General features: G+C 56.2%; 55 protein-coding genes (2 of these 55 running past the window's edge). 26 read left to right on the forward strand and 29 right to left on the reverse strand.

Annotated features, from left to right (window positions below):
* A protein-coding gene (locus AZE99_RS08605) for an ammonium transporter (protein WP_082788297.1) crosses the window boundary here: on the forward strand, positions 1-379 show its 3' portion. The gene continues 938 nt to the left of window position 1, outside the view; only the last 379 of its 1,317 coding nucleotides appear in the window; its start codon lies off the left edge, out of view; the stop codon is at positions 377-379.
* 43 nt (positions 380-422) lie between these two features.
* Here AZE99_RS08605 and AZE99_RS08610 read toward each other — a convergent pair whose 3' ends face one another.
* From AZE99_RS08610 to AZE99_RS08625, 4 genes are all read right to left on the reverse strand, one after another.
* On the reverse strand, positions 423-878 hold the full coding sequence (locus tag AZE99_RS08610; RefSeq protein ID WP_067199875.1) for a GNAT family N-acetyltransferase: 456 nt from the start codon (positions 876-878) through the stop codon (positions 423-425).
* 1 nt (position 879) lies between these two features.
* Complete coding sequence (locus AZE99_RS08615) at positions 880-2,283, reverse strand: NAD(P)H-dependent flavin oxidoreductase (RefSeq protein WP_067199878.1); 1,404 nt, start codon at positions 2,281-2,283, stop codon at positions 880-882.
* An 80-nt stretch (positions 2,284-2,363) separates the two neighbouring features.
* Positions 2,364-3,509 carry a glycosyltransferase family 4 protein gene (locus AZE99_RS08620; RefSeq protein ID WP_067199881.1) on the reverse strand — a complete coding sequence of 382 codons (1,146 nt, stop codon included), beginning with the start codon at positions 3,507-3,509 and terminating at the stop codon, positions 2,364-2,366.
* A gap of 31 nt (positions 3,510-3,540) precedes the next feature.
* Positions 3,541-4,404, reverse strand: coding sequence for an alpha/beta fold hydrolase (locus tag AZE99_RS08625; RefSeq protein WP_067199883.1), 864 nt, complete (start codon positions 4,402-4,404; stop codon positions 3,541-3,543).
* A 60-nt stretch (positions 4,405-4,464) separates the two neighbouring features.
* Between AZE99_RS08625 and AZE99_RS08630 the strand changes: the two genes are divergently transcribed.
* The 7 genes from AZE99_RS08630 to AZE99_RS08660 all read left to right on the forward strand — a co-directional run bounded on the left by AZE99_RS08630 (position 4,465) and on the right by AZE99_RS08660 (position 11,428).
* Complete coding sequence (locus tag AZE99_RS08630) at positions 4,465-5,865, forward strand: protein adenylyltransferase SelO family protein (protein WP_067199885.1); 1,401 nt, start codon at positions 4,465-4,467, stop codon at positions 5,863-5,865.
* Between the two features lie 137 nt (positions 5,866-6,002).
* Complete coding sequence (gene astD / locus AZE99_RS08635) at positions 6,003-7,430, forward strand: succinylglutamate-semialdehyde dehydrogenase (RefSeq protein ID WP_067199888.1); 1,428 nt, start codon at positions 6,003-6,005, stop codon at positions 7,428-7,430.
* Between the two features lie 84 nt (positions 7,431-7,514).
* A complete protein-coding gene (cobA, locus tag AZE99_RS08640; RefSeq protein WP_067199891.1) occupies positions 7,515-8,306 on the forward strand; it encodes a uroporphyrinogen-III C-methyltransferase in 792 nt (263 codons plus the stop codon).
* The gene (locus AZE99_RS08645) at positions 8,303-8,599 is read left to right on the forward strand and encodes a DUF2849 domain-containing protein (protein ID WP_067199892.1); all 297 of its coding nucleotides are present in this window, start codon (positions 8,303-8,305) and stop codon (positions 8,597-8,599) included. Before cobA ends, AZE99_RS08645 begins: the two co-directional genes overlap by 4 nt.
* Before the next feature lies 1 nt (position 8,600).
* Positions 8,601-10,235, forward strand: coding sequence for a nitrite/sulfite reductase (locus tag AZE99_RS08650; protein ID WP_067199895.1), 1,635 nt, complete (start codon positions 8,601-8,603; stop codon positions 10,233-10,235).
* Positions 10,228-10,653: a DUF934 domain-containing protein gene (locus tag AZE99_RS08655; protein WP_067199898.1), complete on the forward strand. Its 426-nt coding sequence runs from the start codon at positions 10,228-10,230 to the stop codon at positions 10,651-10,653. The genes AZE99_RS08650 and AZE99_RS08655 overlap by 8 nt, the downstream gene beginning before the upstream one ends.
* On the forward strand, positions 10,646-11,428 hold the full coding sequence (locus tag AZE99_RS08660) for a phosphoadenylyl-sulfate reductase (protein ID WP_067199901.1): 783 nt from the start codon (positions 10,646-10,648) through the stop codon (positions 11,426-11,428). The genes AZE99_RS08655 and AZE99_RS08660 overlap by 8 nt, the downstream gene beginning before the upstream one ends.
* Before the next feature lie 9 nt (positions 11,429-11,437).
* Here AZE99_RS08660 and AZE99_RS08665 read toward each other — a convergent pair whose 3' ends face one another.
* Together AZE99_RS08665 and AZE99_RS08670 are read right to left on the reverse strand one after the other, a co-directional pair.
* The gene (locus AZE99_RS08665) at positions 11,438-12,361 is read right to left on the reverse strand and encodes a DUF4238 domain-containing protein (protein WP_082788298.1); all 924 of its coding nucleotides are present in this window, start codon (positions 12,359-12,361) and stop codon (positions 11,438-11,440) included.
* A gap of 24 nt (positions 12,362-12,385) precedes the next feature.
* Positions 12,386-13,885 (reverse strand): replicative DNA helicase, encoded by a 1,500-nt coding sequence (locus AZE99_RS08670; RefSeq protein ID WP_067199907.1) that lies wholly within the window; start codon positions 13,883-13,885, stop codon positions 12,386-12,388.
* Between the two features lie 151 nt (positions 13,886-14,036).
* Between AZE99_RS08670 and AZE99_RS08675 the strand changes: the two genes are divergently transcribed.
* The 5 genes from AZE99_RS08675 (at position 14,037) to AZE99_RS08695 (ending at position 17,927) form a co-directional block, all read left to right on the forward strand.
* Positions 14,037-14,519, forward strand: a complete 483-nt coding sequence (locus AZE99_RS08675) for a UPF0262 family protein (RefSeq protein ID WP_067203463.1) — start codon at positions 14,037-14,039, stop codon at positions 14,517-14,519.
* Positions 14,520-14,550: 31 nt separating this feature from the next.
* On the forward strand, positions 14,551-15,243 hold the full coding sequence (locus AZE99_RS08680; RefSeq protein ID WP_231862572.1) for a glycoside hydrolase family 25 protein: 693 nt from the start codon (positions 14,551-14,553) through the stop codon (positions 15,241-15,243).
* 19 nt (positions 15,244-15,262) lie between these two features.
* Entirely contained in the window at positions 15,263-15,817 is a 555-nt protein-coding gene (dcd, locus tag AZE99_RS08685; RefSeq protein WP_067199910.1) for a dCTP deaminase, read from the forward strand.
* A gap of 54 nt (positions 15,818-15,871) precedes the next feature.
* Positions 15,872-17,053 carry a saccharopine dehydrogenase family protein gene (locus AZE99_RS08690; RefSeq protein WP_067199913.1) on the forward strand — a complete coding sequence of 394 codons (1,182 nt, stop codon included), beginning with the start codon at positions 15,872-15,874 and terminating at the stop codon, positions 17,051-17,053.
* A gap of 106 nt (positions 17,054-17,159) precedes the next feature.
* Positions 17,160-17,927 (forward strand): metallophosphoesterase family protein, encoded by a 768-nt coding sequence (locus tag AZE99_RS08695; RefSeq protein ID WP_067199916.1) that lies wholly within the window; start codon positions 17,160-17,162, stop codon positions 17,925-17,927.
* Between the two features lie 76 nt (positions 17,928-18,003).
* On the opposite strand, the gene ctrA is transcribed toward AZE99_RS08695, so the two are convergent.
* Positions 18,004-18,711, reverse strand: coding sequence for a response regulator transcription factor CtrA (gene ctrA / locus AZE99_RS08700; RefSeq protein WP_067199918.1), 708 nt, complete (start codon positions 18,709-18,711; stop codon positions 18,004-18,006).
* Between the two features lie 363 nt (positions 18,712-19,074).
* Here ctrA and arfB point away from each other — a divergent pair, with 363 nt between their 5' ends.
* The 4 genes from arfB to AZE99_RS16400 all read left to right on the forward strand — a co-directional run bounded on the left by arfB (position 19,075) and on the right by AZE99_RS16400 (position 23,723).
* A complete protein-coding gene (arfB, locus tag AZE99_RS08705; RefSeq protein ID WP_067199920.1) occupies positions 19,075-19,473 on the forward strand; it encodes an alternative ribosome rescue aminoacyl-tRNA hydrolase ArfB in 399 nt (132 codons plus the stop codon).
* 106 nt (positions 19,474-19,579) lie between these two features.
* Positions 19,580-21,667 carry a S9 family peptidase gene (locus AZE99_RS08710; protein WP_156472174.1) on the forward strand — a complete coding sequence of 696 codons (2,088 nt, stop codon included), beginning with the start codon at positions 19,580-19,582 and terminating at the stop codon, positions 21,665-21,667.
* Positions 21,668-21,675: 8 nt separating this feature from the next.
* Complete coding sequence (locus AZE99_RS08715; protein ID WP_067199923.1) at positions 21,676-22,161, forward strand: GAF domain-containing protein; 486 nt, start codon at positions 21,676-21,678, stop codon at positions 22,159-22,161.
* Positions 22,162-22,322: 161 nt separating this feature from the next.
* Complete coding sequence (locus AZE99_RS16400) at positions 22,323-23,723, forward strand: RcnB family protein (RefSeq protein WP_067199926.1); 1,401 nt, start codon at positions 22,323-22,325, stop codon at positions 23,721-23,723.
* Between the two features lie 83 nt (positions 23,724-23,806).
* Here AZE99_RS16400 and AZE99_RS08725 read toward each other — a convergent pair whose 3' ends face one another.
* From AZE99_RS08725 to AZE99_RS08740, 4 genes are all read right to left on the reverse strand, one after another.
* Positions 23,807-24,571, reverse strand: coding sequence for an arginyltransferase (locus AZE99_RS08725; protein ID WP_067199929.1), 765 nt, complete (start codon positions 24,569-24,571; stop codon positions 23,807-23,809).
* A gap of 165 nt (positions 24,572-24,736) precedes the next feature.
* Positions 24,737-24,970, reverse strand: a complete 234-nt coding sequence (locus AZE99_RS08730; RefSeq protein ID WP_067199932.1) for a hypothetical protein — start codon at positions 24,968-24,970, stop codon at positions 24,737-24,739.
* 199 nt (positions 24,971-25,169) lie between these two features.
* The gene (locus tag AZE99_RS08735; RefSeq protein WP_082788301.1) at positions 25,170-26,840 is read right to left on the reverse strand and encodes an amidohydrolase; all 1,671 of its coding nucleotides are present in this window, start codon (positions 26,838-26,840) and stop codon (positions 25,170-25,172) included.
* Positions 26,841-26,855: 15 nt separating this feature from the next.
* Complete coding sequence (locus AZE99_RS08740) at positions 26,856-27,728, reverse strand: NAD(P)-dependent oxidoreductase (RefSeq protein WP_067199935.1); 873 nt, start codon at positions 27,726-27,728, stop codon at positions 26,856-26,858.
* 75 nt (positions 27,729-27,803) lie between these two features.
* Here AZE99_RS08740 and AZE99_RS08745 point away from each other — a divergent pair, with 75 nt between their 5' ends.
* Together AZE99_RS08745 and asd are read left to right on the forward strand one after the other, a co-directional pair.
* Positions 27,804-29,045: a threonine ammonia-lyase gene (locus AZE99_RS08745; protein WP_067199937.1), complete on the forward strand. Its 1,242-nt coding sequence runs from the start codon at positions 27,804-27,806 to the stop codon at positions 29,043-29,045.
* An 81-nt stretch (positions 29,046-29,126) separates the two neighbouring features.
* On the forward strand, positions 29,127-29,921 hold the full coding sequence (gene asd / locus AZE99_RS08750; RefSeq protein WP_231862573.1) for an archaetidylserine decarboxylase: 795 nt from the start codon (positions 29,127-29,129) through the stop codon (positions 29,919-29,921).
* A 219-nt stretch (positions 29,922-30,140) separates the two neighbouring features.
* Here asd and AZE99_RS08755 read toward each other — a convergent pair whose 3' ends face one another.
* On the reverse strand, positions 30,141-30,644 hold the full coding sequence (locus tag AZE99_RS08755; RefSeq protein ID WP_067199942.1) for a MarR family winged helix-turn-helix transcriptional regulator: 504 nt from the start codon (positions 30,642-30,644) through the stop codon (positions 30,141-30,143).
* A 63-nt stretch (positions 30,645-30,707) separates the two neighbouring features.
* Between AZE99_RS08755 and AZE99_RS08760 the strand changes: the two genes are divergently transcribed.
* Positions 30,708-32,021 carry a S41 family peptidase gene (locus AZE99_RS08760; RefSeq protein WP_067199945.1) on the forward strand — a complete coding sequence of 438 codons (1,314 nt, stop codon included), beginning with the start codon at positions 30,708-30,710 and terminating at the stop codon, positions 32,019-32,021.
* Between the two features lie 147 nt (positions 32,022-32,168).
* On the opposite strand, the gene folP is transcribed toward AZE99_RS08760, so the two are convergent.
* The gene (gene folP, locus AZE99_RS08765) at positions 32,169-33,293 is read right to left on the reverse strand and encodes a dihydropteroate synthase (RefSeq protein WP_067203469.1); all 1,125 of its coding nucleotides are present in this window, start codon (positions 33,291-33,293) and stop codon (positions 32,169-32,171) included.
* 13 nt (positions 33,294-33,306) lie between these two features.
* On the reverse strand, positions 33,307-34,458 hold the full coding sequence (locus tag AZE99_RS08770) for a site-specific DNA-methyltransferase (RefSeq protein WP_067199946.1): 1,152 nt from the start codon (positions 34,456-34,458) through the stop codon (positions 33,307-33,309).
* A 330-nt stretch (positions 34,459-34,788) separates the two neighbouring features.
* On the opposite strand from AZE99_RS08770, the gene AZE99_RS08775 reads away from it, so the two are divergent.
* Entirely contained in the window at positions 34,789-35,820 is a 1,032-nt protein-coding gene (locus tag AZE99_RS08775; protein WP_067199949.1) for an acyl-CoA desaturase, read from the forward strand.
* On the opposite strand, the gene AZE99_RS08780 is transcribed toward AZE99_RS08775, so the two are convergent.
* Genes AZE99_RS08780 through glmM form a run of 5 tightly spaced genes read right to left on the reverse strand, consistent with a single transcriptional unit; the run spans position 35,817 to position 38,896 of the window.
* A complete protein-coding gene (locus AZE99_RS08780; protein ID WP_067199951.1) occupies positions 35,817-36,374 on the reverse strand; it encodes a ribonuclease HII in 558 nt (185 codons plus the stop codon). The genes AZE99_RS08775 and AZE99_RS08780 overlap by 4 nt on opposite strands.
* Positions 36,371-37,144, reverse strand: a complete 774-nt coding sequence (gene thiD, locus AZE99_RS08785) for a bifunctional hydroxymethylpyrimidine kinase/phosphomethylpyrimidine kinase (RefSeq protein ID WP_231862574.1) — start codon at positions 37,142-37,144, stop codon at positions 36,371-36,373. The genes AZE99_RS08780 and thiD overlap by 4 nt, the downstream gene beginning before the upstream one ends.
* Positions 37,141-37,332 carry a hypothetical protein gene (locus tag AZE99_RS08790; RefSeq protein ID WP_067199955.1) on the reverse strand — a complete coding sequence of 64 codons (192 nt, stop codon included), beginning with the start codon at positions 37,330-37,332 and terminating at the stop codon, positions 37,141-37,143. Before AZE99_RS08790 ends, thiD begins: the two co-directional genes overlap by 4 nt.
* Positions 37,332-37,556 (reverse strand): DUF1272 domain-containing protein, encoded by a 225-nt coding sequence (locus AZE99_RS08795; RefSeq protein WP_067199958.1) that lies wholly within the window; start codon positions 37,554-37,556, stop codon positions 37,332-37,334. Before AZE99_RS08795 ends, AZE99_RS08790 begins: the two co-directional genes overlap by 1 nt.
* Positions 37,556-38,896 (reverse strand): phosphoglucosamine mutase, encoded by a 1,341-nt coding sequence (gene glmM, locus AZE99_RS08800; RefSeq protein ID WP_067203471.1) that lies wholly within the window; start codon positions 38,894-38,896, stop codon positions 37,556-37,558. The genes AZE99_RS08795 and glmM overlap by 1 nt, the downstream gene beginning before the upstream one ends.
* 174 nt (positions 38,897-39,070) lie before the next feature.
* Here glmM and AZE99_RS08805 point away from each other — a divergent pair, with 174 nt between their 5' ends.
* Entirely contained in the window at positions 39,071-40,291 is a 1,221-nt protein-coding gene (locus AZE99_RS08805) for a dicarboxylate/amino acid:cation symporter (RefSeq protein WP_067203473.1), read from the forward strand.
* A complete protein-coding gene (locus AZE99_RS08810; RefSeq protein ID WP_067199960.1) occupies positions 40,288-41,280 on the forward strand; it encodes an aldo/keto reductase in 993 nt (330 codons plus the stop codon). The genes AZE99_RS08805 and AZE99_RS08810 overlap by 4 nt, the downstream gene beginning before the upstream one ends.
* Positions 41,281-41,283: 3 nt before the next feature.
* Here AZE99_RS08810 and AZE99_RS08815 read toward each other — a convergent pair whose 3' ends face one another.
* The 3 genes from AZE99_RS08815 to AZE99_RS08825 are packed head-to-tail and all read right to left on the reverse strand — an operon-like array spanning position 41,284 to position 45,600.
* Complete coding sequence (locus AZE99_RS08815) at positions 41,284-42,579, reverse strand: amidohydrolase family protein (RefSeq protein WP_067199962.1); 1,296 nt, start codon at positions 42,577-42,579, stop codon at positions 41,284-41,286.
* On the reverse strand, positions 42,576-43,976 hold the full coding sequence (locus AZE99_RS08820; protein ID WP_067199965.1) for an amidohydrolase: 1,401 nt from the start codon (positions 43,974-43,976) through the stop codon (positions 42,576-42,578). The genes AZE99_RS08815 and AZE99_RS08820 overlap by 4 nt, the downstream gene beginning before the upstream one ends.
* Positions 43,977-44,010: 34 nt before the next feature.
* Entirely contained in the window at positions 44,011-45,600 is a 1,590-nt protein-coding gene (locus AZE99_RS08825; RefSeq protein WP_067199967.1) for a peptide MFS transporter, read from the reverse strand.
* A gap of 159 nt (positions 45,601-45,759) precedes the next feature.
* Between AZE99_RS08825 and AZE99_RS08830 the strand changes: the two genes are divergently transcribed.
* Together AZE99_RS08830 and AZE99_RS08835 are read left to right on the forward strand one after the other, a co-directional pair.
* Positions 45,760-46,362, forward strand: coding sequence for a nitroreductase family protein (locus AZE99_RS08830; protein ID WP_067199969.1), 603 nt, complete (start codon positions 45,760-45,762; stop codon positions 46,360-46,362).
* Positions 46,363-46,442: 80 nt separating this feature from the next.
* A complete protein-coding gene (locus AZE99_RS08835; protein ID WP_067199971.1) occupies positions 46,443-46,787 on the forward strand; it encodes a GntR family transcriptional regulator in 345 nt (114 codons plus the stop codon).
* A 7-nt stretch (positions 46,788-46,794) separates the two neighbouring features.
* Here AZE99_RS08835 and AZE99_RS08840 read toward each other — a convergent pair whose 3' ends face one another.
* The 5 genes from AZE99_RS08840 to AZE99_RS08860 form a co-directional block, all read right to left on the reverse strand.
* A complete protein-coding gene (locus tag AZE99_RS08840; protein ID WP_067199975.1) occupies positions 46,795-48,792 on the reverse strand; it encodes a tetratricopeptide repeat protein in 1,998 nt (665 codons plus the stop codon).
* A gap of 9 nt (positions 48,793-48,801) precedes the next feature.
* Positions 48,802-50,187, reverse strand: coding sequence for a PEP-CTERM-box response regulator transcription factor (gene prsR, locus AZE99_RS08845; protein ID WP_156472176.1), 1,386 nt, complete (start codon positions 50,185-50,187; stop codon positions 48,802-48,804).
* Positions 50,184-52,280, reverse strand: coding sequence for an XrtA/PEP-CTERM system histidine kinase PrsK (gene prsK, locus AZE99_RS08850; RefSeq protein ID WP_067199979.1), 2,097 nt, complete (start codon positions 52,278-52,280; stop codon positions 50,184-50,186). Before prsK ends, prsR begins: the two co-directional genes overlap by 4 nt.
* 1 nt (position 52,281) lies before the next feature.
* Complete coding sequence (locus AZE99_RS08855; RefSeq protein WP_067199982.1) at positions 52,282-53,670, reverse strand: TIGR03013 family XrtA/PEP-CTERM system glycosyltransferase; 1,389 nt, start codon at positions 53,668-53,670, stop codon at positions 52,282-52,284.
* Between the two features lie 174 nt (positions 53,671-53,844).
* Complete coding sequence (locus AZE99_RS08860) at positions 53,845-55,236, reverse strand: helix-turn-helix domain-containing protein (protein ID WP_067199984.1); 1,392 nt, start codon at positions 55,234-55,236, stop codon at positions 53,845-53,847.
* Between the two features lie 194 nt (positions 55,237-55,430).
* Here AZE99_RS08860 and AZE99_RS08865 point away from each other — a divergent pair, with 194 nt between their 5' ends.
* Positions 55,431-55,853: a hypothetical protein gene (locus AZE99_RS08865; RefSeq protein ID WP_067199987.1), complete on the forward strand. Its 423-nt coding sequence runs from the start codon at positions 55,431-55,433 to the stop codon at positions 55,851-55,853.
* Positions 55,854-55,969: 116 nt separating this feature from the next.
* On the opposite strand, the gene AZE99_RS08870 is transcribed toward AZE99_RS08865, so the two are convergent.
* Both AZE99_RS08870 and AZE99_RS08875 read right to left on the reverse strand, forming a co-directional pair.
* The gene (locus AZE99_RS08870; RefSeq protein ID WP_067199988.1) at positions 55,970-56,335 is read right to left on the reverse strand and encodes a hypothetical protein; all 366 of its coding nucleotides are present in this window, start codon (positions 56,333-56,335) and stop codon (positions 55,970-55,972) included.
* Positions 56,336-57,055: the 3' portion of an amidohydrolase gene (locus AZE99_RS08875; protein WP_443027758.1), read on the reverse strand. 609 nt of this gene lie beyond the right edge of the window; 720 of the gene's 1,329 nt are visible here — the last part of the coding sequence; its start codon lies beyond the right edge, outside the window; the stop codon is at positions 56,336-56,338. It lies immediately after the preceding gene.

A 57,055-nucleotide genomic window follows, 5' to 3' on the forward strand; every position in this document is an offset into this window, starting at 1 on the left:
CGCGTCGATCATCATTGGAGTGGCAGCAGCAATAGTCTGCTTCCTCGCGGTAGGTCTGGTGAAGAACGGCTTCAAGATTGACGACAGTCTTGATGTGTTCGCGGTTCATGGTGTCGGCGGCATGCTCGGCACTCTCATGCTTGCGCTCTTCATCGCTGAAGGTTTTGGCGGCACGGGCTATGCAGATGGCATGGCATTCGGCAGTCAGTTTGTTGCCCAGTTGATCGGTGTTGGCGCAGTCGCCATCTGGTCGGCAGTCGCCACCGCCATTCTCGGCTTCGGCATCAGCTTCATTCTGCCCATGCGGGTCAGCGAAGACGACGAGCGCGACGGACTGGATATTTCCAACCATGGCGAACGGGCCTGGGATCTGGACTGATGGGAATTTACCTTCTCCACCACGGGAGAAGCCGCGCTGTCCGCTATAGTTCGAGATGCAGAAACTGGTTGAATTCGGTCGATTGATAGTCGCCGAACGGCTCCCCGTTTTCAAAGCCACGCTTGCGATACAGGGTCAGCGCCGGTGCAAATTCGGTGCCGGACCCGGTCTCGAGACTCAGACACCGATAGCCACGTTTTCGCGCTACAGCTATAATATGGTCAAGAATGGCCAAGCCAATCCCCTTGCGGAGATGCCGGGCGTCAGTGCGCATCGACTTGATTTCACCGCTGGATAACGAAAGCTGCTTGAGCGCACCTATCCCGCACAGCTGCTCCCCTTCCCATGCCGTCCAGACGGAAACATGGGGAGACTTGAGCCCGGACACGTCGAGCGCATGGACGCTTTCCGGTGGCGAATTTTTCTGCATTCCGGCGAGATGCGCAGCCAGCAGGTTCTGGACCTGCTGGCTGCTCAGATCATCGAGCCGGATTTCCACCCTAGTCGCCGGTCAGGATACGATCCACCAGCTGCTTCACCGTCGGCACGAAGCCGTTGGAATAGAAGGGATCGGTGCCAAAATTGAAAGCGCCATGGCCGGCGAACATCAAATGTTCCTCGACCGGTGCGCCGTGGACGATTTCCTGCAGGCTCTTCTGGATACAGAAGCTGCGTGGATCGGCGAGCCGTCCGGTGCTGAAATTGTCATGGTCCTTCCACGCCGAAAAAGCGCAATGCGACAGGCAACCCATGCAATCCGCCTGATCCTTGCGAATCATCTTCGATTCTTCCGGTGTAGCAAACACCAGAGTATTGTCGGGCGTTTTCATCGCCATGGTAAAGCCGAGGCCGTCCCATTCGCGCGCACGCAACAAGTCGTTACGGGTGACCCAGAAATTCTTGCCCTTGATACCGACGTCGAGCTGGTGGGTATGCTCACCGGCTTTCTCTGTCGAATAAGGAATCTGGCGCTCGGATCGCGATTCCAGACTGCGCAGGAATTCGTTGCGCACAGCCGAGGAATAGAAACCGGTCGGCGAGAATTTGTGCAGGAGAATATCGCCTTCCTTGATCTTGGTCAGCTCGCTTTTCCAGCTTTCCGGAATCGGGCTTTCCTTGGTCAGCAAGGGCCTTGTTCCGAACTGGAAAGCAATCTGGCCGAGCTCTTCGCTATCGATCCAGTCTTGCCAGTCGCGCAAATGCCAGACACCGCCGGCCATGATGATCGGCACGCTGTCGGAAATTCCTTCGGCGCGCATTGTATCGCGCAAATCCTTGACCCGTGGATAGGGATCTTCCGGTTTCCTCGGGTCTTCCGCGTTGGACAGACCGTTGTGACCACCCGCCAGCCACGGATCTTCGTAGACCACCGCTGCCATTAATTCCGGAACCTTCTTGTAGGCCCGCTTCCACAGCGCGCGAAAGGCGCGAGCGGAGCTGATGATCGGGAGATAATTCACGCCATATTGCTGGGCAATTTCCGACAGCTTGTAGGGCATGCCCGCACCGCAGGTAACGCCGGCGATCATGCCTTTGGTCTGCTCGAGTACACCTTCCAGCACCTGTTGCGCGCCGCCCATTTCCCACAGGACGTTGATATTGATCGCGCCCTTGCCGCCCGAAATTTCATAGGCCTGTTTCACCTGCGTCACCGCACCGTCAATCGCGTACTGGATCAGTTCCTGATGCCGCTCTTCGCGTTTTCGGCCATGATAGATTTGCGGGATGACATTGCCATGTTCGTCATAGCTGTCCGCATTGACTGCGGATACCGTTCCAATACCGCCGGCAGCAGCCCAGGCTCCCGAACTGGCGTGATTGGTGGCTGCGACGCCTTTTCCACCCTCGATCAACGGCCATACTTCCTGACCATTATACTGGATGGGTTTTAAGCCCTTGAACAATGAAATCTCCTCTATTCCCCAAATGCCGATATAGACGGCGGCGCATTAAAATGCTCGAAAAAACTCTGTTATGAAACTCGTTATTTAACCGGGCCGAAATCCGCCCGTCCCAGCGCCTGACCATAAAGCAAGCCGTAGCGTCCCAGCATTTTGCTCTCATTATATTCCGCCCGCGCCTTAAGCCGGTTCTGCATCCCCAGATCTTCCCGCAATTGCTGATGCTGGACCAGAGTCGTCAGGGATTCGACGAACTTGCCTTCTTCGCCAAGTGGTTTGATAAAGCCCTGATTGGCCTGTGAGACCATCGATTTTATGTCACCGACGTCGGTTGCCACAACCGGCAAGCCGGCGGCCATCGCTTCGATCAGCGAAATCGGAAATTGTTCGCTGTCCGACGACAGGGCAAAAATGTCGAACAGCCCGATATAGCGGGCCGGGTCGGCGAGAAAGCCGGGCATTAGCAAGCGATCCGCAAGCCCCACGCGCTGCGCCTCGGCCAATATCCTGTCCTTTTCCGGCCCTTCGCCAACGATCACCAAGCGGACATTGTCGCCTGCCGCTGCGCAGGCCCGCACCAGTCGTGGCAGATTCTTGATTGCCCGCAGCCCGGCCACAGTTCCGACGACGACTTCGCCCTCGCGCCTGGTAAACCCGGGCAAAGCGCCGCGCTGCGGCTTTTTCTCGAAACGCTTCACGTCGATGCCGTTCGGAATGCGGTAAATTTTCTGCTCGGGCTGTTTCCACACATCCTTTGCGATGCGGGCGAGATTTTCCGACGGTACGACGAGCGCCTGCGCAGCCCCGAGTGCAAATTTGCGAAACAGATTCCGTTTCCAGTTGAGCTTTTTCTGCTCGTCCTCGTTAAACCCGTCTTCATGATGGATCAGCGGCGGCAGACCTTCGATCCGCGAGAAAAGCGTCCGCGCCATCACGCCGTCCATCGATCCCCAATTATAAGACAATATCAGATCGAATTGCCGAAAATAGGTGACGAATTCGCGATAACGTTTCAGCGAGGGCTTTCCCGCAAGCGATGGCGCGTCGGTCGGAAAGCTGACCTTGATCTTCGGGTCAATGGCCTCTCGGGCGGACAGGCTGCCTGCTTGGGCCGACAATATCACATGTTCGGCCGCGGCCCCGAAATGGTTCATCAGCCTGACCGCGCGTGCTTCCTTGCCGCCCAGATTGAACGTGCTGTGCAGATGCAATATCTTGGCTGGTTTCATGCGACTTTCATGCTCGGCTGTCTAAAAATATTCAGTCGATGCGGTGGAGCAATTGGTTGATCGCGTCAAGCGAGGCTGGCTCCTCCAGCGTTGGACAATGGCCTACGCGCGGGACGGTGACCAGTTCGGCCTTGTCCAGTTTTTCGAGCATTTGCTTGGCAACTCGCTCGCTGAACAGGTCCGAGAGCTCTCCGCGCAAAATCAGCGTCGGAATATCTTGCATATTCTCCAGCGCGTTCCACAGAGCGCCGCTGCCGCCACCCTTGCTGTCGAACGGCTCGGCAATCTTCATGTCATAATCCAGCTTGATTCGGCCGGAGCTGTTCATCCGGTAGACTTTCTTGGCGAAGGCGATCCAGTCTTTCAGCGTGAAATCCGGGAAAATATCGCTGCTATTCTCCGCCATGTCACGCCCGGCATGGGCCCATGTGTCAAAACTCCGTCCCTGTCCGACATGGTCGGCTATCCGATCGAGACCTTTCTGGTCCAGTTCGGGACCAATGTCGTTCAACAGCGCGCCGGCAACCCGCGCGGGGTACATTTTGGCCATTATCATCGTAATCACACCGCCCAGAGATGTGCCGAAAAATATCGCTTTCGGCATCTTCAGCTCATCCATCAGCATGATGATGTCAGAAACATATTGCTTCGGATTATAGGTACTGCTGTCCTTGGCATATTCACTCGTGCCGCGGCCTCGCAAGTCCAGCATGATGATCCGTCGACCGCCGCGAAAACCGGCCCCAAGATGTTCAAAATCGCGGGCGTTGCGAGTCAGTCCCGGCACACAGATAACCGGCGTCTTGCCGCTGTCGGAAGGATAATCGCGAGCGTGCAGTTTCAGCCCGTCATCGGATTCCCAATATATGTCCTGATAAGATGTCTCTACGGTCATGCTGCAATTAGCCTCGTCTTCCCACTTGCTGCGCAACCGATTAAACGCCACTGTCAGAAAATGCCATATAAACCGCAATTCGAACCCGGCAAGGCCGTCTATCGAGCCGATGTCCAAATCACCCGATTGGGAGAAAAGATTGGCGATCCCGTCGCCGCCGCCCAGTTTCCCGAGCATATTCTTCGCTTCAGAAACGACCGCTGGGACCAGAGTGTAGGGCTGGATAGTCTGGATGAGAAGGCATGGATCAACCATTTCGGAAAATTCCAGCCCCTGCCGGACAATCTAGATCCACCGCTGGCGCTGCGCTATCATGGCCACCAGTTCCGCAATTATAATCCGGAAATCGGAGATGGCCGCGGTTTTCTGTTCGCGCAGTTGCGGGATCATGAACAGCGGTTGATGGATCTCGGCACCAAAGGCTCGGGCACAACGCCGTGGAGCCGGTCCGGTGATGGTCGGCTTACGCTAAAGGGCGCGGTCCGCGAAATTCTTGCTACGGAAATGCTCGAAGCCCTCGGCGTCAATACCTCCAAAACATTTTCGGTGGTCGAGACGGGCGAGAAACTGTCGCGCGGCGACGAGCCCTCTCCCACCCGTTCGGCGGTAATGACCCGGTTGAGCCACAGCCATATCCGGATTGGGGCTTTCCAGCGCATCGCCTATGAGAAGAATGAAGAGTTGATGCGACAGTTGGTCGATTATTGCCTCGAAAATTATTATGGCGGCGCGCAGACTGATGATCCGGCCACGGAATTATTCGCCAGGACTGCGCAGGAAGTCGCAAAGCTGGCAGGCGCCTATATGACCGCCGGCTTTGTCCATGGAGTTCTCAATACCGACAATATCAACGTCACCGGAGAAAGCTTCGACTATGGCCCGTGGCGGTTTACGCCATATTGGGAACCCGGCTTTACCGCTGCCTATTTCGACCATGAAGGGCTTTATTGTTTTGGGCGTCAGCCAGAAGCGCTGCACTGGAATCTGGCGCAATTTGCCAGCGCGCTGCGGCTGATTGCCGATAGCGACCCACTGGTTGCCACGCTGGAATCTTTCCCGAAAGCCTATGGCACCGCATTCACCGAGCATTTTTGCTGGCGGCTTGGCGTCACATCCGAGGGCTTTGAAAGTGACCGTGATCTGGTTGTTGCCGCCGAAAAAGGTCTCGCACACAAAACCGTGCAGATTGACCAGTTTTTCCTCAATTGGGGCAAGAGTGAAAATCTCGCCCAACCGGATGATGATTCACCCGAATTTTCCGAATTTCGTACCTTGATCGCCGATCGCGCGCGCATACGGCAGCCGGTCAGCAATTATTGGCAGAAACCGGAGCCCTGTTCGATGCATATCGAAGAGGTCGAATCGATCTGGGACGCCATTGCTGTCGAAGATAACTGGGCACCACTCTCGAAAAAGATCAACGATATCCGTGAGATGGGCAAAGCTCTGCGCAACGGCTAATATATATCCCGGGGCCAAAGGACGATCGGCAATAAACCATCGTGACGGCTCTAACTCTTTAACCCCTATGGTCTATCGCGAGAGATGTGCCATATATGGTTTAACGTACAAGAAATGCTTAGAAAACAGAGGCCAATTTGAGCGACCTGATATCCATCGAACCAGCAACCGGAGCGACCCTGTGGACCGGCACCAGCGGAGATGCCGATGCTGCCGTGGCGAGCGCGCGCGAAGCCTGGCCCGGCTGGGCCGCAACTGCACTGGTCAAACGGGTCGAAGCGGTCCGGCGCTACGCCAATCGCATCCGCACCGGTAGTGATGAACTGGCCGAACTGATCTCGCGCGAAACCGGCAAGCCGCTTTGGGAATCCCGGACGGAAGTCGAATCCGTGATCAACAAGGTCGACATTTCGGTCCGGGCCTTTGCCGAACGGACCCCGCAGCGTCAGTTGCCGAGCCAGCCCAATATGCGCGCGGCCTTGCGGCACAAGCCGCACGGTGTTCTAGCCGTCCTCGGCCCCTATAACTTCCCCGCCCATCTGCCAAATGGCCATATCATCCCGGCGCTGATTGCTGGCAACACAATAGTCTTCAAGCCATCGGAAAAGACGCCTGCCGTCGGACAATATATGGTGGATGCCTTCGCAAAGGCCGGCTTGCCCACTGGCGTCGTCAATATATTGCATGGTGGCCCCGCTACCGGCAAGCAGCTTACCGCCAACGAGGGCCTGGACGGCGTGTTGTTCACCGGCTCGGCCCGAACCGGCATCGCGCTCAACCGCCAGTTTGCCACCCGGCCAGACAAGATACTGGCACTGGAAATGGGCGGAAACAATCCGATCATCGCCTGGGACACCGACGATATCCACAGCGCTGCCGTGCTGATCGTGCAGTCCGCCTTCCTGAGCGCAGGACAGCGTTGTTCGGCCGCAAGCCGGTTGATTGTGAAAGACGCGCTTTATGATCGCATAATAAAGGAAGTGAAACGGATCACCGATCGCCTGATCATCGACGAACCCTTTGCCACCCCTGCCCCGTTCATGGGGCCGGTAATCGACAATGAAACCGCCGATGGCCTGACCGAGAGCTTCCTTGCCTTGATGAGTCATGGCGGCAAGCCTATCAAACATATGGCAAGACCGATCGCGGGCCGCCCCTTTCTTACGCCCGGCATCATTGATGTCACCGATCTCGAGGAACGCCCGGATATCGAATTATTCGGACCCATCCTGCAGGTTGTTCGGGTTGCTAACTTTGAAGAAGCGATCGCCGAGGCCAATAATACCCGCTACGGCCTATCCTCTGCCCTGATCGGCGGGACGTCTCAGCAATATAACCAATATTGGTCAAATAGCCGCGCCGGCATCGTCAACTGGAATAAAATGACCGTTGGCGCTTCCTCCGAAGCCCCTTTTGGCGGGATCGGACTGTCGGGCAATCATCGACCCAGCGCTTATTATGCCGCAGATTATTGCGCCTATCCCGTCGTGTCGATGGAAGCGGAGCAAGCGAGAGCAAGAATCGGCGTTGGCCTGAAGGACGAGAGCATAGCGGACGACGACTAGCACCCGCCCGCAAAATAGCTGAGCTTAGGCCACCCCAAAAACTTCTGTTTTGAACATCCCGCACGATGCGCGCATATCGCATCTATGGAAAAAACATCAAACAGGACGCCCACGGCGGGCAAAGTCTATCTGGTCGGCGCCGGTCCGGGCGATCCCGACCTGCTGACCTTGAAGGCGGCAAAGCTGCTGCAGCGCGCCGATGTGATCGTTCACGATGGCCTGGTCAGCCGCGACATTCTCGACCTGGCATCGCCAACCGCTCGCTATATCTCGGTGGCCAAGAAGCGCTCCCTGCACAGCGTCCCGCAGGACCAGATCAACAATCTATTGGTCAGCGAGGCCGGCAAAGGCCGTTTGGTCGTGCGCCTCAAGGGCGGCGATCCCTTCATTTTCGGCCGTGGTGGTGAAGAAGCGGATGACTGCATCGCTGCAGGCGTCGCCGTGGAAGTCGTTCCCGGTATCAGCGCCGCACTCGGCTGCGCCGCACAAGCGCGTATGCCCCTCACCCACCGCGATGCTTCCAGCGCGGTTTCCTTTGTTGCCGGCCAGTGCAAAGGCCTGTCCGACCAGAACTGGTCCGGGCTTGCCGGAAAAGGCCGCACTCTGGTCATCTATATGGGCGTCGCCAACGCCGAGGCGATCGTTGAAAAACTGATCGCCGACGGCGCTGCACCGGACCTGCCGGTTGCCGTGCTCGAAAATGGCACACGCAGCGATTTTCGCGCGCTCCGCACACTGCTGACCGACCTTGGCGACATGGTGCGGCGGGAAAATGTCCGGAGCCCGGCGTTGCTCGTGGTCGGCGAAGTCGCCCGCTATGGCGATGCCGAAGACAAGTTTCGGGAATTTGCAAAAATGGCGGGAGTGATTGCATGAATATTTTGACCGGAAATGATCTCAAGACCGGCGACGTTATCTGGTGGACCGGCCTCGACTGGTCGCGCTTCGTCAAGGATGCAACCGATGTCGGTGACCAGGGTGAAGTAATCCTGCAGCGCGAGGAAGCCGCCCGCCGGGTGAACTCCCCCTATATTATCGACGCCGAACAGACCGATGACGGCCCGCGACCGGGGCACATCAAGGACCGGGTGCGCGCACTCGGACCGACCGTTCGTCCCGACCTGACATTGAAACCGGCCGATCCCGACGCCGGCTTATGGGTGATCTGACATGTATCAATATGACCAATATGACCAGAAAATGGTCGACACGCGGGTCGAGGAATTCCGCGATCAGGTGAAACGCCGTCTCGCCGGCGATCTGACCGAAGACCAGTTCAAGCCGCTCCGGCTGATGAATGGCCTTTATCTGCAGCTCCATGCCTATATGCTCCGTGTCGCGGTGCCCTATGGCACGCTGAGCGGTAAGCAGATGCGGATGCTCGGTCATATCGCGCGCAAATATGACCGCGACTACGGCCATTTCACCACGCGCCAGAATATCCAATATAACTGGATCAAGCTGGAAGACGCTCCCGATATTCTCGCCGATCTGGCATCGGTCGAAATGCACGCGATCCAGACCAGCGGCAACTGCATCCGCAACATCTCTTCCGACCAGTTCGCCGGTGCAACCGCTGACGAAATAGCCGATCCGCGTCCATGGGCCGAAATATTGCGTCAATGGTCGAGCTTTCACCCGGAATTTTCCTATCTCCCCAGGAAATTCAAATTTGCCGTGATCGCCAGCGACACCGACCGCGCAGCGATGAGGCTGCACGATATCGGCATTCAGCTGGTCCACAATGACGCGGGCGAACTGGGCGCGAAATTCTTCGTCGGCGGCGGCATGGGCCGGACTCCGATGATCGCACCGGAAATCCGCGACTTTGTTCCAGCGGATGAACTGATCAGCTATGCCGAGGCCTGCCTGCGCGTCTACAACCGCTACGGACGGCGCGACAACAAGTACAAGGCGCGGATCAAGATCCTCGTGCACGAACTCGGCAAGGAAGAATATACCCGCCAGGTCGAGGAAGAATTTGCCCATATGAAGACCCTGGGCCTCAATCCCCCGGTCGAAGAGCTGGCGCGGATCACGCAATATTTCCAGGACCCACCGTTCGACGAGCAGGCAAGCGTCGATATCGACCTGTCCGATCCTGACTTCGCCCTGTGGGTGGATCAGAACATCTCCGCGCACAAACAGCCCGGCTATGCAATTGCGACGATCAGCCTGAAACCGCGCGGCGGCATCCCCGGTGATGCCTCGTCGGCGCAAATCGACCTGATGGCCGATCTCGCCGAGCAATATAGTTTTGACGAACTGCGCGTCACGCACAGCCAGAATATCGTGCTGCCGCATGTCAAGAAAAGCGATCTATACGCTATCTGGCAGACCTTGGACGAAGCCGGCCTGGCCCCTGCCAATCTTGACCTGATCACCGACAGCATCGCCTGTCCCGGTCTGGATTATTGCAGCCTCGCCAATGCCCGCTCGATCCCCCTCGCCCAGAAAATCAGCGAGCGCTTTGCCGACCTTGGCCGTCAGCGGGAATTGGGCGAGTTGAAGCTCAAAATCTCGGGCTGCATCAATGCCTGCGGTCATCACCATGCCGGTCATATCGGCATATTGGGCGTCGACCGTAAGGGCACGGAAAATTACCAGCTGCTGCTCGGCGGTTCGGGTGCGGAAGACGCCAGCCTCGCCAAGATCACCGGCCCCGGCTTTACCGAGGATGGCGTGATCGACGCGATCGAAACCGTCACCGACCTCTATCTCGAACAACGCGAGGATGGAGAGCGATTTATCGATACCTATCGCCGTGTCGGCATGGCCCGGTTCAAGGAGGCTATTTATGGGTGATACTATCCGTTTACGCGATGATGAAGTGCATGAAGAGCCAGCGGTTTCGCTCGACTCGTTTCTCGACCAGTCCAACGCCACTGCCGTCCGTATCGAGGCGGGAGAGGATGCCCGGCAATTGCTGCCGTTTCTCGACCGTCTGTCGCTGATTGAAATCGATTTTCCGGCCTTTGGCGATGGTCGCGGCTATTCCGCTGCGCAGATCCTGCGCGAGTCCGGCTATACCGGCGAATTGCGCGCCAGCGGCGATGTGCTGCTCGATCAGGTCTCCCATATGCGCCGATGCGGCTTTGACGCGTTCGCGCCGGATTCTCCGATCAACCCGCGGTTGATGGAAGAGGCGATCCAGCGCTACGAACATGTCTATCAGGCAACTTCTGACCAGCGCACCCCAATCTGGAGGCTCCGTCATGGCTGAAGCAGCGCGCAAGGTCGACACTATCGACGTTCGGCCCGATTATACGCAGGCCGATGCCGATGCCCTGAACCAACGGTTCGAAGGCGTCGACACCACCAGCATGCTCAAGTCACTGTTCGACGAACGCCAATTGGGCGAAGTCGCGGTGGTCTCGTCATTCGGCACGGAGAGTGCCGTCCTGCTCCATCTTGTAGCAGCGGTCGATCCGACCATACCGGTAACCTTCGTCGACACGTTGAAAATGTTTCCGGAAACGCTCGAATATCGCGACACATTGATCAAGCTGCTGGGTATCAAGAATGCCAATATCGTCGCTCCCGACGCCGCGGTACTGGCGGAGAAAGACGAAAACGGTCTGCGCTGGTCTTTCGATCCCGATGGCTGCTGCGAGATTCGCAAGGTCGAGCCACTGGCTCGCGCCAAGGCCGGCCTCAATAGCTGGATTTCGGGACGCAAGGCGTTCCAGTCGGTCACCCGCAACAATATCCCGCGGTTCGAAATCGACGACGGCCGGCTGAAAATCAATCCGCTGGGCGACTGGATCAAAGATGATCTCGAAGCCTATTTCAAAAAGCATGATCTGCCGCGCCATCCGCTTGAGGCGGAAGGCTATCTCTCGGTCGGCTGCGCGCCCTGCACCTCAAAGGTCATGCCCGGCGAAGATCCCCGCGCCGGACGCTGGCGCGGTTGGGACAAGTCCGAATGCGGCATTCACGAAGATGTGACCCCGCTACCGGATGCCGACGACAAAGGCGTGAATGATCCGATTTTCTAGTTGTAGACGTTAGATTCCACGGTATTTCATGGCTTTCTTTTCATGACGACTAATCTCTTTAATCATCGGTGTTAGTTGAATCAGTGGCGATTTCCGTCGGATCAGCCCTATCGGGTCTTTAACGGATTGCGACTGAGAGCGTAAAAATAGCCGATCAACCATTTTTGTAGCCCTTTTGTTGCTTGCAATCACGATGTCTTCCGATTGTTCTACAACTGCTTGATTCATACCTCTGACTAAAATATCCGGATTTTGAGAAGAGAATGCACCGGCTATCGCGTCTTGATGAGTCAGGATGAGCAATCGATCAGGAGCATAAGGCATTATCATAAATGCATCGCTCGATATAAGCTGGTTTGACACATTAATCGGTCTGTCCGACGTTAACAGTTTTGTTGATGCACGACTTGTGTCTATCTTAAACGCGCGAAATCGTGAAATTATAGAAGTACCTTCACGTGACTCGACCAACGAAGCTAACAACTTGTTAGTCGTCGATTTAAGAACCTTTTCGAACTGTTCTCCTTGCAAACCTTGGTAAGGAGCACCGACAGTTTGATCTGCTAATTCTGCTCTAATTGCTTTAAGACGACTAGGCGAACGATGGAGCAAGGAGATCATGAATTGGGATAACGCAATCCGATCCTCAGCGCCGCCTTTTTCCGACTTATCAAGTTTCAGCAAAGCGATGGCTGCCCGATCGTCAATCTTCTGAAAAAATCTAAGCTCCAGCGACTGACTTTCTATAGGATCGGGAATATCAGGTTGTTGATAAAGATCACGCTCGTAAGCAATAGCAGAAGGTGGCTTCCACTTCCCGTCCAATGGCCCGTCCTTTCCCAATGGCCGGACGTAGCGAAAAACTTCCTTGTTTTCCGCCCATCGCTCCAAATAAAATCGAGGTAAATAATGGTGCTTTCGCGGAATACTCATTTTAACCAGCTATGATACAATCAATTAATATTCGTCCGGCGCCTCGCTATAGGCCAGATCACCGAATTTCGTAAATTCGGCTATGAAGCTCAGCTGGATATTGCCGGTGGAACCTTGACGGTTTTTCGCAACAATCACCGTCGCCTTGCCCTCTGCCTGCACATGATCCCGTTCCCAATCTTCATATTTTCTAACCTGATCGGGGGTCGAGTTGGCATCTGGTACATCTGGCTTGATCGCCATATGATAATATTCTTCGCGGAAGATGAACATCACGATGTCGGCATCCTGCTCGATCGAACCGGATTCGCGCAGATCGGACAGTTGCGGACGCTTGTCTTCCCGGCTTTCCACCTGCCGACTTAGTTGCGACAGCGCCATCACCGGCACTTGCAATTCTTTCGCCAGCGTCTTCAGGCCGCGGCTGATTTCCGAAATTTCATTGACCCGGTTGTCATTGGCCCGGCCAGAACCCTGCAGCAGCTGCAGATAGTCGACCACGATCAGGCCGATGCCCTGACGCCGCTGCAACCGCCGTGCCCGCGTCCGCAGCGCGGCAATGGTCAAACCGGGCGTATCATCGATGAACAGCGGCAGATCCTGCAATTCCCGCGACGCCATGGCAAGCCGGTGCATTTCGTCCCGGCTGATCGATCCCATGCGCAATTTTTCCGAACTTATCTCGGCCTGCTCCGACAATATTCTGGTGGCCAGCTGGTCGGCCGACATTTCGAGGCTGAAGAAAGCGGTCTTGGCGCCGAGGGAATCTTCCGGCGCAATGCCGTCATTCATGTCGCGCAAATAGCGGTTCGCCGCGTTGAAGGCGATATTGGTGGCCAGCGACGTCTTGCCCATGCCCGGACGTCCGGCAAGAATCAGCAAATCGCTCCGGTGCAAACCGCCCATTTTGGCGTTCACATCGGTCAGGCCGGTGGTGATGCCCGACACCTTGCCGCCGCTGTTGAAGGCGCGCTCGACATTGTTGAGAGCCTCAGTCGACGCTTGCAGAAACGACCGGACGCCGCCTTCCTGCGCCTCGCCTTCAGATACCCGGTATAAAGCCGTTTCCGCTTCCTCGATCTGCTCCTTCGGATCAACCGTCTCGCTGGTATCCAGCGCGCTTTCAACAAGCGTACGTCCGACACTGACCAGTTCGCGAAGCAGCGCCAGATCGTAGATCTGGTTGGCAAAATCGCGGGCACCGATCAGGCCGGCGCCGTCACCGGTCAATTTGGCGAGATAGGAAGGGCCGCCCAGCGCCTTCATCGCTTCGTCCGACTCGAAATAGGGTTTCAGGGTCACCGGGGTGGCGACCATATTCTTGTCGAGCAGCTTCAACGCCTGTTCGTAGATCCGCCCGTGCAACGGTTCGTAAAAATGGTCCGATCGCAGGCGGGTCTGCACATCTTCGGCAACCCGGTTGTCGATCAGCAGCGCGCCAAGAAAAGTCGCCTCTGCCTCGACATTGCGCGGCAGGCGCTGTTCATCACTCTCGTCATTCTGGAAACGCATCAATTCGGCCATGGCTCCTCATCCACCCAGAATCGATTCTGGGCAAGGGGCGCTTCGAAAAATTTGGTAAAGTCCCGGGGACAGTCCTGTGGAAAAAATCCTGTCACGGTGCTGCACTGCAAAAACCCTTGTCCTGAGACCAGTGCTGCGGCAACAGGGCGCAATGTCCGATCCGCGCATCATCTCCGTCGAACTCGACGAAGCCACGATATTGTGGCGCAATGCCGATATCGAACAGGAGCGACGGATCGCAATTTTTGATCTGATCGAAGAAAATTATTTCAAGCCGCTCAAACAGCATGAGGATGGCTATGCCGGGCCCTATCAGCTTCAGCTCAGCGTTCAGGAGGGCCGACTGGTAATCTCTATTGGCCGCGAAAATGGCGAGCCGCTGGAAACCTTGATCCTCGCTCTCGGGCGGTTTCGGCGTCCGATCCGCGACTATTTTGCCATTTGCGACAGCTATTATCAGGCAATTCGCAAAGCGAGCGCTGCGGAAATCGAAACCATCGACATGGCCCGGCGCGGGGTCCACGATCAGGGAGCTGAATTGCTGATCGAGCGGCTGGAAGGGAAGATCGACGTTGATTTCAAGACCGCGCGACGCCTCTTCACATTAATTTGCGTATTGCATATCAAGAATTGAGTTATTTTCCGCTGCGTATCAGGGAACCAGGGTGGCCAATCGAAGCATAAGAAAAACAATCATCAGCCTGGCCACGATCGTCGTGGTCATACTGGTTCTCGCGTTCATCCTGCGCAATATTGCGGTCAGCTGGGCGCCTTCCCGCGACCAATATCCGGTACAGGGTATCTCGGTCAATGAAAGCCATGGTGAGATCATATGGCATGTCGCCGGGGCAACAGGCGTTGACTTCGCCTATATCCAGGCCACCGCTGGCGCCGAAAAAAGGGACGCGAATTTCGCCGCGAATGTCGAGGGAGCCCGGGAAGCGGGCATACGCTATGGCGCGCTCCACGATTATTCGCTCTGTCGACTAGCTACAGATCAGGCCACCATGTTTGTGACCACCGTCCCGCGCGGCGAAAATATGCTGCCTCCCGCAGTCCGCCTGGCCTTTGACAATGGGTGCGGAGACCGCCCTGGCCGAGCGCTCGTGCTTAGCGAACTCAACACCTTTCTAAACCAGATCGAGTCCCATAGCGAAAAGCGCGCGATTATCGCGGTATCGCGCGAATTCGAGGAACTGTATAATATCAGCAGCGGCATCGACCGGACCTTCTGGCTGGAAGCCAATTTTTTCCCGCCCGACTATGCTACCAAGCCCTGGGTGATGTGGCGCGCTTCCGACATGCGCCGAATCAGCGGGGTTGACGGCCCGATAAACTGGAACGTAGTGCGACCATGACCACCAACAGGAAATTGATATGAGCATATTATCCGACCGCTGGATCCGCAATGAAGCGAAACATTCCCGCATGATCGAACCTTTTGTCGAAGGCCAGAAACGAGAAGGATGCATCAGCTACGGCCTGTCCTCCTATGGCTATGACGCTCGGGTGTCGGACGAATTCAAGATTTTCACCAATGTCGACAATGCCGTCGTCGATCCGAAGAATTTTGCCGAAAACAGCTTCGTCGACCGCAAGACCGACTGCTGCATCATTCCGCCGAACAGTTTCGCGCTGGCCCGTACAGTGGAATATTTCCGGATACCGCGCGACGTGCTGGTCATATGTCTTGGAAAATCCACTTATGCCCGCTGCGGTATCATCGTCAATGTCACGCCGCTCGAGCCGGAATGGGAAGGCCATGTGACTCTGGAATTTTCCAACACCAGTCCCCTGCCCGCCAAAATCTACGCCAACGAGGGCGCCTGCCAGTTTCTGTTCCTCAAGGGCAACGAGCCTTGCGAGACCAGCTATGCTGATCGCTCGGGCAAATATATGCGGCAAAAGGGTGTGACTCTGGCCAAACTCTAGGCCATAGCGGGACCAATTAATTCACCGATTAAATAATCTGCAGGAGAGCCAGTCATGTCCGTAGCAAAAGAATTTGACGTCATCATCTATGGTTCAACCGGCTACACCGGCCGTCTCGTCGCCGAATATATGGCGCAGCAATATGGTATCGGCAAAGACGCTCCCAAATGGGCGATGGCTGGCCGCAGCCTCGAAAAGCTCGAAGAAGTTCGCGATCTGATCGGCGCGCCCAAAGATACGCCACTGGTCGTCGCTGATTCCGATGATGCCGCTTCGATAGACATGATGGCAAGCCGCACCAAGGTCGTGCTGACCACCGTCGGTCCCTATCAATTATACGGCGACGAACTGGTCGCCGCCTGCGTCAAGAACGGCACCCATTATGTCGATCTGTGCGGCGAGCCCGGATGGATGCGCAAGATGATTGACGAGCACCAGGAAGCGGCTGAAAAATCGGGTGCACAAATCTGCTTCTCCTGCGGCTTTGACTCGATCCCGTTCGATCTCGGCGTGCTGATGTTGCAGAAGGAAATGGACAAGCGTTTCGGCAAGCCTGCTACCCGCGTCAAAGGGCGCGTTCGTGCCATGGAAGGCACATTTTCCGGCGGAACTGCGGCCAGCCTGAAAGAAACCATGAAGGCGATCGCAAAAAACCCCGGTCTCGTCAAAATCCTGGCGAGCAGCTTTGGCCTGACGCCCGGGTTCGAAGGGCCGGATCAGCCCAATATGCTGATCCCCAAATACGACAAGACCATCGACAGCTGGGTGGCACCGTTCATCATGGCGGCAATCAACACGAAAAATGTCCATCGGACCAACTTCCTGCTCGACTTCCCGTTTGGTGAAGACTTCAAATATGATGAGATGGTTGTCACCAGCCCCGGTGATCTCGGCAAGAAGGCCGCTGAAATGATGGCGAAGGCCAACCCCCTTGGCGGCGAGGATGGCCCTAAGCCGGGCGAAGGCCCCACCAAAGAGCAACGCGAAAATGGTTATTATGACCTCTTGTTCATCGGCGAGACCGCAGATGGCGAAACAGCCAGCCTGTGCGTCAAGGGCGACAAGGATCCCGGCTATGGCTCGACCTCCAAGATGATCGCTGAATCGGCACTTTGCCTGGCTCAGGACAATATCAAAAAGGGCGGTGGTGTCTGGACACCGGGCGCGCTGATGGGCAAAAAACTGGTGCAACGTCTGGAAGACAATGCCGGCCTCAGCTTCGTTGTCGAAAGCTGACTATCCTCAGCAACCATTCAGGTCCTTTTACCCTATTACGCCAGCCTGAAAAAATATGATCATTCGCCCTTGAAACTCCGTTTCGCAGGACAAAATTGTACGCATCATGCTTAATCGTCTTCTACGCAGAAAAAAACCTGTTCAACCGATCGATAGCGCGACTATCCCTGAGGGGCGGCGCGTCTATGCGATCGGCGATATCCATGGTCGCAATGATCTTTTGCAGCAACTGCTCGAGAAGATCATCAAGGATGACGGCGAACGGGGTGACCTTCAAAGCGAGATCATCTTTCTCGGTGATCTGGTCGATCGCGGTCCTGATAGCGCAGGTGTCCTCAACACCGCGATCCAGGCGAAGAAAGAATTGGGTAATGTCCGTTTCCTGATGGGTAATCACGAAGAAGTCTATCTGGCAGCGGCCACGGGTGACGAAAAATCCGTCCGTTTTTTCAACCGCATCGGCGGACGTGAGACGATCTTGAGCTACGAGATCACCATGAAGGAATATATGGAACTGGATATGACGCAATTGGCAGAGCGCATTCCAGAACTATTCCCCCGGGAGCATATCGATTTTGTCGCAGGCTTCGAGGATCAGATCACCATCGGTGATTATGCCTTTGTCCACGCTGGCATCCGTCCCGGCCTGCCGCTCTCGGAACAGCGTCAGAAAGACCTCCGATGGATCCGCGAAGAGTTTCTGTCCGCTCCAGAAGCGCATGAAAAGATTATCGTCTACGGCCACACGATCAATGATGAGGTGGTGGAGACCGGAACCCGCATCGGTATCGACACAGGCGCCTATTATTCCGACAAGCTCACTGCACTGGCACTGCAGGGTTCGGAACGCTGGTATCTCGACACAGTTTCATAAAAAACGGCGGAACCGAAAGGCCCCGCCATATTCCGGTCCGACAAGAGGACCATTTTTATATTGAATATGCTGCTGCTTATGCGACCTGCGCGGTTGGCGCGATTTCCTCGTCCATATCCCGAAGAACATAGCCCCTGCCCCATACGGTCTCGATATAATTTTCGCCGCCGCAAGCCAGAGACAGTTTTTTGCGCAGCTTGCAGATAAATACATCGATGATCTTGAGTTCGGGTTCGTCCATCCCGCCATATAGATGGTTGAGGAACATTTCCTTGGTCAGCGTCGTTCCCTTTCGCAGGGAGAGCAGCTCCAGCATGGCATATTCCTTGCCTGTCAGATGAACACGATTGCCGTCGACTTCGACCGTCTTGGCATCAAGGTTCACAGCCAGCTTGCCGGTGCGGATAACGCTCTGCGAATGGCCCTTTGAACGGCGAACAACTGCATGGATACGGGCAACCAGTTCGTCCCGGTGGAACGGTTTGGTTACATAATCATCGGCGCCGAAACCAAAGCTGCGGACCTTGCTGTCCATTTCACTGATGCCGGAAAGAATGAGGACCGGCGTCTGCACTTTCGCAACGCGCAGCTTCTTGAGTACGTCATAACCATGCATGTCGGGCAGGTTGAGATCGAGCAATATGATATCGTAATCATAGAGCTTGCCGAGATCGAGGCCCTCTTCGCCCAGATCCGTCGTATATACGTTGAAACCTTCGGTCGTCAGCATCAGCTCAATCGCTTTTGCGGTCGTTGGTTCATCTTCAATCAGCAGCACGCGCATCAGGCAGCCCCTTTTTTCTTAATTACTCGCTCGGATCGATCACTGTGCCGACCCGATGGATCATTTATTAACCATAAGATGAATGAACGTAAAAGGTTAATTTTTACTTAAGGCAGGAGTCAGCACGAGTCGCGCCAGGTTCAATGACTCTGTAACCCGCAGAAATGACTCGTTTCAGGACTGCCCGACAAGGCGAAAAAAAAATTAACTTTTTGCCGTTTCTGATCGAAAATCGTCACCCTTGTGTCAATATCGACATGTTTCTGTGGTAAATCGGTCGCGCTCAGAGCGAGTTTATTTCCTTTTGGTAAGCTTCCTTAACAAGCACTGTCACGCACAGGCGCATCAGGCTAGGAACTCTATATGGTTGATATTCCCGAAAGTGCGATCACCGAAACATTTCTGGCCGCCAGCGGACCCGGTGGGCAGAATGTCAATAAAGTGGCAACCGCAGTGCAGATGCGCGTCAATATCTATGCTCTGGGCCTCGAGCCCTATGCGTTCCGCAAATTGAAAATACTCGCGGGACGAAAAATGACCAGCGGCGGTGAACTGATATTCACGGTTCGCGAATATCGTACCCGGGAAGCCAATCGCGCGGAAGCGCGGCGGCGCGTGGCGGAAATGATCGAGCAGGCCTATCAACGCGATGCCCGCAGGATCAAGACCCGCCCGAGCAGAGCCGCCAAAGCCCGCCGGGTTGATACGAAAAAGAAGAAATCCTCGGTCAAGAAAACGCGCGGAAAGCCGAAACTCGACTAAGCGCGCCCGACCAGAATTTGACTGGCGAGCTCGCCCGGTGTTTGGTTTCCTGTTGGCAAAGCGTCCACATTCCCCATAAGATATGCTGTTACAAAAGGGGATATCGATGAAAACGCGCTATATACTCGCAATATGTTGCCTGCCATCCTTTGCAACGGCTGGCTTGGCCAGTGATGGCGATGACGCCCGCCGGTTTACCGCCGAGCGCGTGTTCGATCTCGAATATGCCGACGACCCCCAGATCTCGCCCGATGGCTCCACCATCGTCTATGCGCGCAAATCAATGGACAGGTTCGCCGACCAGCTTGTCAGCGATTTGTGGACGATTGACACCCGAAGCGGCAGTCATCGTCCGCTGGTCAGCGGACAGGGTTCCAGTTCCTCCGTTCGCTGGTCACCAGATGGCGATCGCCTGATCTATCTGACCTCGACCAACGGCAAGCCGGACCTGCGCCTCCGATACCAGGACAGTGGAGAAAGCTTTTCACTGGCGCAGCTGGAACAGGGCCCCAGCGCTCCGGTCTGGTCTCCCGATGGCAAGAGCATCGCCTTTTCCATGCTGGTTCCGGACGAGCGCACGGCCTTCGCCAAACCACCGAAAAGCCCAGAGGGTGCCGACTGGGCAAAACCGGTCCGTGTCATCGATGATCTGGTTTTCCGCTTCGACGGCGCTGGCTACTTGCCAAAGGGAAAGACCCAGATTTTTACGTTGAGCGCCGAGGGTGGCACGCCGCGACAGGTAACCCATGGCGAAAATGGTTTTGATACACCGCAATGGCTGGGCAACAATGCTCTGCTCGTAACCGGAAACGAAGGCGAAAATGCCGACCTCGATCCGATAGAAAGCGAAATCTATCGGGTCGACCTGACCAGCCAGACGGTAAGCGCGCTGACCCAGCGCGATGGCCCTGATTTTGCGCCGCTTGTTGCGCCCAACGGCTCCCGCATCGCCTATCGGGGATATGACGACAAGCTTAAATCCTATCAGCAGACCGATGTGTACGTGATGGCACCCGACGGAACCGGCGTGCAAAACCTGACGGCAAATTTTGACCGGTCGATCGACAGCATTGCCTGGCGGGCGGACAGTCGGGCACTGGTCGGTCAAACCGAAGTCGACGGCATGTTGACGCTGGTATCCATTGATCTGGCAGGCAATGTCCGAAATCTGATCGGGGATATCGGCGGCACGTCGCTTGGTCGCCCCTATGCGGCCGGCAGTTTTTCTGTCGCCAGCAAGGCCGGTGGCAGTACTCCTGTCATCGCTTATACCAAAGGCAGCAGCAACCGCCCCGCCGAAGTCGCACTGACCCGCGGCAGCGGTAACGGCCGTCAACTAACCCGTTTGAACGAGGATGCGCTCGGCCATCTGGATCTTGCCCGGATCGAAGAGATAAAGGTCTCGTCCACCCATGACGGCAGGGAAATCGAGGCATGGGTCGCCCTGCCCCCGGACTTCCGGCCCGATGGCTCCTTTCCGATGATTTTGGAGATCCATGGCGGGCCGAACACCATGTATGGCCCCTATTTTGCCGCCGAGATCCAGCGCTATGCCGCGCAAGGCTATGTGACGGTCTACGCCAATCCACGCGGCTCGACCGGCTATGGTGAAACTTTTGCCCAGCTGATCGATCTCGATTATCCTGGCAGGGACCATGATGATCTGATGAGCGTGGTCGATGCCCTGCTCGCCAAAAATTATGTCAGCAAGGACCGGCTGTTCATCACCGGTGGATCGGGTGGCGGCGTGCTCACCGCATGGGCGGTGGGAAAAACCGATCGCTTCGCAGCCGCCGCAACCGTCAAACCAGTGATCAACTGGACCAGCATGGCCCTCGCCGGGGATATCGCCCGGTTCGTCAGCCGCCACTGGTTCCGCGCACAGCCATGGGAACAGCCCGAAGAATATTGGCGGCGTTCTCCACTTTCCATCGTCAATAATGTCAAGACACCGACGATGGTGATGGTGGGAGAAGCCGACTGGCGCACACCGGCTTGGGAAGCCGAACAATTCTACACTGCATTAAAGGTCCAGAATGTCGACACCGTGCTTGTGCGGGTACCGGGGGCATCCCATCTCATTGCACGCAGACCAAGCCAGCTCATTGCCAAGGTCGACAATATCATGGGCTGGTTTGAAAAACATGATCCGGTAAAGAAACCGGAATCTCAAACTCAGCCTGAAAGGCAGTAAACACAGCCATGCTCGACATCGCCATAGATCCGGATCAACCCGCAACAGAATTTTACGCTGACCTCACCTCATCTGCCGCCGCGCTGGTCGACGGGGAGCCTGATGCTATCGCCAATATGGCAAATATCGCCGCTTTGATCTGGCAATATATGCCCGGACTTAACTGGGCCGGGTTCTATCGCGTTGTGGACGATGAACTGGTACTGGGCCCGTTTCAGGGTAAAACCGCCTGTATCCGGATCGCGATGGGGGCCGGCGTATGCGGCACCGCGGCGGCGACCGGTAAAGTGCAGCGGGTCGCCGATGTCCACGCCTTCCCCGGTCACATCGCCTGCGATGCCGATAGCCGCAGCGAACTGGTCATTCCGGTTCTGAAAAATGGAGAGGTCATCGCCGTGCTCGACCTCGACAGTCCCCTGCCCGACCGCTTTGGATCGGAAGATGAGGCGGGACTGGTCCCGCTGATCAAGGCTGTTGCTAATAATCTTGGTTAATTTTCCGGTAACCAACCTGCCCCAATACGAGACAAAGCGTTAATTCCGCTCAATTTTACGACCGGCTAATGGCCAACCGCTACGAAAAATGGTAAATGTTTGTTAACCAGATTTCGGTCGGACATGCTTGATGCATGTCTGGAACTAGGGAGTTGTTAACCATGAAGACCCTTTTACTTGCAGGCCTTGGCGGTATGCTGACGGTTGCATCAGCACCGGCAATCGCCGCCATCGACTCGACTTCGGATGATGTTTTGGCGCCTGCCGTCGATCTCGCCTTTGCGTCCTCCAAGGCTCTGGCAAGTCCTGCAGCAGGCGCCAAGACCATATCGCGCATGGGCAATGCGGGTCAGATGCGGAATATGGGCCATGCGCGCGGGATGAAATCGACGGGCAACATGCGCCAGATGAAAGCCTATCGCCACGCTGGCAGTTATGTGCGTCAGGGCCGAATGGGCTATGACAAAGGCTATCGCAAACCCCATCGCGGCTTCCGTCTGCCGCGCACCTATATCCAACCCAGCTATTTCATCGGAAATTTCGGCTATTATGGACTGAGTCAGCCAAATTACGGCTATGGCTGGTCGCGCTATTATGATGATGCCGTTCTGACGGACCGCTACGGCGTGGTTCAGGACGCTCGCTATAATGTCGACTGGGACCGCTATAATCAGGGCTATCATGACGGCTATCGCGACGGTCAGGCCACCTATGACCCGGGTGTTTTCATCGGCGATGACCGCGTGGTGGCCACACCGCATGCCTATAACAGCGACCAGTCTACCTACCAGGGCGATTGGGACGGCGCTTATCGCGAGGACGGCAGCTATCAGGGTGAATGGCAAGGCACCTATCGTGATGCCGACGGTCAGGTCTATGAAGGCGAATATTCCGGAACATTCATCGGTGATTCCAACATGTCCCCCCATTGGGGCGCGCGCGCGGACAGAAATGCGGGATCCGATCGCTATGACCGTTATCCAGATGAGCGGGACTTCGACCGCCAGCGTTCGGAAGAATTGGCCTATCTCGAAAACTGCAAGAAAAGCAGTGGCATTGGCGGGGCCATTGTCGGCGGTGCTGTAGGTGCCTTTGCGGGCAATCGTATCGCGGGCCGCGGCAACCGACTCGGCGGTTCGCTAATCGGTGGCGGGCTTGGCGCGGTCGCGGGTGCTGCCATTGATCAGGGAAGCGATCGCTGCCGCAAGCTGCTCAAGAAATATGGCTATGAACAGCAACACACCACCCGACAACCGGATTATCCGCCGGTTCACCATCGTCGTCCGCCGCAGCCTCATCCGACCTATCCCAGCGGCTGGAATGGATATTATAGCCCCGGCTATTATTATCCCCAGCCCCAGCAACCCATGATCACGACAATCGTCGTGCAATCTGCTCCGGTCACAACCACAACGACCACGACTTATGTTGAAGAGGAAGTGATCTATAGCAAGCCGACTTACAAAAAGCGGTGGAAACCGGCACCCAAGAAAGTGTGGAAGCCAGCCGCAAAGGCTGTGCCGCTAAAAGGTTGTCAACAAGCGCGCTGCATGTACGACTGAGCGCCTGCTCCGGGAAACAAAAAAGCCTGCCAACCGGATATGGTGGCAGGCTTTTTATGGGCGTAATCTCGATTGCCGGAAGATCAGTTGGGACAGTGCAACTTGAGCAGTGCGGCCGGATCAAATCTCTGCCAACCGTCCGGCCCCAGCTTCTCCAACGGACGGAAGCGGACCTTATATTCCATCTGCGGCGAACCATCGACCCAATAGCCGAGATAGACGTATGGCAATCCGGCTGTCTTGGCGCGCAGGATATGATCCATGATGATATAATTTCCGAGACCGGCACGCTCGCCATGATCCGCGTCGAAGAAGCTGTAGATCATCGACAGCCCGTCACCTTGCTGGTCGGTGAGACAGGCTCCGACCAGTCGGCCCTTGCTGCCATCGAGCGTCGGCTCGCGATATTCGATAACGAAACTTTTGACAGGCGATTGCTCGACCATGTCGGAATAATCCATCTCGTCCATTTCCGCCATCCCGCCGCCGGGGTGACGTTTTGCGAGATATTTTTGGAGAAGCTGATATTGTTCTTCTGTCGCCCAGGGTTCGCAGGCTTCCACAACCAGATCCTGATTGCGCCGGATCAGCTTCCGTTGCGTCGCGCTGGGACGGAATTCATCGGCTAATACCCGCACCGAAACGCAGGCCTTGCAATCCAGACAGCTGGGTCGATACGCCACATTCTGACTGCGACGGAAGCCGATCCGGCCCAGAGCATCATTCAGTTCCTCGGTGTGGGCCCCGTTCAGTTCGGTGAAAACCTTGCGTTCGCTTTTTCCGGGCAAATAAGGGCATGGGCTGGGGTTTGTTACAAAGAATCGCGGGAAGCGAACGGGTGCAGTCACAAAGCCAGCCTTTTGTTACATTCTTGAGAATCGACAAGGACAATATGCAGTGCGTCAGAGAAAATTAAAAGACGATTAACCACATAAATTTGTCACGGGTGCAGGATGACTGGGTCAAAAAAAACGGGGCGAAAAACGCCCCGTTTCCAAATTATTTGTCTAAGCTCAAGGGCTTGTTGGATCGTCATCATCAGCAATGATGATGATACCAGCAATTACCGCTGCTGCTGCCAGAATTGCAATCAGAATGCCATTTTCGCCTTCAAGTTTTTCTGAAGTCGAAGAAGTCGCACTCACGCGCTCAACAGCAGGCGCTACGCTGTTCGATGATTGCGCTGCGACAGGCGCTGCAACCAAAGATACTGCTGCAATAGCAGCAGCCAATTTACCGAAATTCATAATCATGCTCCAATTAGGTCAGTTTACAAAGAGTAGAAGCTCAAATCTGAACTTCCATGCGCCCCAGTGCATTCGAAGGGTTTTCTTTTAATCCATCCCTTCTGACATTGCGTTTAACCCAATTTACGATTCTTAACAACTGCAAAACCCAATTAATTTCTCAACTTCTCTTATTTCCAAGCAACTTAACTGTATCTTGTCAATTTCGTACAAATACTTGCCGGCCTGCTATCCAGGTTTGAAGAACTTGCATGCCGCGAATTTGCGCTGGTGTCGAAAGCAATATGTCCTGGTCTATGATAAGGAAGTCTGCCCTTTTCCCCGGCTCCAGACTGCCCAGCCGGTCTTCGGCAAATGCGGCATAGGCTGCCCCGTAAGTATAAGCGCCCCAGGCTTGCTCACGATTTAATCTTTCTGCGGGAATCCATCCGCCAAAGGGCTGACCAGCCGCATCTTCCCGTGTCATTGCAGCAGCAAGACCCGAAAACGGGTTGGACGATTCCACCGGGACATCGGTCCCGAACGCCATTTTCGCACCCGAGTCGAGCAACGACTTCCAGGCATAGGCGCCTGTAAGTCGCTCGGGCCCCAGCCTCGCCTCGGCCATCGTCCGGTCCGACGTCTGGTGTACCGGTTGCATTGATGCGATCGTTCCGGATGCAGCAAAGCGACTTATGTCGGCAGGATCAACTATCTGCGCATGCTCAACCCGCCATCGACGATCACCTTTATAGGTCAGTTGAAGTTCCTCGATTGCCGATAGAATTTCATCATTGGCCTTGTCACCAATGGCATGGACCGCCGTTTGGAACCCGTCCATTGCCGCCCGGCTCATCTTGTTTTTCAGTTGCGCCGATGTGAGCATGGCAAGTCCGCTTTCACCAGGCTTGTCCGCATAGGGTTGTTTCAGCAGCGCGCCCCGCGAGCCCAGCGCACCATCGATATAGAGCTTTACCCCGGTCAGCCGCAGATGATCATCATAGAGCCAAGGGGATGGTGTCGGCCCGGCAATAGCGACCATATTGTCTATGCCGGCGGCATAGGAAATAATCCGGATTTTCAGGCGACCCTTGTCCCCTGCCCGGCGGAAGCTTTGCCAATCCTGCATCGTGGTGCCCATATCGGCGATAGATGTAACCCCGTTCGCCAGCAATATGTCCTGCGCTTTGCCGAGCGCGAGATCCCGCTCCACCGGTCTCGGCGCGGGAATCGTATCGCTGAACAGATCCATCGCGGCATCGACAAAAATACCAGAGGGTTTGCCGCCAATCTTGACGATGGTTCCCCCGCTGGCCGATGTCGATGCGCCGGAAACACCCGCCGCCGTCATCGCTGCGCCATTGACCCAGGCCGCATGGCCGTCGACTCTGGACAGATATACAGGCCGGTCCGGGACTGCCGCATCGAGTTCTGCAGCGGTGGGAAAGCGGTCAAGACCCCAGACTTCCTGATTCCAGCCATTGCCGATGATCCACGGCCTGCCCGGATTATCCGCAGCATATTGGGTGATTTTGGCGAGCGCTTCAGCCAGCGTTCTGGTGTCCGACAAATCCAGCGTCAACGCACCAAAGCCCAAGCCCATGACATGACCGTGGGCATCGAAAAACCCCGGGATCAGCGTTCTGCCCTTTCCGTCAAACTGAAAGTCCACCTCGCGTGGCCGCTTGTCCCGCCGGTCCAGCAGCTGCTTCACTCTGCCCTCATCATCGATAAGCATCGCTGCAAAGCGAATGACCTTTCCCTCACTGTCGAGAGTCATGCCGTTGACATTCTCAATCAGACTATCGGCCTGGGCAATACCGGGTGCAAGGAACACACTCGCGGCGCCCGCGCATAATGCCAAACCATGTTTTGTCAGCCAACCGGTCATATCATTTGCCCTTGCTTATTTTCTTTTGGGGAGACGCGAGACCAATGAACTCGTGTCATTGCGGCCGCCGCCTGCGGCCTGCACTTCGGCATAAAATTGATCGACCAGCGCCGCGACCGGGATGGTTGCCCCGTTGGTCCGGGCCTCCTCGATCGCCAGTCCCAGATCCTTGCGCATCCAGTCGACCGCAAAGCCAAAATCAAAATCATCTTTGGCCATGGTCGCCCAGCGATTGTCCATCTGCCAGCTTTGCGCAGCGCCGCCAGAAATCGCTTCGTAAACCTTGTCCAGATCCAGTCGGCTGGCCTGGGCGAAGCGCAGCGCTTCAGACAGGCCCTCGAGTACCCCTGCAATCGCGATCTGATTGCACATTTTCGTGGTTTGTCCGGCTCCGGTACGGCCGACATGGACGATGCGACCGGCATATGCAGCCATGATCAGCTCGGCCGCGGTAAAGGCTTCTTCACTGCCGCCACACATGATCGACAATGTGCCGTTTTCCGCTCCTGCCTGACCACCGGAAACCGGCGCGTCGACGACGTGAATTCCGCGCCCTTCGGCTTCCACCGACAGCTGCCGTGCAATCCGGGCGGACACTGTCGTATGGTCTATGAACAGAGCGCCAGACGCCATGGTAGAAAAGGCCCCGTCGCGTCCCATGGTAACGGAGGCGAGATCATCATCATTGCCGACACAAGTGATCACGATTTGCTTGCCGCGCGCAGCCTCGGCCGGGTTTTCGGCCGTGGTACCACCATGTTTGGCGACCCACGCTGCAGCCTTGGCGCTGCTTCTGTTATAAACGGTAAGCTCATGCCCCGCGCCAGCCAGATGCCCGGCCATGGGTCCGCCCATCACGCCGATCCCGATAAATGCAATTTTCGCCATAGATATATTCGCCCTTTCAAATGGCCATAATCATTGTTTCCCTCGATGACCAGATGCGTTAGGGGCACTGACTATATGAATGATATCCAAACCAGCACCCATCCATCCTTCGATTATGATGATGTGAAAGCCGCCCACGACCGGATCAAGGGCCGGGTCGTCCATACGCCTACACTCAAGAGTATCACTTTGTCGGAACTGAGCGGGGCGGAAGTTTTTCTCAAATTTGAAAATTTGCAGTTCACCGCTGCCTATAAGGAACGTGGTGCGCTGAACGCTCTGTTGTTGATGGACGAAAGCAAGCGCAAGGCCGGCGTGATCGCCGCATCCGCTGGCAATCATGCCCAAGGGCTTGCCTATAACGCGAAAAATCTTGGAATCCCCGCCACTATCGTGATGCCCAGCACCACCCCGATGGTGAAGGTAGAACAGACTCGCGGCCACGGTGCCGAGATCGTCATTTTTGGCAGCAATTATGATGAAGCCTATGCCCATGCGATGCTGCTCTCAGAACAACGCGGGCTGACCTATATCCATGCCTTTGACGACCCGCATGTCGCAGCCGGCCAGGGCACGGTTGCGATCGAGATGCTCGAAGCCATCCCCGATCTGGACCGCCTGATCATACCGATCGGCGGCGGCGGATTATTCTCCGGCATGGCAACCGCAGCGGATGCGATCAAACCCGGCATCAAGATGACTGGCGTACAGGCCGCGCTTTACCCCAGCATGTACGCAAAATTGAATGGCAAGACCCTGACGGCCGGTGGCGATACGCTGGCTGAAGGCATAGCGGTGCGCAATCCTTCCGAATTTACCGCCGCGATCATCAAGAAATATGTCGACGAGATTGTACTGGTCAGCGAAGCGGAGCTGGAAGGCGCCGTGAGCCTGCTCTTGCAGATTGAAAAAACCGTGGTCGAGGGTGCTGGAGCCGCAGGCCTAGCGGCTCTGCTGGCCAATAAGGAAAAATTCGCCGGCGAGAAAGTCGGTCTGGTCCTGTGCGGCGGCAATATCGACACGCGCTTGCTGGCGAACGTATTGCTGCGCGATCTCGCCCGCTCGGGCCGCCTCGCCCGTCTCCGCCTGCATCTGCGCGACCAGCCCGGCGCGCTCTACAATGTCGTGAAGCAATTTGCCGAACATGAGGTGAATATCATCGAAGTCTATCACCAGCGGGTGTTCACCAACCTGCCGGCCAAGGGTCTGATCACCGATATCGAATGCGAAGCCAAGGACCGCGAGCAGCTGGAAGGCCTGATCGCCGATCTCAACAAGGCCGGCTATGATGTCCGGCAGGTCGAACTGGCCGATTGAACGATTGATGCGAGTGAAAAATTGTTCGAACGTTTGAAAGTCGCGTCCCAGTACATCCTGCCAAAACGGGGGCTTACCAGCTTGGCCGGTCGCATTGCCGAGGCGGAACGGGGCACCCTGACGACCCGGCTAATACGCTGGTTTGTCGGCAAATATGCGGTCGATATGACCGAGGCGCGAAATCCGGACATCGCCAGCTATAACAGCTTCAACGCCTTCTTCACCCGTCCGCTAAAGGCCGGCGCGCGACCGATCACGCAAGCGGATTTTGCCTGCCCGGTGGATGGCGCGATCAGCCAGCTTGGTGCTATTGATGACCACCACATCCTGCAGGCAAAGGGCCATTCGTTTACCACGACCGAGTTGCTGGGCGGCGATACAGCGCTGGCAGCAGAATTTCAGAACGGCAGCTTTGCCAATGTCTATCTGTCCCCCAGGGATTATCATCGCATCCATATGCCTTGTGACGGCAGGCTTGTAAGCATGACCTACGTGCCAGGCGCACTGTTTTCCGTAAATCCCACTACTGCGCGCGGCGTGCCCAACCTATTTGCGCGAAACGAACGGGTGATATGCGTGTTTGAATCGCCAGACCATGGCACATTCGCGATGGTCCTGGTCGGTGCTACCATCGTCGGCAGCATGGCAACGGTCTGGCACGGCGTCGTCAAGCCAAAGCCCGCCAACAAGATTATGCAGTGGACCTATACCGACAAGAATATCGCGCTCGAAAAGGGCGAGGAAATGGGCCGGTTCCTGCTCGGCTCTACGGTCGTCATGCTGTTCCGGCCGGACACCATCGCTTTATCAGCTGACTGGGCACCGGAGCGATCGGTGCGTCTCGGCGAAACAATGGGTCAGCGGCCCGGTATTTGAGGTCTATTGATTGATCGACTTTGCGCACAGTTGAGCGCGCGTGCGAACGGTTAGTGCAAGTCCATTTCCGGAATATCGGCATTTAGTCTGCCATATCGGCAAAGCAGACCTTGGGCTAGTTTTGTCGGAACTTCGGCTTCCGCCCCATTAGCGGTCGTTCATAACAGCGAAACCATTTCTCGAAACCTGCCATTTCGCAGTACAGAGTCTTATACTGTCTCAGGCTCTGGCGAGGCGTTTGTCAAAGCTGATCCGATCAAGCGCAGCGTTCATTTTTAGAAGCGCTTCATGGAGATCGACGCCGATCTCCTTAAACAGTTCGCGGTAAACAGACTGTGCCTTTTCGATTACTGTACTGACATCCGCAGCCACCTGCGTTCCCTTGCTGGTTAGAGAGAGTGGTTTGCGTCGGCCATCACTGGGATCGTTCTGGCGCTCCAATATGCCTTTATCAATCAATATGCGAATTGTCTTAATCACCGCGACATGACTCACATTGAGGGCGCTGGCAATCTCGGTCACACTAGCCGGCCCCTCCTTAAGAACCATGATTGTGGACATGGTATTTACCGGAATTTCGAGGCCAATGGCGGTTGAGAAGCGCGCCCCTTCGCTGGTAATGCGATCGGTAAGCTGAATAGCAAGAAAAGCAAAAAAGGCCGGTGCATAGGTCTCTACCGGGCGGTGAATGCCGCCAGTTTTGGATTTTTTGTGCTGAATCATTGTGTATCTCATTGTGCTATGCTAATTATGTGTAACCAGTTACATATAATGGAAAGTGATGCAATGATGAAGTTCAGTTTAGGGTCAATTGCCTTGATCGTGATGACATCGATGTTTTTTGGCGAGGCGGCGATTGCCCAGATTGATGCGCATCGCGTGAAGGCTGATGTTGAAACATGGCGCGATTGGATGGGCTCAACCCATCCAGACCTTTCCCACTCGGCGGATATTCAGCGGGTCGACGCCGCATTTGAGGCTCTAGAGCAGAAGCTAGATGGTGAGTATGACGTTCGCTCGGCCTGGCGCGCGCTCGCAACGATCAATCCCTTGCTGAATGATGCACATAGTGGAATACGTTTGCCGGACACGGCTTATGAAGCAGCGCTTGAACAGGGCTCCGTCGCATTCACTCTTTCGGTCAACGTGTCCGAAGGACGGCTTTACGTTGACCGTTCTATTCAATCATCCAGCCCGATAAACCCCAACGAAGAAATTCTTGCGATCAATGGTCAGTCTGCCGCCTCGCTGATTTCCGAGTTGGAGCCACGTATGCGCGGCGAGAGCAAGGGGCTTCGCGAGCGAGTGTTGTCCTTGCGATTTCCGGTGGCTCTGTGGGCAGTGCAGGGCGACCGACAATCTCACAACGTAACACTTAGGCGCAAAAACGGCCCGCAAACGATTAAGATTGATCCCACGCGTGACATCGCGGTGTCCGGCGACCAGACCTATGAACTGAATATTCGCGACAATGTTGCCGTCATGACCGTGAAAAGCTTTGAGATATCTAGAGAAGAGAAATTTGCAGCATTTCTTGCAGATGCGTTTGCCCGCATCGATGCGGGCAATATCGATCGATTGATTATCGATGTGCGGAAAAACGGAGGCGGCGCTCGTCAGCTTTCTGATCGCTTGATGGCTTATCTTACGACTTCCCGCTACACCCCAATATCTGCCGTCAAAGCACGCATTGTTGCGGAGAACCAAGCACTCATTCCGGGATCACAGATCGGGCAGGTCATTGAGATGCCATTTGCTCAATGGGTCGAACCAACGGCCGAACTAGCTCATCGATTTTTGGGGAAGTCGGTCATTCTGATCGGACCGGCAAGCTATTCTCAAACCATCGCCTTTGCGGTAACGGTTCAGGATTTCAAAATCGCCCAAATCGCTGGCACCCCGACCGAGGGTCCTGCCAACCAAACCGGACAGGTGCAGCGTTTCACCCTTCCGGAATCCGCCCTTGTTGTTCAGGCACCGCTCTACATATTCACCCGTCCGTCGGGCGAAATTGGTAGAGCGCCCTTGATTCCGGATCGCCTCATTCCCGGACAAGGAGAAGCGCAGTTGAAGATACTGATCACCGAGATGAGCGAATGAAAACATCGCTGCCACTTTGGATTAATTGCCGGAATGTCCGCTAAGCCTAAATCGGACTATAAAACTTGCCGTTCAGCAATCCACCCAATCCCGGCCACCCCACAAACCCATGACCGCTTTCCGCTTTCCAGATATCGCGTACCCAGTCTAAACGGTTGCGGTAACCCCGGCATCGCGCATCCCGCGCCAGATCTGAAGTGCCTGCACCGTTTCCGGTACATCATGCACGCGGACAATTTGCGACCCCTGCTGGACCGCGTGATGCGCGAAGGCGATTGAACCGCCAAGACGCTTGTCCACGGGAGCTTCTTTCGACAAAGCCCCGATCATCCGCTTGCGACTGGCACCGATCAATAGCGGCTGGCCGAGCGCGTGGAACATCGCGATATTGTTCATCAGGGCGAGATTGTCGGTCAGCGACTTGCCGAAGCCGAGGCCGGGATCGATAATGATCTTCTCGCGTTCGAAGCCCGCTGCGACCACATCGGCGATCCGCTGTTCCAGCCAGTCGAGCGTATCGGTTACGATATTGCCATAACCGTCACTTTCATGCGGATTTTTCCCGCTTGAGGGTGCGTGCATAAGCACCACCGGTCGACCGGAAATGCCGGCCACCTCAAGCGACCGCTTGTCATGCAACAGGGCCGAGACATCATTGATCAGGTGCGCGCCCGCGGCGATGGCTGCCTCCATCACCGCTGCCTTGCGGGTGTCGATCGACAGCACGGCACCGCAATGGGCCAGCCGTTCGACTACCGGCACCACCCGCTTGATCTCGTCGCCTTCCCATACCGTATTTGCGCCGGGCCGGGTGCTCTCTCCCCCGATATCGAGGATCGACGCGCCGACTGCAGCCATCGCCAGTCCCGCTTCGGCCGCCTTGTCAGGGTCATCCACATGCTTGCCGCCGTCCGAAAAACTGTCGGGCGTAATATTGAGTATGCCCATGACATGAGGCTGGTCGAAGCGGATGATCCGCTCGCCGCATGTCAGGGCCTCGTGCTGCCGTGTCAGATTGGCAAATAGGGTAGCGGCCCGCTGGGCCAGCGGCTCCGGCAGGGCTGCCGACCATTCCGGCCACTGGGTGATGTTGACCAGCCCCCTCCGGTTTGGTCTGCCGCTCTCTATTACCAGATATTCTATCTGAGAAAACCATATTAAACCATTGTTTAACCGCTGGTTTTTGCCTTCATGCCATTGCGGGCTATCGACAAATCCAACAGGCTTCAGATAGAGTCTGGCATCCGCTCCACATGCTTCCAAGTCTTCCATCGCACCGCCCATATCAGGGTTCGGTGGCCAGCAAATAGGTCTGCCGCAAATTGTCAATCGGCTTCAGATCCTTGCCGTCCTTGTAATACCAGTAGGTCCAGCCGTTGCAGCTCGGTGCATCCTGCACGGTCGCGCCGATCTTGTGGATCGAGCCTTCCTGGCCATCCCAGATCACTGAACCATCGGCCCGTACCTTGACCTTGAACTTGCGGTTCTTGCTGCACAGTTCGTCACCGGGTTTCAGATAGCCGGTTTCCACCAGCGTTCCGAAGGCAACCCGCGGTTTCGACTTGGGCGACTGCATCGTCTTCAGCGAGCTTTCATCAAGCGGCAAAGCTTCGGCGATACGCTGTTCTGCCACTTCGCAATAGCTGTCCTCTTTCTCGCAACCGATCCATTCGCGGCCCAGTCGCTTCGCAACCGCGCCGGTAGTGCCGGTGCCGAAGAAAGGATCGAGCACGACATCACCCGGATTGGTCGTCGCCAGCATGATCCGGTAGAGCAAGGCTTCCGGCTTCTGGGTCGGATGCGCCTTTGTGCCGTTGCGTTTCAGCCGTTCCTGACCACCGCAGATCGGCATCACCCAGTCGCTGCGCATCTGCAATTCATCATTGAGATTTTTCATCGCGCGATAGTTGAACGTATATTTCGACTTTTCCGATTTCGAGGCCCAGATCAATGTCTCGTGCGCATTGGTGAAGCGGGTTCCCTTGAAATTCGGCATCGGATTGGCCTTGCGCCAGATGATGTCGTTGAGGATCCAGTAACCGAGATCCTGCAGCGAAGCGCCAACCCGGAAGATATTGTGATAGCTGCCGATTACCCACAGAGACCCGTCGGGCTTGAGAATACGGCGCGCTTCGGCCAGCCAGGCCTTGGTAAAGGCATCATAAGCGGCGAAACTGTCAAAATGGTCCCAGGCGTCGTCCACGGCATCCACCTGCCCGCCTTCCGGACGGAACAAGTCACCCCCAAGCTGCAGATTATAAGGCGGATCGGCAAAGACCATATCGACCGATGCATCGGGAAGCGATGCCATCGCCGTGATACAGTCCATCTTCAAAATCTGGCCCAGTGGCAGATCGACAGCCTTCTTAGCTGTACCTGTTCCAGCGCTTTGCGCAGTGCGTGTCTTGGGCGCGTGAATGCGCTCGATAATCCCCATGAAACTCTATTCCTTTTTTCAACAGCGCCAACGGTGAGTCCCAAATGGCCGGCGGTCAAGGCCGTTAACATAGGTTAAAGGCGTATCTTTATGGTTAACGAAAAATTTGACGAGAGAACGAAACGAGTCCGTCACCAGATGTGGAGTCAAACCGCCAACGCCAGACTCAATCCCTAGTGGTGTGACGTAAAAGACTCGTTCGTGAAGTTTATTTGTTCAAAATCGGGAATTCGTCCGAATTGAAATTTGGTTCACAAAAAGCCGCGATCGGACTATATGCTTAATCTGCAGTAAAGCTCAAAAGCGTAACAGACCGGGGTCGGTGAACAAATGGCAGATAATTTTCGCGACAAATATCAGCATGAATATGGCATCGCCCAGCAAAGCGATGAGCCCCGTCCGCATCCCGGCGTCATTGTCGGCGGCGAGGCCGGACGCGAGAAACGCAAGGAATATGCGATTGTTTTCGGGTCCAAGATATTTGGCTCGATTGCGGCTGTCTGGTGGATGTTCACCTACGATACCGGCTGGGTAGAATGGTCCGCCTTCATCGCCGGATATATCATTTTGATGCTCGGCATCGTGCTCGGTTTCCACCGCTATTATTCGCACAAGTCCTTCGATACATCCGTGCCGATGCAATATATTCTCGGCGCAATGGCGCAAATGTCGATCCAGTCTTCGGTATTGCGCTGGGCTGCCGATCACCGGCGGCATCATGCCCATAGCGACGAAGTCGGCGATGTGCACAGTCCCTGGCTCGACGGCAGGGGCAAGCCAACGAGCAAATTGAAAGGCATGTTCCACTCGCATTTCGGCTGGTTCATGGACGATTGCGTCACCGACATGAGCATCTACGGCAAGGGACTTGCCGACAATGATATCGTCCTGTGGTTGCACAAGACCCGCTGGTTCTGGCTGGTCTTTTCGCTGATAATCTTTCCCGGTGTCTGGGGTCTCGTCTTTGGCGGCTGGGACCATGTGATCGGCACGATCCTGATCGGCGGCTATTTCCGGACCTTCGTGGTGCTGCAGATCACACTGGGCATTTCCAGCTACGCCCATGTCGTCGGCTCACAGCGCCACACTAAGGGCGTCGGCACCGCCAAGAACAGCTTTCTCTTCTCGCTACTGACCTTCGGCGAAGGCTGGCACAACAACCACCACAAACATCCGCGTGCCAGCTTTCAGGGCATGGCCTGGTGGGAAATCGATATCGCTGGCTATGTCCTGCTGCTGCTCGAGAAAATGGGGCTGGTGTGGAATGTCACCCGGCAACCCAAATATATCAAGAGCGAGAGCGGCGAATGGGTTCTGGCCGAGCGCAAGATCGCGCCAAAGCGCGCGGAAGTCGAAGCCTAGAGCAATTCCATCTGGGAGACCGGCGCGAAGCTCCTGCGGTGCAGCGGCGTCGGTCCATATTGCCTGAGCGCCGCCAGATGTTCGGCCGTGCCATAGCCCTTGTTCCGTTCCCAGCCATATTGCGGATATTGTTCGGCCGCCGCGATCATCAGCCGGTCGCGAAACTCCTTGGCGAGTATGGACGCGGCGGAAATACAGGGATGGAGCGCGTCCCCGCCAATCACCGCTTCGGCTGAATAGGTCCATTTCGGCAAGCGGTTGCCATCGACCAGTATATGATCGGGTACGGCATCCAGCCCTTCCACCGCGCGCGTCATCGCCAGCATGGTCGCCTGCAATATGTTGATCTCGTCAATCTCGGCCTCGGAACATTGCGCTATCGAAAAGCGCGCACATTCCATGATTTCCACTTCGAACCGCGCGCGTTTTGTTGCCGTCAGTTTCTTGCTGTCGTCAAGTCCGATAATGGCATGACCGTCCGGCAAGATCACCGCAGCGGCCACGACCGGACCAGCGAGCGGTCCCCTGCCCACCTCGTCGACGCCAGCGATCACCGGTCGTCATCCTGAAAGTCGGTAACAAATTGATGACCGAGGGGCCCACTTCCCTCGCCAAGTCCCGGTGCTTCCAGTATCGCGATGCGGGTGAAGGAGATTGCCTGCTCGAAAGCCGCGTTCAGATCGAGCCCGCTGCCGAGACCGACAGCCAGCGCGCTGGCAAAGGTGCAGCCTGTGCCATGGGTTTCGCTGCTATCGATCCTCTTCCCCTCGATCCGTCTGATCAGGCCGCTTGGTGCATAGAGTTCGTCGACGACCATGCCACCCTTACCGTGACCGCCCTTGATCACGAGATGGCAGCCATGGCTCAATATCCGGTCCTTGCCGCCCAGCGCTTCCAGTTCCGGCAAATTGGGCGTGACCACCGATGCGACATCCATCAACTGGCCAAAGGCTGCGATCGTCTCACCATCGGCCAGCGTGCTGCCGCTGGTCGCGATCATTACCGGATCAAAGACAACCGCTATGCTGAGCTTATCCAGATAATCCGCTACCGCCCGTGCGGCCTCCGCGCTTCCGATCATCCCGATCTTGACCGCATCTACACCGATGTCGCTAACCACGGACTCGATCTGCGCCAAGATCATTTCGCTTGGCAACTGATGCACGGCCTGGACACCCAGAGTGTTCTGGGCAGTGATCGCGGTAATAGCGGTCATCGCATGGCCACCCAGCATGGTGATGGTCTTGATGTCCGCCTGGATGCCCGCACCGCCGCCGCTATCCGAACCGGCAATCGACAAGATCCGCGGGCAATCTACCGTCACAGGAATAGCGGCCCAACCTGTACGATCAAAAACCATTCAAAGGCACCCGCGATCAGCACGATCGGAAGCCAGAAGCGGCGGAAAAAATCGCGCGCAAAAAAATACAGGAGCAGCGTCACGAGGAGCGGCAGCATCAGGCCCATGGCCACAATGGTTCTGGCGTCCATTGCATCGAGAAAGCCCAGCATCAGTTATACTTTCGATCGGTCGACGCCGGATATTTCGCCAGCTTTTCGGCGGAACGCATCGGCCTGGGTTGCAAAGCGCCACCGCAATTGAGACAGATATCGTGCAGCTTCTCGCTATTGCAGCTCTCGCAAAATGTGCATTCGAAACTGCAGATCAGCGCACCAGCCTGCTCGGCTGGCAAATCCTTGCCGCAGCTTTCACAATCGGGACGCATTTCCAGCATCAGCCTGCGACCTCCTCTACCACCGCGCAAATCCGGTCGACGACCGCATGGACCTGATCCTCGTCATCCCCTTCGGCCATCACCCGGATCAGCGGTTCCGTGCCCGATTTGCGGATCACCAGCCGGCCGCAACCTTCCAGTTCCTTTTCGGCTTCCGCAATCACGGCCTTGACCTTTGCGCTTTCGAGCGGTTGGCCGCCGCTATAGCGAACATTCTTGAGCAACTGCGGGACCGGATCAAACAGATGCAGCAATTCGCTCGCCGACTTGCCGCTTTCCACCAGTTCTCCCAGCACCTGCAATGCAGCGACCGTCCCGTCACCGGTCGTGCCGTGATCGAGCAGGATCATATGGCCGGATTGCTCACCGCCGACATTATAACCACCCTTTTTCATCTCCTCCAGAACATAGCGATCACCGACTTTCGCCCGCACAAGGTCGAGATTCTGGGAATTTAAAAATCGTTCCAGTCCAAGGTTCGACATAACCGTAGCAACGATTCCGTTGCCGCGGAGCAGTCCATCCCGGTTCCAGCTAGACCCGATCAGTGCCATCAGCTGATCGCCATCTACAACCTGCCCTTTTTCGTCGATAACAATCAAACGGTCGGCATCGCCGTCCAGCGCAATACCGATATGCGCGCCGGACGAAACCACCGTTTCCTGCAATATCGCTACATCTGTAGATCCGCATTTGTCATTGATATTCAATCCGTTGGGGGCAATTCCTAAAGGGACCACCTCGGCGCCCAATTCCCAAAATGCCTCAGGCGCAACCTGATAGGCGGCGCCATTGGCACAATCGCAAACGATCTTCAGGCCATCGAGACGGATATGGTCAGGCAATGACATTTTGACTGCATGGATGTAACGACCGCGCGCATCTTCAAAGCGCTTGGCACGACCAATATCCGCTGCCGGTGCCAACGTGGCCTCTTCTTCCAGATAGGCTTCAATGGTCAGTTCGTCTTCGTCAGACAGTTTGAAACCGTCCGGCCCGAATAATTTTATGCCATTGTCAAAATAAGGATTGTGACTGGCCGATATCATGACCCCGAGATCGGCGCGCATCGACCTTGTAAGCAACGCCACCGCAGGCGTCGGCATCGGACCGACCTGCACGACATCCATTCCGACGCTGGTAAAGCCTGCGACCAGCGCATTTTCCATCATATAGCCGGAGAGCCTTGTATCCTTGCCAATCACCACGCGATGCTTGTGATTGCCCCGCAGGAAGTGACGGCCAGCGGCCTGCCCCACTTTCATGGCGATTTCGGCCGTCATCGGGTGAGCATTGGTCAGACCGCGTATGCCATCGGTACCAAAAAATTTCTTCGTCATATCCATCTACATCCCAACATGGTCGCGCCCTGTTTGGCGAGTCTCTAGCCGATGGATCGCCCGGAGACCAAGAGGGAATGAATCCAATCGCGAAATTTACCGATAATCACCCCTTGCCAGCGCACTCCGCTCATGGTTGATGGTCGGTGCGGGGATGGCAAAAGGACAGAAATATTGAAAAAAGCGCTGATCATACTTCTGGCTCTCATTCTTGGCATATTGATCGGGCTGTTTGTCGGCCCCAAAAGCGATCTGCTGGTCGAAGCCGCCGATGTCGTCGGCAATATGTGGCTCAATGCCTTGCGGATGACGGTCATCCCGCTGGTCTTCACCCTGCTGATCGTTGGTATAGGCAAGGCGGCTTCGATGGCGCGCGCCGGACGCATGACCGCCCGTGCCATATTGTTCATGATCTTCATTCTCTGGTGTTCGTCTGCAATGGCCGCTCTGGTGACACCCGCCTTGCTCGAAATCTTTCCGCTCGACGGTGACGCGGCAGCGGCGCTGCGGTCGGCACTGGGCAGTGCAGCACCGCCGGGCGCTGTGCCTCCGTTCAGCGAATTCCTCCGCGCGCTGATCCCCACCAACGCTATTGCGGCAGCAGCGGAAGACGCCGTGCTGCCATTGATGATTTTTGCTCTGGCCTTTGCCTTTGCGATCACCCGTTTGCCCGATGCGCAAAGAGAGATGCTCGACCAGCTTTTCAATGCTCTGGCGAACGCCTTGCTGATCCTTATCCAGTGGGTATTGGCGCTGGCACCGCTCGGCGTTTTTGCTCTGGCCGTCGGTGTGGGCGCCAATGCAGGACTAGCGGCATTCGGAGCACTGGTGCACTATGTTCTGATCGTCAGCAGCATTGGCGCAGTCGTCTGGATATTCAGCTATGTCCTGACCTATGTCGGCGCAAAGCGCGGCCCCATAACCTTTTTCAAGGCATCGGCAAGAGCGCAAGCGGTCGCGATATCTACGCAAAGCTCGCTCGCTTCGCTGCCGGCGATGGTCAACGGTGTCAAAGCCATGGGTGTCGGCGATCGATCGGCCGATGTCGTCCTGCCAATTTCGGTCGCTCTGTTCCGCGCTACCGGCCCCTGCATGAACCTCGCCGTTGCCATTTACATTGCCCATTTCATGGGCATAGAATTGTCCATCGGCATTCTCGCGATCGGCGTGGCCGTGGCAGCCATCACCACCATGGGTGCGGTCAGCCTGCCCGGCTCGATCAGCTTCATCACCTCGATTGCACCGATCTGCATCGCCATGGGCATTCCCATCGAACCGCTGGTTCTGCTTTTGGCGATCGAGACCTTTCCTGATATCATGCGGACCGTTGCCAATGTCAGCGCCGACATGAGTCTGACCGCGACTATCGCCAGAAGCGAAGGAGATTTGACATGAAATATCGCAAACTCGGATCGGAACTGGAGGTCTCCGCGCTGGGTCTCGGCTGCATGCCGATGGCGGGAATTGGCAAGAGCATGTACGGCACGGCCAGCAGGGCCGAAAGCCTCGCAACCATCGACCGCGCTATCGAACTTGGCGTTACCTTTTTCGACACTGCCGAAGTCTATGGTCCGCATATCAATGAAGAATTACTCGGTCAGGCCATCCGTGGCCGCCGCGAACGACTGGTCATCGCCACCAAATTCGGATTTGCCTTCAAAGACGGTCAAGTGTCCGGGGTCGATTCCAATCCGGCCAATGTGCGGCGGGCCTGTGAAGGATCTCTGAAGCGGCTGGGCGTCGAAACGATCGACCTGCTCTACCAGCACCGCGTAGACCCCAAAGTCCCGATCGAGGAGACGGTCGGGGCGATGGCCGATCTAGTGGCGGAGGGCAAGGTTCGCTATCTGGGCCTGTCGGAAGCCGGCGCCGCAACGCTGAAAAAAGCGCATGCCACCCATCCGATTGCCGCCCTGCAGTCGGAATATTCCCTCTGGGAACGCGGTGTCGAGGAAGATATCCTGCCCGTCTGTCAGGACTTGGGTATCGGGTTCGTTCCTTACAGCCCCCTGGGCCGCGGTTTCCTGACCGGCCAGATCAGCAGCCGGGACGACCTTCCGAAAGATGATTATCGGCGCAATGATCCGCGCTATTCGGAAGAGAATTTCGCTCTGAACATGAAGCTGGTCGAGGTGGTGAAAGAGGTCGCCGGACGGCATCACTGCTCACCCGCTCAAATTGCCCTCGCCTGGCTGTTGGCCCAGGGCGATTTCATCGTGCCAATTCCCGGCTCGAAACGACGGGCAACCTTGGAAGACAGCATGGCGGCCGTCGATATCCAGTTGACCGAAGCAGATCTCGACGAGCTGGAGAGCGCCGCACCCGTTGGTGGGACTGCTGGCCCCCGCTATGGCGAGACGATGATGTCGATGGTGCGCATCTAGCGACTAGTGATCATAGGCCTTCGGCAGTGCGCCCGGAGCCGGGTCGCTATATCGATCCCTCAGCCGCATCTGGCGGTTGGAAAGCGATTGATCGACACCGTCGATGATGACCTTTTCGACCTGGGTCGAAAGCTCCAGTGGATCACCGGTCCAGATCACGACATCTGCCTGACGACCGGCCTTGAGCGATCCCAGTTGGCCACTCATGTCCATGATTTCTGCGGGCACAGAACTGATCGCGGCAAAGGCCTCGTCCCAGGTCAGGCCGGTAGCGCGCGGCACCTTGTTCAGCGCGACGAGATTGCCGGCATATTGCACCGAATAGCGCAGCTGGTGCGCATCATTGTCGTTGATCATGCCAATCGCAACCTTGACGCCGGCATCCTTCATCCGCCCGATATTGGACTGGGTCGCAGACAGGTCTTCAAAACCATAAGGCAGATCACTGAGCGCCGAAGCCAGCACCGGCACGCCTGCTGCCGCAATATGTTCGGCGACCCGCCATCCCTCATTGACTCCAACCAGAACCATTTTCAGCGCGGGGAAATCCTTGCGCAGGTCGAGCACCTTCAGGATGTCATTGGCGCTTTCGACATGGACCAGCAGCTTGGTGCTGCCGTTGATGACCGACAGCAGCGCTTTCGCATCGGAGGCCTTGAGCAGATCGCTATCGAAGGCAGCCGGATTGCGCGCATAGGTGCGGGCTTCTTCAAGCAAGGCCCGGAAATGGATGTGAGAGGCAGAACGACTGCCCCCTGCCCGGCTGTGGCCGGTTTCGCCCAGTTCTACAAACTGGAACGCGCGCGCCTCGGTGATCGGGTTTTCATCCTGTCCCAAATCAACCACCGCACCATATCCGCCGAATATCGAACTGGCAGTGCTCGGAGAAACGACAGCACGGGTTACCCCTGCTGCGCGATTTACCGCAACCGCCGAAGCAAAGGGATTGATCGCATATTGCACATCGAGCGCGGCCGAGAAAGGCGAGCCGCTGGCGTTCATGTCATTGGTCTCGGTGACTGCGCCGACCTCGACGAGACCAACCCGGCTGAACCCGGCAAAAATGCCTGGCGTGACCCATTTCCCGGTGGCGTCTATACGTCGCGCATCGGCGGGAATATTGACGTTGGCGCCAGCTGCGACAACTCGATCGTTACGGATCAGCACCGTGCCACCTTCGATCGGCGCACTGCCGTCGCCGATCACGACCTTGCCACCGGTAATGGCAGTGGTCTGGGCAGCGAGAGGAGCAGCGATCAAAGCCGCAGCGGAGGCGAGCAACAGGGTAAAACGCTTCATTTCACGTCTCCTTCACCGGGCTGGCCGAGCTCGAAATCGCTGACCGGGCGGCGCTTTGCATCGCTGCTGTCAAACATCAGCGCGCCGTCAATCCAGACTTTCTCAGGCCGAGCGTAGACGCTGAGCGGATTGCCGTTCCACAAAACCATATCGGCCATCTTGCCGGGTTTCAGACTACCGGTCATTTGATCGATGCCCATTGCCTTGGCAGGGTTGAGCGTGATCCAGCGGATCGCCTCGGCGTCGCTGATTTCAATGCCCATCGCCCGGCCATCGGCAAGCGCCTTGGCCGCTTCCTGGTTGAGCCGCTGGATCTGGTTTTCGTCATCACTATGGATGATCACACAAGCCCCTGCCTTTTGCAGCAGCGCCGCATTTTCCGGGATTGCGTCATAAGCTTCCATCTTGAAGCCCCACCAGTCTGCCCACACTGCGGAACAAATGCCCTCGTCGGCAAGAATATCGGCGATTTTATAAGCTTCGACAGCGTGATGAAAGGCGGTCACCTTATAGCCAAATTCCTTCGACATATCGATGATCTGGGCGAGCTCGTCAGCGCGGTAGCAATGATTATGCACCAGAATTTCCCCGTCCAGCACACCCGCCAGCGTTTCCTTGCCGAGATCCCGCTTGGGCGGCTTGGCGTCATTCATCTTGCTGCGATATTCCTGCGCATCAATCCAGGTCTGCCGGTTGAGCGCCAGATTGCCCATGCGGGTGGACGGCATGCGGTTGCGGCTGCCATATACGCGCTTGGGATTCTCGCCGCAGGCCATTTTCATACCATAAGGTGCGCCGGGAAACTTCATCCCCTGAACGGTCCGGGATGGTATATTCTTGAGCGTCACCGAACGACCACCGAAGAGATTGGCCGAACCGGGCAGGATTTGCAGTGACGTGATACCGCCGTTGGCCATGGCCCGCGAAAAGCCCGGATCCTGCGGCCAGACGCTATGTTCTGCCCAGACCTCCGGCGTCACCGGAGACGTGGCTTCATTGCCGTCGCTATGCGCCGACACGCTGGGTGTCGGATAGTCGCCAAGATGACTATGCACATCGATGATGCCCGGCGTGATATATTTGCCGGTGCCATCAATGATCGCGGCATCCGCGGGAATCGCTGTTTCAGGACCGCCGACGGAGGTTATTTTACCGCCCGCCATGAACACGGTGCCATTGTCGATCCGACCGCCTTCACCGTCAAATATGGTCACGCCGGTGATGGCGGTTGAAGCAGATGGATAGGCTTTATAGGTAGACGGGAAGGCAGTTTGTTCGGGCTTGCTCGATTTGACCGGCGCTGACTTGCTGGCCGAATTTGTATCCGCTGCCGAAGCCGCGCAACCGGCCAACAACGATCCGCCAGCAACCAGCGCCAGCAAAGCCCGAAATTTCATATAACGCCCCTTAAAATTATGGTTTGCCTAATCTTTATGGTTTTGTCGTCGGATGGATACCCGCAGATTGTGGGTCTCCGAATTCACGTTGGCCTTCCAGATCGTCACCGACATTGTCATCAGCGAGCGTATCAAGGTGCATCAGCTTCTTGATCAATGGCGATATAACAATCACCGCGACGCCGACACCGACTGCCACCCAGCCAACAGTTGAATAGACTTCCAGAACCCGATCGGGACCTGCCCCTTCCGCGCCGACCGCAGAAGCGATCAGTCCGGCAGCGAAATTGCCGGTGGCGGATGCAAAGAACCAGGTACCCATTATCAGGCTGGCCATATGCGAAGGCGCCAGGCGGTTCATCGCGCTCAGACCTACGGGAGACAGGCAAAGCTCACCCGTCGTATGCAGCAGGTAGATGAGGAAGATGAACAGGACCGGCGTAAGATTACCGGTTCCGGCAGCCAATGCACCTGCAACCAGTACCAGGAAGCCCGCGCCCAGCTGAATCAATCCCAGACCAAATTTCGCCGGAGCAGATGGTTCGAGCCCCCTGCGACCAAGCATGGTCCAGAGCAGCGCGAATACCGGTGCCAGTAATACGATATAGATCGCATTGATCGACTGGAATACAGAAGCGGGAACTTCGATACCCAATATATTCCGGTCAACGCTGCGGTCGGTAAACAGGTTCAGCGACGAACCGGCCTGCTCGAACAAGGCCCAGAACAGGATCGAACCAAAAATCAGGAACATGGCCGCAAAAATGCGATCGCGATCCTCTGAAGCGAGTTTGGCAACGGCGGTGTACAGGACATAGATGACCAATATCGCACCGGCAATTCCCAGCAACGAGCCGACCAAGGCCTGATATTGAATCAATATCCAGACGAGACCGACAGTGGCAAAGCTGAGTAGATAAAGCAGCCATTCAAACTTGATGCCACCGACCTTGTTCTCAAGGAGCTTGGGATCATTGGCTTCACCACGACCAACCAGCAGGGGTTTGCCCCAGATGAACACTACAAGACCAAGCAACATTCCGAGACCTGCCGCTCCGAAGCCGTAGGACCAGCCATAGGTCTGCCCCAACCAGCCAGCGATGATTGCGCCGAGCGCAGCACCTAGATTGATGCCCATGTAGAAAATCGTATAGGCCGGATCACGACGAATGTCGGTGCGGGTATAAAGTTGTCCAACAATGACCGAGATATTGGCCTTCAAAAAGCCCGAGCCAACGATGATGAAAGCAAGCGCCAGCCAGAAAATATTGATTGCAGGATCAGCCTGACCGCCGCCCTCTCCTTCGAAGGCCATCAGGAAATGACCAAAGGTGAGAAGCAGAGCGCCAAAGGCAACCGCTTTGCGCTGTCCGAGATACCGGTCAGCCAGATAGCCGCCCACTACCGGCGTGATATATACCAGAGCGGTATAGGCACCATAGATAACGCCGGCTTCGCTATCCGAATACATCCAATGCTGAACGAGATAGAATATCAGCAGCGCACGCATGCCGTAATAGGAAAAACGTTCCCACATTTCGGCAAAAAACAGAACAAAAAGTCCCTTGGGATGACCGAGGAATGTTCCTCTTGCATCACCTGATTCCAGATACTCACCCGCCATTTACGAACTCCCCGATATACTGTGTGGGCTGTTAAACGCAGCCCGGTTGCCCCGCACACTAATGAAAAAAATGCGCAAGTGAAGCAGATTGTTTCAAGCGAGACCGGTTTATCACCAATTCTGCTTGCAATCAGGCCCGTCTCTTCCAAAGTGGCACATATGAGCGAAAACCAATTCAATGACTTGAGCAGCCTTGCCGCCTATTTGCCCTCCCGCCGATCCGGTCGCCCGCGCAATATGGTGGCGCCGGGCCCCAGCGACACGCAAATTCAAGAAATCGTCACCACTGCCCTGCGCACGCCCGACCATGGCAAGCTGGCACCTTGGCGTGTAATATCTGTAAGCGCCGATCAGCGCGATCGCCTGGGCCAGGGCTTTACCGAAGCCTATCTGAACGAAAAACCTGATGCAGGCCGACTGGAACTGGAAGGCCTCGAAACCATGGCGCATGAAGCGCCCGTGCTTCTCGTGCTGCTTTTTTCGCCAGTCGAATCCACAAAAATTCCGCTGTGGGAGCAGGAATTGAGCTGCGGCGCTTTTGCGATGAACATTCTCCACGCGGCTCATGCGATGGGCTTTGTCGGGGGCTGGATCACCGGCTGGCCCGCTTTCAACGACGACGTGCGAAATCTGTTCGGTTCGTCGCCTGAAAAAGTGGCCGGGTTCCTGTATATCGGCACATCCAATATCGAACTGACCGAGCGCCCACGGCCGGAACTCAACAATATCTTGTCCCGCTGGATGCCTGCCGCCACAAAATAGCTGGTGCTTGCAAGACTAAATATCAGGAAAAGCTGAATTTGCGCCTTGCCTGCATCGCTGTGTTATGGCAGTGAGGCAGCATGAACAATACAGGCAAACCCGTATATCTGAAATTGCGGGATATCATTTCCGAATCCATATTGGATGGCGAATTTCGCGAAGGCGACATGCTGCCATCGGTCCGCGTTTTTGCAGCGGATCAGGGGGCCAACCCGCTCACCGTCGCCAAAGCCTATCAGGGATTTCAGGAAGACGGGCTGGTCACGGTGAAACGCGGCGTAGGCATGTTTGTCGCGGCCGGTGCGAAAAACCGCCTGCGCCTCGCCCAGCGAGAAGATTTTATCAAGAATATCTGGCCTCCCGTCGAGCGCCAGATGAAGCGGCTGGACCTGTCGATCGAGGATCTGCTGAAAAGCGACGCCTGAACGGTCTTCAGCTTTTGACTTTTCTCCGGTCGGCCCGCCGGGCAGCATAAGCACGGCGCAGACTTTTCCGATAAACCCGATTTTCAGGCATGATCGCCACCGCTTTTTTCAGCAGACTGATACCATCTTTTTTGCGCGCATCATCTTCCATCAAGGCAAGACCGTAAAGATGGGATACCACAGGGCTTGACGGTTGCACGCGATAGGCATCCCGTCCGGCGGCGATCGCTTTTTCGGTTAGACCCAGACCGGTATAGGCCTGAGTCAGACCGGCCAGGATCAGTGCATCATTGTCGCCAATCCTTTTCCGCAGATTTTCGAGGATATGAGCGGCAACCGTCCAGCTTTCGGTTTCTAGATGGGCATAGGCCATCCAGCGCAGCCCTGCGATATTGCTGGGATTATAATTGAGATATTGCGCCAGTGCCTCTCCCGATTGCTGCATCGCGCCGGTTGCACGAAAAACCTCAACCAGGCGCAACATCACCGGTTCGGAGAACCGAATGCTGCGGGCTTTCTGAAGGGCATCGATCGCCTCATCATAATTGCCCATGGTGGCGGCTACATCAGCGACCAGAATATGCGCCGCACTCGCGCCGGGATTGCTCTGCTGGAGCCGCTTTGCTTCGGCGAAAGCGGCATTATAATCGCCGGCAATATAAAGCGCTCGAATATAAGGGACCACCACGCGCGCATCATTCGCGTTGCGTTGCGCCTCTGCGCGCAGCACGTTCAGCGGAACAACGGCAACAAAAGCGCTCTCCTTGCCCAGGTCATGGATGGCGGCCCGGTTCAGCAAGCCGGTGGCCTGTCCGCGCTCATCCATTGCCTCAAGCGCTCGGCCCGCCAGCCACAATGCATAGGGATCGGCCCCGCTCCGATTGACCTGTGCTTTCAGCACCTCGACCGCATCCACGGCGCTTCCGGCGAGATAGAGGGAACGGGCGAGCAGATTTTGCGCTTGCCGGTTATTGGGCTGCATTGACACCAGTCGCCGAAACTTGTCCACCGCTGCGTTGTGATTGCCTTCGCCATGCTCGATAATTCCCTGCACGAGCATCACTGCCGGTACATTGTCAATCTCGCCCCCGGTCTGTTGCATCAACCGTCTGGCCAGTCCAAATTTGCCGGCCCGAGCGGCAAGAACCGCCTGCATGAAGAACGCACGCGGGTTTGTTCCATCCAGCGCGATGATCTTGCGGGCGACGACCAGCATGTCCGTCATTCGCCCCATATCACCCAGCGTTGCCGCATATTCGGTCAACAGCGACACATCATTCGGATCAATATCCAGCGCCCGTTCGAACCAGGGCAAAGCAGCGCCCAGTCCGAACTGGAACCGCAGCAGCTCGCCGCGATATTGCAAGGCACGGATATTGGCGGGGTCCAGCTTCACGGCTTCATCGACAGCATTGGTTGCGCCGGCCTGATCTCCCGATCGTGCCCGAAAGCGAGCAATATCAACCCAGAGGTCTGGATTTTTTCCGTCCAGCTCCATCGCCCGGTTATAGGCCGCCCCAGCCAGCTGTTCATCATCCATCTGCAGCGCGACTTTGCCCATGATCCGGGCCGCATAGCCCTGATTCTTCCGTGGAATATCATTGGTCAGCAGCTGATCGCGCGCCTTTTGTGCATTGCCTTGCAAGGAATAGGCATGGCCGTATAGATGCCGGACAGCAGCAGGCTCGAGACCCAGCTTGACCGCCCGGTCGAGTTCCGCCTCCGCGCCAATGCCATCGCCGAGACCCAGCAAGACTTCAGCCTGTGCCACGCGCGCATCAATCCACTCGGGATCAGCCTTGATCGCGTTCATCAATTCGATCCGCGCCGACCTGATATCGCGTTTCGCGCGAAACTGCTCGGCCTTGCCAAAGGCTTCGCGGGCATCTTCATTGCCTTCGCTCGCGCCATGAATTGCGGTCGGCACGCCCACCAGGCCCACCGCCAGCGCAGCGGTGAGAATGAGCGACTTGCTGTAAAATCGCAATTTATGACCAATAACCATCACCAAGGTTCAGCTGGCTTGCTGCAGCTTATATTGCTTGAGCAGATCATAGAGGGTCGGGCGGCTGATCCCGAGCAACTTGGCCGCGTTGGAGATATTGCCGCCGGTTTGGGAAATGGCGCGCAGGATCGCCGAACGGTCAGCAGCTTCGCGCGCCGCTTTCAGGTTCAGCAAGTCCGTCGCCGCTTTGTCATCGACTTCCAGATCAAGATCGTTCGCGCCGATCATCTTGCCATCGGCCATGATCACCGCGCGCTTGATCCGGTTCTCCAGCTCACGGACATTACCCGGCCAGTGCCAGGCTTCCAGCGCGGCCATCGCATCGGGAGCCAGTCCCTTGACCGCGGGATTGATTTCCGCGGCGAATTTCTTCTGGAAATGTCGCGCGAGCAGGCTGGTATCACCAGAGCGCTCGGACAGGGCCGGGATTTTGATCACGATTTCGGCAAGCCGGTAATAGAGATCTTCGCGAAATATATTCTCGCTTATCATCGTTTCAAGATTCTGATGGGTCGCACAAACGATCCTCGTATCGACAGCAATAGCCTTGCGCCCGCCAATCCTCTCGATCACCCGTTCTTGCAGAAAACGCAGCAACTTCACCTGCAGTGGCAACGGAATATCCCCGACTTCATCCAGAAACAGCGTCCCGCCATCGGCCTGCTCAATCTTTCCTTCGGTCGTCTTGATCGCACCGGTAAACGCCCCCTTCTCATGTCCGAACAATTCGGACTCCAGCAGGTTTTCCGGAATCGCCGCGCAATTGATGGCAACAAATGCCTTGTCTCGCCGGTCGCTCGATTCATGCAGGCCCTTGGCCAGCAATTCCTTTCCCGTGCCACTGGCGCCGAGCAGCATGACCGACGCATTGGTATTCGCCACGCGCTCGACCATCTGTGCGACTTTCAGCATTTCCGGGGCACCGGTAATAATCCCGCCCAATATATATCCTTCGCCATTGCCTCTCGCGGCAAGACTGGCATTTTCCTGTTCCAGCTTGTGCACGTGAAAGGCGCGCCGGACGATCAGTCCCAGTTCGTCAATATCGACTGGCTTCTGATAAAAGTCCCAGGCGCCGCTGGAAATAGCCCGCAAGGCGCTGGATTTTTCCCCATGGCCCGACGCAACAATGACTTTCGTATCTGGTTTCAGGCTCAAGATCGCATCCATGGTTGCGAAGCCTTCGGTGGTGCCGTCAGGATCCGGTGGCAGGCCGAGATCCAGAGTGACCACATCCGGCTCTTCGGCGCGCAGCATCTCGATGGCTGATTCGCGATCGCCCGCTATGATCACCTCAAAATCGTCATAGGCCCATTTGAGCTGCTTCTGCAGACCCGGGTCATCTTCGACGATCAGCAGCTTTTCTTTTTTCGGTTGGCTTTTATCCGGCATCATGCGGCCCTTTCGTCTGCTGAAATTTTTTCCGGTAAATGTTTTGCAAGCGGCAGGATCAACGTGAATCGACTGCCCACGCCTTCCGTGCTCTCCACTTCCAAACGACCGTTCATCGCTCGCGCCAATTCGCGCGCTTCATAGGCCCCGATCCCGAAGCCACCTTCCTTGCTGGAGGCAAATGGCTTGAAAAGCTGGCTGCGGATAAACTCGTTCGACATGCCCGTTCCCTGATCACAGACTTCAATGGCGACGCTCAAATCTCTGCGCCGCGCGTTGATGGTTATCGACTGATCTTCGGTGCTGGCATCGATCGCATTCTGGATCAAATGCCCCAATATCTGATCCACTCGTGCGGGATCAGCAAAAACCGTCAGATCTTCAACCCAGTTGCTTTCCAGGTGATGCAGTAGCCGTTTTTTCTCGATGGTGGACTGGATCAGGGCTCCGACTTTTACAGCCTTCGGCTCTTCGGGATGGGACTTGTTATGCTGCGACAGACGTTCGAGCAGGCCGTTCATCTTGACCGTTGAATCCTGCAGCGTCTCGATCATGTCGGCCTGAAATTCAGGATTATCCGCGTGGCGCTTGGCATTGCCGGCAAGCAGGCTGAGCTGGCTGACCAGATTTTTGATGTCATGCATGATGAACGCCATGCGGCGATTGAATTCGTCAAATCTTTGGACTTCGGACAGGGATTCCTGACTGCGAGACTCGGCGAGGTAACTGGCCACCTGACGGCCGACTACGCGGAGCATATCCAGATCTTCCCAATCGAGCGTTCGGTTAATCCGCGGTCGAGCAAGCAGCATCAATCCGGCAAGCCGGTCGAAATGAACCAGCGGCACCCCTACCCAAATCCGGTCATCATGGTTCATCCAGTCCGGAATAGCGGTTGCATCGCATTTGTCGTCCTGACCGGCACGAAGCGTATCAAATTCCACGATATGGCTGGTCTCTTCGAAAAAAGCGGTGGTCCGGTTCGTGCACGCGCGCGTTGGGACCTCGATCGAGGACCAGTTCCAGCGAGATTGCAGCACCAGTTGACCGGAATCGTCCGGCACCAGCAAAATGCCGGCTGGCGAGTCCGTTATGTCGGCGATTGCCTTTATCACCCGTTCGTGGAACGGCGCGCTGCCCGCACCGGGGCGACCAACGGTATCGGTAAAGCGGATCCATTCCGACCGATAGTCATAGCGGTGCTGGAAGAAATTCTTCGCCAACTTGACTTTCAGCCAGGCGCGGAACCGTCCAGAGGGCAGCAGCAGCAGAGCGCCGATGGACGTACCAAACAGAAAGCTGATCTGGGCTAGGCGCGCATAGTCACCGCCTATGATCTGCAGCGCCGTCGCGATCACCACCATCATCAGGAGATAGCTGCCGATCGCGACAAGCGACAGCGAACGGAAGGCCACACTGCGCGACAGCTTCAGGTTCCATTCCGTATTGCGCAACGCGGCCAAAGCGAGAATGGGCGCAATTACCGCCATCATCGGCCCGCGCATGGCGTGCAGTTCCACCGGGGTTTGCTGGGTCAGATATGTAATCGTGAAAAGATTGAGATCAAATGTCCAGATTGCCGCCAGCGAAGCCATTGGCAGCCGGATGCCCCAACGGGTTTCCGGCGCGGAAATCGAATAGAGATTGTGCACGAGCACCAGCGCGCCCACGGCAAAGATCATCCGCAACACGAGCGATGTATAGAGCGTCACCCCTTCGAGACGCGGGCTTCCTGACAAGGCGGGGAGCAAAGAATCCACAAGCATCTGCCCGATCAGGACAAAAGCGAGTGCGGCATAGATGGTGTTGACCGTTTTTGGCTCATCGCGCCCCTCCCCGGCCCGGAGCAGGATGAACATGAACGCCAGCCAGCCACAATTGCGCAAAGTTTCCGCGAACCGGGAAATCGGTGACAAATGTCCTTCAACAGCAATGGAAAGCGCCCAAAAGCTTGTCAGTGCGATGGCGATGACCAACCATATTTGCTTGCTATTGCGGTCGACCTTGCGCTGAAATTGCCAGATCGCCAGCGCGCCGAAAAGAGCCGCAGCAATGCCATGACCGAACAGACTGATATAATCGAGAAGCGATATCATCTCAGCGCGCTCCCTCTGGCCATAATATGACACGGATGGTCTGGAGGATGATCAGCAAGTCCAGAAAGGGTGTATAATTTTTAGCATAATATAGATCATATTCCAGCTTGTGCCGCGCGTCTTCGGTCGATGCGCCATAAGGATAGTTGATCTGGGCCCAGCCAGTGATACCCGGCTTGACGATATGCCGCTCGGCATAAAAAGGCATTTTCGTCTGCAAATCTTCGACAAATTGCGGCCTCTCCGGACGGGGACCGACAAAACTCATCTCGCCTTTCAACACGCTCCAGGCTTGGGGCAGTTCATCAATCCGGACCTTGCGAATGAGCCTGCCGATACGAGTGACGCGCGGATCATTCTTCGTCGCCCAGATCGCTTCTCCTTCTGACTCGGCATCGACGCACATGGATCTAAGTTTGAGGATTTTGAATTTCTGACCGTAGAGGCCGACCCGTTCCTGCTTGAAAAAGGAATCGCCCCGGCTTTCCATCTTGATGAGCACTGCAAAGAGCAGAATTATCGGTCCCGTTAAAAGCAGCAAAAGAAAACTGAGAAATATGTCAAAGCCCCGTTTGAACAGCGTCGACAACCGGCGCCCCGAGGAAAATCCGTCCGAGAAGATGAACCAGCTCGGGTTGACGCTATCCAGATCCACACGTCCGGTTTCGCGCTCGAGAAAGCTCGACAAGTCATTAACGTGGACGCCGGTCGTCTTGATCGTCAGCAGATCGGCGACCGGAAGGGAGTTGCGCCGTTCTTCGAGCGCCAGAACCACTTCGCTAACTTCCAGATCAATGACATGTTGCGGCAGATTGGCAATATCAGGACGCAGCACCGCGCCGTCGATCAGGCTCGGGCCTTCATTCATGTCGACATAGCCGGCGATGATGAAGCCGCTTTCCTGCCGTTTTTCCAGCACGGCAATCCGCCCCGCCCGGGGACCAGCGCCGAGAATTAGCAGACGCCGTTTGAAGATATCGCTGTCGAGTATAGTGCCCAGCAAAATCCGGATCACCATCAAGAACAGGATTGCCAGGATCATCGCATAGAGCGAATTGGAGCGCCACAACGTGATCCCTGGCAGGACAAAGGAGAGCAGAGACAGAAAAATCACACCCAGAGAAATCGCGACCAGAATCCGGGCAGCGGCAAAACGGAGGGATTGCAACGCTTCGGGGCCATAAACACCGACTGCAATCAGCGCCAGTTGAAGAGCAAGGGCAAAGCTGAAAATCGGTGCCGGTCGGTCGACGATCGACCCGAACGTCATGTCGATCTGAAACGCGCGCAATATCCAGCCAGCTTCGGCCGCCATCAGCAACAGCATGAAATCGATCAAACCCAGAAAAATAACCGGATAAGGAATATAATGTTTGAACAATCGGATCATATTGCCGGGGTCTTTCCTTGATCCGTCCGGCCCATAAGGAAAAATGGTTATCTGTCGGTAAATTTTACAAAGGATTTCACCGAATATCGCGCCATATCGTGAAAATTGTTCAATTTGCCGACAGTTTTGCGCTGCTCAGCATAGCGCGTTAACGCTCCGGCCCAAGGTCAGGACCTAGTCGTTGACGAAATCAAATGGCGTTAATCCCCGGTCCTGCTCGTCAAATTTCAAGACCCGGCTACGCGGTGGGGCTGACCGCTGCGAACATTGGAGCCTGGTGCAGGCCGTACAACCCAGACCGATCGCATCAGCATGCTCGATGCTCAGATCTTTGCCGCGCGCATAATATAGAGCAGCGGCAACATCGGCGGAAACGCCCAGTCCGATGGCGAAGGCCGGAGTGTGGCCACCCGCTCCGGAGCCGATGCCCTGCACCGCTCGAGACAGTGTGAACCATGTCGAGCCGTCTTCCAAGGCCACCAGTTGAGACCGGATTTCCGCCGGCTGTTCGAACACGCGGTGGATGTCCCAAAGCGGACAGCGATGGGCGCTTTCGACCAGCGGGGCGTTGCTGGCTCCAGCATAGCGCTTGGAGATCGTCCCCGATCGATCGATCCGCACCATGAAGAAGGGCAGTCCACGCGATCCGACACGCTGCAAAGTGGTCAGACGATGGGCAACCTGCTCGAACCCGGCGCCGAAACGACGCTGGAGCAGCTGGATGCGATAGCCGCTTTGCTCGCATGCTTTCAAAAATCGCTCATAGGGCATCATCAATGCTGCGGCAAAATAGCCGGACAAGTGGCGGCGGAACAATTTTTCTGCTGCGCGATCGGTAAAATTGCCACCAGACGCCAGCGCATCAATTTGCCCCTTCGCTTCGATCTGTCCAAGCAGCAGCGCTGCCTGAAATGTGCGAGAAGCCGGATCAAGCATTTCCGATAGCTGCAACTGCCGGGCGTGAAGATCGAGACGGCGCAGCTTGTCGGACAACACGGTTTCCGGCAGAATCCGGATCATCAACTGATGTTTTACACGCAGCCGCTCGGCGATCGCGCCATAGAGATCCCCGGCACCAAGCCGCAGTTCATCAGCCAGTCCCTCGGCCGTTACATCCAGATCGGCGAAATGGTTACGCCACCGCTCGATTTCGCGCCGGACGGCCTGAATCGGATCAGGCGCATTGCTCTCGCCGGTTGCGCCGTCTGTCTGTCGTTTGTCAAAAAGGCGTACAAAGGCTTCGGCAGTATTGGGTGCCGCGATCAGCCATTCGTCCAGTTCCGAGCGGTCTATCGACAGGTCTTCGAACAACGGATCGGCCAGTCGCTGCCGAATGGCATCAATCCCCCCGCCCGGTTCCGCTGCGATCAATTGCCTTGGATCAAAGTCAAACCTCTCCGCCAGCAACAGCATCAAACGCGCGCTTAACGGCCGCTGGTTGCGTTCGATAAGATTGAGATAGCTCGGCGAAATATCCAGCGCCTCGGCCAGAGCGACCTGCGTCATGGCGGCGCTACGGCGAAGTCGCTTGATTGCAGCGCCGGCAAAAAGTTTCTGATTCGACATTCCGACCCTATGTAAATATATTTACAGAATTACAAGGTCCATTGCCTATACATACGTGGTTATTCGCAACTGGCCTAGCTTCGATCTGAGCCTATCAACCAAGATTCGATCCGCCTCGATACCGGTTTGTAAATATTTCTTAACCACACCGGTCTAATTCGCTTTGGCTATACGAACGAAACCGGTGCAATCATATGATCAAAGAAACCCTCCTGTTTGTCGCTGCCAGCGGGATGTTGATCTATTTCATTTCGCCGTCTGATGAACCGCCCGAAGTTCAACCGGTTGAGATAGAGGTGCAAAAACCAGTCGAATCCTCTGTCCAAACGTCGGATGACAACTGGGATTATGACGAAGGGGACGAAGCGGAGGGCGACGATGATTTCGTCTTTGGCGACCCGATGATCAGTCTTGACGACAATGATGGCGAAATATCCTCGGACGACGTCAATGCCCCCTATGGCCAGCAACAATCGGGCAGCAAGGCAAACAGTGGCGGGGCGTTCGCTGGCAACCGCGAGCCAGCAACGTCAGCCAACCCCCGACCCGGCGAAAGAGGCAGCATCGAAAATCCGATCGAGTTTAAATCCGGCGGTTCGTTTGGGCCCGAAGGCTAATAATCGCGATTCAGGACTATATCCCGTCGGCACGCGCCGTTCGTAGAATTCTTGACCGCATCTGAACCTCAATATCGATCAATAGCATGCGACTTGTTCGCAATAGGGTTCACTCTTCAGCCACAACGTTTCAATTGATAGACGTCAGGCGCAATCGTGAAGTCAAACCGCTCCCGATCGATTATAGTGACCGGACCATCCATCCGGAAACGTCCGCCCGCCTCGCCCGTTTCCTCGTCCACGGCAAGATCGTTGAGACTCAAGACCAGCTCACCTTCCTGCCATGTCCAGGTGCCAACCAGATCCTCCGAGACAAAATTCCCGCCTGCAATCATCGTCCTGTTGGTCGGCAGCGCGCAGCTTTCATCGACAAAGGCCCAGCGTCCCTCAAAATAGCCGGCCCCCACTCCATCCGCCTGCTCTGCCGCTAACGCTATCCCCGGTAACGCCAGCGCCGCAAAAAAGAGGCATCGCCCGTCCATCTATTTCTTCATGATCTGCAAGGCCGCAGCGGTCATCGCCTCGGCACCGGTCGTGATCACCTTCTCTGCATCGGGTGCCCAGAACGGACTGTGCAGCGATGGCAATTTGGTGCCTTCGGTGAGCGATGCCTGATATTCCGCCATCGGCACCCCACCGACCCAGAAAATCATGCTTTTGATATTCTCGTCGGCGCGGCGATAGCGACTGAAATCTTCGCCGCCCATGACTGGTTTAGACTGCACGACCCGCTCCTTGCCAAAGCGGCTTTCGAACAGATTGGCCATTTCGATCGAGAAATCGGGACTATTATAGGTTGCCGGAGTGAATTCCGTTTCGCGCAATGTTACAACCGGCATCCTGTCTTCCGGCATGCCAGCAGCAATTGCTTCGCCGCGCGCAATTCTCTTGATCCCGTCTAGCAGCTTGGCCCGCGTGTCATCGCCGTAGCTGCGCACAGTGAGCAGCAACAGCGCTTCATCGGAAATGATATTATGCTTGGAACCGGCCTGGAAACTGCCGACGGTAACGACCGCGGGGTCCTGCGGATCGATTTCACGGCTTACCAGTGTCTGCAGCGAACCCACGATGCGACTGGCCAGAACCACCGGATCCTTGGTCGTATGCGGATAAGCGCCATGGCCGCCAACGCCCTTCACCTGGATATCGACGCTGTCGACATTGGCCAGAGCAAAGCCGGGCGCATAGCCGATATATCCGGC

The organism is Sphingorhabdus sp. M41, from assembly GCF_001586275.1.
Taxonomy (GTDB): Bacteria; Pseudomonadota; Alphaproteobacteria; order Sphingomonadales; family Sphingomonadaceae; genus Parasphingorhabdus.

What these genes read in the sequence shown, in the direction of transcription:
- AZE99_RS08745 (WP_067199937.1), top strand. Translation starts at nt 27,804, where the DNA reads ATGAATGATATCCAAACCAGCACCCATCCATCCTTCGATTATGATGAT.
- arfB (WP_067199920.1), top strand. Translation starts at nt 19,075, where the DNA reads ATGGTTGATATTCCCGAAAGTGCGATCACCGAAACATTTCTGGCCGCC.
- AZE99_RS08695 (WP_067199916.1), top strand. Translation starts at nt 17,160, where the DNA reads ATGCTTAATCGTCTTCTACGCAGAAAAAAACCTGTTCAACCGATCGAT.
- AZE99_RS08855 (WP_067199982.1), bottom strand. Translation starts at nt 53,670, where the DNA reads ATGATCCGATTGTTCAAACATTATATTCCTTATCCGGTTATTTTTCTG.
- AZE99_RS08870 (WP_067199988.1), bottom strand. Translation starts at nt 56,335, where the DNA reads ATGGACGGGCGATGCCTCTTTTTTGCGGCGCTGGCGTTACCGGGGATA.
- AZE99_RS08650 (WP_067199895.1), top strand. Translation starts at nt 8,601, where the DNA reads ATGTATCAATATGACCAATATGACCAGAAAATGGTCGACACGCGGGTC.
- AZE99_RS08820 (WP_067199965.1), bottom strand. Translation starts at nt 43,976, where the DNA reads ATGAAATTTCGGGCTTTGCTGGCGCTGGTTGCTGGCGGATCGTTGTTG.
- AZE99_RS08775 (WP_067199949.1), top strand. Translation starts at nt 34,789, where the DNA reads ATGGCAGATAATTTTCGCGACAAATATCAGCATGAATATGGCATCGCC.
- AZE99_RS08840 (WP_067199975.1), bottom strand. Translation starts at nt 48,792, where the DNA reads ATGGTTATTGGTCATAAATTGCGATTTTACAGCAAGTCGCTCATTCTC.
- AZE99_RS08630 (WP_067199885.1), top strand. Translation starts at nt 4,465, where the DNA reads ATGCCATATAAACCGCAATTCGAACCCGGCAAGGCCGTCTATCGAGCC.
- AZE99_RS08795 (WP_067199958.1), bottom strand. Translation starts at nt 37,556, where the DNA reads ATGCTGGAAATGCGTCCCGATTGTGAAAGCTGCGGCAAGGATTTGCCA.
- AZE99_RS08735 (WP_082788301.1), bottom strand. Translation starts at nt 26,840, where the DNA reads ATGACCGGTTGGCTGACAAAACATGGTTTGGCATTATGCGCGGGCGCC.
- AZE99_RS08675 (WP_067203463.1), top strand. Translation starts at nt 14,037, where the DNA reads ATGTCCGATCCGCGCATCATCTCCGTCGAACTCGACGAAGCCACGATA.
- AZE99_RS08665 (WP_082788298.1), bottom strand. Translation starts at nt 12,361, where the DNA reads ATGAGTATTCCGCGAAAGCACCATTATTTACCTCGATTTTATTTGGAG.
- AZE99_RS08860 (WP_067199984.1), bottom strand. Translation starts at nt 55,236, where the DNA reads ATGTCGAATCAGAAACTTTTTGCCGGCGCTGCAATCAAGCGACTTCGC.
- AZE99_RS08815 (WP_067199962.1), bottom strand. Translation starts at nt 42,579, where the DNA reads ATGAAGCGTTTTACCCTGTTGCTCGCCTCCGCTGCGGCTTTGATCGCT.
- AZE99_RS08770 (WP_067199946.1), bottom strand. Translation starts at nt 34,458, where the DNA reads ATGGGGATTATCGAGCGCATTCACGCGCCCAAGACACGCACTGCGCAA.
- AZE99_RS08760 (WP_067199945.1), top strand. Translation starts at nt 30,708, where the DNA reads ATGATGAAGTTCAGTTTAGGGTCAATTGCCTTGATCGTGATGACATCG.
- AZE99_RS08715 (WP_067199923.1), top strand. Translation starts at nt 21,676, where the DNA reads ATGCTCGACATCGCCATAGATCCGGATCAACCCGCAACAGAATTTTAC.
- AZE99_RS08835 (WP_067199971.1), top strand. Translation starts at nt 46,443, where the DNA reads ATGAACAATACAGGCAAACCCGTATATCTGAAATTGCGGGATATCATT.
- glmM (WP_067203471.1), bottom strand. Translation starts at nt 38,896, where the DNA reads ATGACGAAGAAATTTTTTGGTACCGATGGCATACGCGGTCTGACCAAT.
- AZE99_RS08670 (WP_067199907.1), bottom strand. Translation starts at nt 13,885, where the DNA reads ATGGCCGAATTGATGCGTTTCCAGAATGACGAGAGTGATGAACAGCGC.
- AZE99_RS08620 (WP_067199881.1), bottom strand. Translation starts at nt 3,509, where the DNA reads ATGAAACCAGCCAAGATATTGCATCTGCACAGCACGTTCAATCTGGGC.
- AZE99_RS08710 (WP_156472174.1), top strand. Translation starts at nt 19,580, where the DNA reads ATGAAAACGCGCTATATACTCGCAATATGTTGCCTGCCATCCTTTGCA.
- AZE99_RS08830 (WP_067199969.1), top strand. Translation starts at nt 45,760, where the DNA reads ATGAGCGAAAACCAATTCAATGACTTGAGCAGCCTTGCCGCCTATTTG.
- cobA (WP_067199891.1), top strand. Translation starts at nt 7,515, where the DNA reads ATGGAAAAAACATCAAACAGGACGCCCACGGCGGGCAAAGTCTATCTG.
- AZE99_RS08730 (WP_067199932.1), bottom strand. Translation starts at nt 24,970, where the DNA reads ATGAATTTCGGTAAATTGGCTGCTGCTATTGCAGCAGTATCTTTGGTT.
- ctrA (WP_067199918.1), bottom strand. Translation starts at nt 18,711, where the DNA reads ATGCGCGTGCTGCTGATTGAAGATGAACCAACGACCGCAAAAGCGATT.
- AZE99_RS08625 (WP_067199883.1), bottom strand. Translation starts at nt 4,404, where the DNA reads ATGACCGTAGAGACATCTTATCAGGACATATATTGGGAATCCGATGAC.
- AZE99_RS08790 (WP_067199955.1), bottom strand. Translation starts at nt 37,332, where the DNA reads ATGCTGGGCTTTCTCGATGCAATGGACGCCAGAACCATTGTGGCCATG.
- AZE99_RS08660 (WP_067199901.1), top strand. Translation starts at nt 10,646, where the DNA reads ATGGCTGAAGCAGCGCGCAAGGTCGACACTATCGACGTTCGGCCCGAT.
- AZE99_RS08825 (WP_067199967.1), bottom strand. Translation starts at nt 45,600, where the DNA reads ATGGCGGGTGAGTATCTGGAATCAGGTGATGCAAGAGGAACATTCCTC.
- prsK (WP_067199979.1), bottom strand. Translation starts at nt 52,280, where the DNA reads ATGATATCGCTTCTCGATTATATCAGTCTGTTCGGTCATGGCATTGCT.
- AZE99_RS08755 (WP_067199942.1), bottom strand. Translation starts at nt 30,644, where the DNA reads ATGATTCAGCACAAAAAATCCAAAACTGGCGGCATTCACCGCCCGGTA.
- prsR (WP_156472176.1), bottom strand. Translation starts at nt 50,187, where the DNA reads ATGATGCCGGATAAAAGCCAACCGAAAAAAGAAAAGCTGCTGATCGTC.
- AZE99_RS08865 (WP_067199987.1), top strand. Translation starts at nt 55,431, where the DNA reads ATGATCAAAGAAACCCTCCTGTTTGTCGCTGCCAGCGGGATGTTGATC.
- AZE99_RS08645 (WP_067199892.1), top strand. Translation starts at nt 8,303, where the DNA reads ATGAATATTTTGACCGGAAATGATCTCAAGACCGGCGACGTTATCTGG.
- AZE99_RS08810 (WP_067199960.1), top strand. Translation starts at nt 40,288, where the DNA reads ATGAAATATCGCAAACTCGGATCGGAACTGGAGGTCTCCGCGCTGGGT.
- AZE99_RS08690 (WP_067199913.1), top strand. Translation starts at nt 15,872, where the DNA reads ATGTCCGTAGCAAAAGAATTTGACGTCATCATCTATGGTTCAACCGGC.
- AZE99_RS08740 (WP_067199935.1), bottom strand. Translation starts at nt 27,728, where the DNA reads ATGGCGAAAATTGCATTTATCGGGATCGGCGTGATGGGCGGACCCATG.
- dcd (WP_067199910.1), top strand. Translation starts at nt 15,263, where the DNA reads ATGAGCATATTATCCGACCGCTGGATCCGCAATGAAGCGAAACATTCC.
- folP (WP_067203469.1), bottom strand. Translation starts at nt 33,293, where the DNA reads ATGGAAGACTTGGAAGCATGTGGAGCGGATGCCAGACTCTATCTGAAG.
- AZE99_RS16400 (WP_067199926.1), top strand. Translation starts at nt 22,323, where the DNA reads ATGAAGACCCTTTTACTTGCAGGCCTTGGCGGTATGCTGACGGTTGCA.
- AZE99_RS08655 (WP_067199898.1), top strand. Translation starts at nt 10,228, where the DNA reads ATGGGTGATACTATCCGTTTACGCGATGATGAAGTGCATGAAGAGCCA.